The 57,671-nt window shown below is 64.4% G+C and carries 48 protein-coding genes, 1 tRNA gene and 1 pseudogene (2 of these 50 cut by a window edge); 28 read left to right on the top strand and 22 right to left on the bottom strand.

Features of this window, described 5'->3' with window-relative positions; translation table 11 throughout:
- Positions 1–508: the 5' end (the start) of a tRNA (adenosine(37)-N6)-threonylcarbamoyltransferase complex transferase subunit TsaD gene (gene tsaD / locus E0702_RS05355; RefSeq protein ID WP_132041937.1), read on the bottom strand. It extends 530 nt beyond the left edge of the window; the window shows 508 of its 1,038 coding nt (coding positions 1–508); its start codon is at positions 506–508; the stop codon falls past the left edge of the window.
- Between the two features lie 260 nt (positions 509–768).
- Between tsaD and rpsU the strand changes: the two genes are divergently transcribed.
- From rpsU to rpoD, 3 genes are all read left to right on the top strand, one after another.
- Positions 769–984, top strand: coding sequence for a 30S ribosomal protein S21 (gene rpsU / locus E0702_RS05350; protein ID WP_016416934.1), 216 nt, complete (start codon positions 769–771; stop codon positions 982–984).
- A 151-nt stretch (positions 985–1,135) separates the two neighbouring features.
- Entirely contained in the window at positions 1,136–2,986 is a 1,851-nt protein-coding gene (gene dnaG, locus E0702_RS05345; protein WP_132041936.1) for a DNA primase, read from the top strand.
- Between the two features lie 249 nt (positions 2,987–3,235).
- Positions 3,236–5,065, top strand: a complete 1,830-nt coding sequence (gene rpoD, locus E0702_RS05340; protein ID WP_132041935.1) for an RNA polymerase sigma factor RpoD — start codon at positions 3,236–3,238, stop codon at positions 5,063–5,065.
- A gap of 138 nt (positions 5,066–5,203) precedes the next feature.
- Here rpoD and E0702_RS05335 read toward each other — a convergent pair whose 3' ends face one another.
- Positions 5,204–5,860 (bottom strand): hypothetical protein, encoded by a 657-nt coding sequence (locus tag E0702_RS05335; RefSeq protein ID WP_132041934.1) that lies wholly within the window; start codon positions 5,858–5,860, stop codon positions 5,204–5,206.
- A 245-nt stretch (positions 5,861–6,105) separates the two neighbouring features.
- On the opposite strand from E0702_RS05335, the gene E0702_RS05330 reads away from it, so the two are divergent.
- From E0702_RS05330 to E0702_RS05310, 5 genes are all read left to right on the top strand, one after another.
- On the top strand, positions 6,106–6,879 hold the full coding sequence (locus E0702_RS05330; RefSeq protein ID WP_132041933.1) for an ABC transporter ATP-binding protein: 774 nt from the start codon (positions 6,106–6,108) through the stop codon (positions 6,877–6,879).
- Positions 6,880–6,896: 17 nt separating this feature from the next.
- A complete protein-coding gene (locus E0702_RS05325; RefSeq protein ID WP_132041952.1) occupies positions 6,897–7,634 on the top strand; it encodes an ABC transporter ATP-binding protein in 738 nt (245 codons plus the stop codon).
- A gap of 84 nt (positions 7,635–7,718) precedes the next feature.
- A complete protein-coding gene (locus tag E0702_RS05320; RefSeq protein ID WP_132041932.1) occupies positions 7,719–8,939 on the top strand; it encodes an ABC transporter substrate-binding protein in 1,221 nt (406 codons plus the stop codon).
- 57 nt (positions 8,940–8,996) lie between these two features.
- Positions 8,997–9,884 (top strand): branched-chain amino acid ABC transporter permease, encoded by an 888-nt coding sequence (locus E0702_RS05315; RefSeq protein WP_132041931.1) that lies wholly within the window; start codon positions 8,997–8,999, stop codon positions 9,882–9,884.
- A 4-nt stretch (positions 9,885–9,888) separates the two neighbouring features.
- Positions 9,889–10,872: a branched-chain amino acid ABC transporter permease gene (locus E0702_RS05310; protein ID WP_132041930.1), complete on the top strand. Its 984-nt coding sequence runs from the start codon at positions 9,889–9,891 to the stop codon at positions 10,870–10,872.
- Between the two features lie 58 nt (positions 10,873–10,930).
- Here E0702_RS05310 and E0702_RS05305 read toward each other — a convergent pair whose 3' ends face one another.
- Entirely contained in the window at positions 10,931–11,821 is an 891-nt protein-coding gene (locus tag E0702_RS05305; protein ID WP_132041929.1) for a LysR family transcriptional regulator, read from the bottom strand.
- A 125-nt stretch (positions 11,822–11,946) separates the two neighbouring features.
- Here E0702_RS05305 and E0702_RS05300 point away from each other — a divergent pair, with 125 nt between their 5' ends.
- The 3 genes from E0702_RS05300 to mtgA all read left to right on the top strand — a co-directional run bounded on the left by E0702_RS05300 (position 11,947) and on the right by mtgA (position 14,775).
- Complete coding sequence (locus E0702_RS05300) at positions 11,947–13,056, top strand: S-(hydroxymethyl)glutathione dehydrogenase/class III alcohol dehydrogenase (RefSeq protein ID WP_132041928.1); 1,110 nt, start codon at positions 11,947–11,949, stop codon at positions 13,054–13,056.
- A gap of 13 nt (positions 13,057–13,069) precedes the next feature.
- On the top strand, positions 13,070–13,927 hold the full coding sequence (fghA, locus tag E0702_RS05295) for an S-formylglutathione hydrolase (RefSeq protein ID WP_132041927.1): 858 nt from the start codon (positions 13,070–13,072) through the stop codon (positions 13,925–13,927).
- 143 nt (positions 13,928–14,070) lie between these two features.
- Positions 14,071–14,775 (top strand): monofunctional biosynthetic peptidoglycan transglycosylase, encoded by a 705-nt coding sequence (gene mtgA, locus E0702_RS05290; RefSeq protein WP_132041926.1) that lies wholly within the window; start codon positions 14,071–14,073, stop codon positions 14,773–14,775.
- On the opposite strand, the gene E0702_RS05285 is transcribed toward mtgA, so the two are convergent.
- Complete coding sequence (locus E0702_RS05285; RefSeq protein ID WP_132041925.1) at positions 14,770–15,672, bottom strand: LysR family transcriptional regulator; 903 nt, start codon at positions 15,670–15,672, stop codon at positions 14,770–14,772. The genes mtgA and E0702_RS05285 overlap by 6 nt on opposite strands.
- A 116-nt stretch (positions 15,673–15,788) precedes the next feature.
- Here E0702_RS05285 and E0702_RS05280 point away from each other — a divergent pair, with 116 nt between their 5' ends.
- The 8 genes from E0702_RS05280 (at position 15,789) to fdhF (ending at position 27,822) form a co-directional block, all read left to right on the top strand.
- Positions 15,789–17,231, top strand: a complete 1,443-nt coding sequence (locus tag E0702_RS05280) for an aldehyde dehydrogenase family protein (RefSeq protein WP_132041924.1) — start codon at positions 15,789–15,791, stop codon at positions 17,229–17,231.
- A 28-nt stretch (positions 17,232–17,259) separates the two neighbouring features.
- On the top strand, positions 17,260–18,267 hold the full coding sequence (locus E0702_RS05275) for a dipeptidase (RefSeq protein WP_205741886.1): 1,008 nt from the start codon (positions 17,260–17,262) through the stop codon (positions 18,265–18,267).
- 83 nt (positions 18,268–18,350) lie between these two features.
- Positions 18,351–20,039, top strand: a complete 1,689-nt coding sequence (locus tag E0702_RS05270; RefSeq protein ID WP_132041923.1) for a BCCT family transporter — start codon at positions 18,351–18,353, stop codon at positions 20,037–20,039.
- 1 nt (position 20,040) lies between these two features.
- Positions 20,041–21,801 carry a hypothetical protein gene (locus E0702_RS05265; RefSeq protein ID WP_132041922.1) on the top strand — a complete coding sequence of 587 codons (1,761 nt, stop codon included), beginning with the start codon at positions 20,041–20,043 and terminating at the stop codon, positions 21,799–21,801.
- Positions 21,798–22,592 carry an Ldh family oxidoreductase gene (locus E0702_RS05260; RefSeq protein ID WP_132041921.1) on the top strand — a complete coding sequence of 265 codons (795 nt, stop codon included), beginning with the start codon at positions 21,798–21,800 and terminating at the stop codon, positions 22,590–22,592. The genes E0702_RS05265 and E0702_RS05260 overlap by 4 nt, the downstream gene beginning before the upstream one ends.
- Before the next feature lie 140 nt (positions 22,593–22,732).
- Positions 22,733–23,116 carry a RidA family protein gene (locus tag E0702_RS05255; RefSeq protein WP_132041920.1) on the top strand — a complete coding sequence of 128 codons (384 nt, stop codon included), beginning with the start codon at positions 22,733–22,735 and terminating at the stop codon, positions 23,114–23,116.
- Positions 23,117–23,252: 136 nt separating this feature from the next.
- Positions 23,253–24,968 (top strand): NADH-ubiquinone oxidoreductase-F iron-sulfur binding region domain-containing protein, encoded by a 1,716-nt coding sequence (locus tag E0702_RS05250; protein ID WP_132041919.1) that lies wholly within the window; start codon positions 23,253–23,255, stop codon positions 24,966–24,968.
- Between the two features lie 10 nt (positions 24,969–24,978).
- Complete coding sequence (gene fdhF, locus E0702_RS05245) at positions 24,979–27,822, top strand: formate dehydrogenase subunit alpha (RefSeq protein WP_132041918.1); 2,844 nt, start codon at positions 24,979–24,981, stop codon at positions 27,820–27,822.
- Here the strand turns inward: fdhF and E0702_RS05240 are convergent.
- Positions 27,782–28,705 carry a DMT family transporter gene (locus E0702_RS05240; RefSeq protein ID WP_132041917.1) on the bottom strand — a complete coding sequence of 308 codons (924 nt, stop codon included), beginning with the start codon at positions 28,703–28,705 and terminating at the stop codon, positions 27,782–27,784. The two genes, fdhF and E0702_RS05240, sit on opposite strands and share 41 nt — an antisense overlap.
- Before the next feature lie 409 nt (positions 28,706–29,114).
- On the opposite strand from E0702_RS05240, the gene dctP reads away from it, so the two are divergent.
- The 3 genes from dctP to E0702_RS05225 all read left to right on the top strand — a co-directional run bounded on the left by dctP (position 29,115) and on the right by E0702_RS05225 (position 33,145).
- The gene (gene dctP / locus E0702_RS05235) at positions 29,115–30,275 is read left to right on the top strand and encodes a TRAP transporter substrate-binding protein DctP (RefSeq protein ID WP_132041916.1); all 1,161 of its coding nucleotides are present in this window, start codon (positions 29,115–29,117) and stop codon (positions 30,273–30,275) included.
- Positions 30,276–30,415: 140 nt separating this feature from the next.
- Complete coding sequence (locus tag E0702_RS05230) at positions 30,416–32,614, top strand: TRAP transporter large permease subunit (RefSeq protein ID WP_132041915.1); 2,199 nt, start codon at positions 30,416–30,418, stop codon at positions 32,612–32,614.
- A 144-nt stretch (positions 32,615–32,758) separates the two neighbouring features.
- Entirely contained in the window at positions 32,759–33,145 is a 387-nt protein-coding gene (locus E0702_RS05225) for a DUF4168 domain-containing protein (RefSeq protein ID WP_132041914.1), read from the top strand.
- A gap of 63 nt (positions 33,146–33,208) precedes the next feature.
- On the opposite strand, the gene E0702_RS05220 is transcribed toward E0702_RS05225, so the two are convergent.
- The 6 genes and pseudogenes from E0702_RS05220 to E0702_RS20120 all read right to left on the bottom strand — a co-directional run bounded on the left by E0702_RS05220 (position 33,209) and on the right by E0702_RS20120 (position 36,482).
- Positions 33,209–33,817, bottom strand: a complete 609-nt coding sequence (locus tag E0702_RS05220; protein ID WP_132041913.1) for a hypothetical protein — start codon at positions 33,815–33,817, stop codon at positions 33,209–33,211.
- Between the two features lie 196 nt (positions 33,818–34,013).
- The gene (locus E0702_RS05215) at positions 34,014–34,805 is read right to left on the bottom strand and encodes a DUF2182 domain-containing protein (protein WP_132041912.1); all 792 of its coding nucleotides are present in this window, start codon (positions 34,803–34,805) and stop codon (positions 34,014–34,016) included.
- 28 nt (positions 34,806–34,833) lie between these two features.
- Positions 34,834–35,448, bottom strand: a complete 615-nt coding sequence (locus E0702_RS05210; protein ID WP_132041911.1) for a DUF1326 domain-containing protein — start codon at positions 35,446–35,448, stop codon at positions 34,834–34,836.
- Between the two features lie 205 nt (positions 35,449–35,653).
- Positions 35,654–35,743 carry a BBE domain-containing protein gene (locus E0702_RS20125; protein WP_132041950.1) on the bottom strand — a complete coding sequence of 30 codons (90 nt, stop codon included), beginning with the start codon at positions 35,741–35,743 and terminating at the stop codon, positions 35,654–35,656.
- Positions 35,744–35,835: 92 nt separating this feature from the next.
- On the bottom strand, positions 35,836–36,078 hold the full coding sequence (locus E0702_RS19545; protein WP_205741885.1) for a hypothetical protein: 243 nt from the start codon (positions 36,076–36,078) through the stop codon (positions 35,836–35,838).
- 3 nt (positions 36,079–36,081) lie between these two features.
- Positions 36,082–36,482 (bottom strand): annotated as a pseudogene (locus tag E0702_RS20120) (winged helix-turn-helix transcriptional regulator).
- Positions 36,483–37,157: 675 nt separating this feature from the next.
- Between E0702_RS20120 and E0702_RS05195 the strand changes: the two are divergent.
- Together E0702_RS05195 and E0702_RS05190 are read left to right on the top strand one after the other, a co-directional pair.
- The gene (locus E0702_RS05195) at positions 37,158–39,071 is read left to right on the top strand and encodes a DUF294 nucleotidyltransferase-like domain-containing protein (protein ID WP_132041910.1); all 1,914 of its coding nucleotides are present in this window, start codon (positions 37,158–37,160) and stop codon (positions 39,069–39,071) included.
- 2 nt (positions 39,072–39,073) lie between these two features.
- A complete protein-coding gene (locus E0702_RS05190; RefSeq protein ID WP_132041909.1) occupies positions 39,074–39,793 on the top strand; it encodes a 3'-5' exonuclease in 720 nt (239 codons plus the stop codon).
- A gap of 188 nt (positions 39,794–39,981) precedes the next feature.
- Here E0702_RS05190 and E0702_RS05185 read toward each other — a convergent pair whose 3' ends face one another.
- From E0702_RS05185 to E0702_RS05145, 9 genes are all read right to left on the bottom strand, one after another.
- On the bottom strand, positions 39,982–41,655 hold the full coding sequence (locus E0702_RS05185) for a BCCT family transporter (protein ID WP_132041908.1): 1,674 nt from the start codon (positions 41,653–41,655) through the stop codon (positions 39,982–39,984).
- Between the two features lie 75 nt (positions 41,656–41,730).
- Complete coding sequence (locus E0702_RS05180) at positions 41,731–42,159, bottom strand: universal stress protein (RefSeq protein ID WP_132041907.1); 429 nt, start codon at positions 42,157–42,159, stop codon at positions 41,731–41,733.
- Positions 42,160–42,423: 264 nt separating this feature from the next.
- Positions 42,424–43,293, bottom strand: a complete 870-nt coding sequence (locus E0702_RS05175) for a glycine betaine ABC transporter substrate-binding protein (protein ID WP_132041906.1) — start codon at positions 43,291–43,293, stop codon at positions 42,424–42,426.
- A 119-nt stretch (positions 43,294–43,412) separates the two neighbouring features.
- The gene (locus E0702_RS05170) at positions 43,413–44,246 is read right to left on the bottom strand and encodes an ABC transporter permease (RefSeq protein WP_132041949.1); all 834 of its coding nucleotides are present in this window, start codon (positions 44,244–44,246) and stop codon (positions 43,413–43,415) included.
- 5 nt (positions 44,247–44,251) lie between these two features.
- Positions 44,252–45,499, bottom strand: a complete 1,248-nt coding sequence (locus E0702_RS05165) for a quaternary amine ABC transporter ATP-binding protein (protein ID WP_132041905.1) — start codon at positions 45,497–45,499, stop codon at positions 44,252–44,254.
- Between the two features lie 217 nt (positions 45,500–45,716).
- A complete protein-coding gene (locus tag E0702_RS05160) occupies positions 45,717–47,819 on the bottom strand; it encodes an FUSC family protein (protein WP_132041904.1) in 2,103 nt (700 codons plus the stop codon).
- A gap of 5 nt (positions 47,820–47,824) precedes the next feature.
- Positions 47,825–48,685: an efflux RND transporter periplasmic adaptor subunit gene (locus E0702_RS05155; RefSeq protein ID WP_132041903.1), complete on the bottom strand. Its 861-nt coding sequence runs from the start codon at positions 48,683–48,685 to the stop codon at positions 47,825–47,827.
- A 1-nt stretch (position 48,686) separates the two neighbouring features.
- The gene (locus E0702_RS05150) at positions 48,687–48,905 is read right to left on the bottom strand and encodes a DUF1656 domain-containing protein (RefSeq protein WP_132041902.1); all 219 of its coding nucleotides are present in this window, start codon (positions 48,903–48,905) and stop codon (positions 48,687–48,689) included.
- A 117-nt stretch (positions 48,906–49,022) separates the two neighbouring features.
- Entirely contained in the window at positions 49,023–49,901 is an 879-nt protein-coding gene (locus E0702_RS05145; RefSeq protein WP_132041901.1) for an AEC family transporter, read from the bottom strand.
- 261 nt (positions 49,902–50,162) lie between these two features.
- Here E0702_RS05145 and E0702_RS05140 point away from each other — a divergent pair, with 261 nt between their 5' ends.
- Positions 50,163–51,119: an arsenic resistance protein gene (locus E0702_RS05140; RefSeq protein ID WP_132041900.1), complete on the top strand. Its 957-nt coding sequence runs from the start codon at positions 50,163–50,165 to the stop codon at positions 51,117–51,119.
- 60 nt (positions 51,120–51,179) lie between these two features.
- Here E0702_RS05140 and E0702_RS05135 read toward each other — a convergent pair whose 3' ends face one another.
- Positions 51,180–52,199, bottom strand: coding sequence for a CNNM domain-containing protein (locus E0702_RS05135; protein WP_132041899.1), 1,020 nt, complete (start codon positions 52,197–52,199; stop codon positions 51,180–51,182).
- 152 nt (positions 52,200–52,351) lie between these two features.
- On the opposite strand from E0702_RS05135, the gene E0702_RS05130 reads away from it, so the two are divergent.
- Positions 52,352–52,428, top strand: a tRNA-Ile gene (locus E0702_RS05130).
- A gap of 248 nt (positions 52,429–52,676) precedes the next feature.
- Here the strand turns inward: E0702_RS05130 and E0702_RS05125 are convergent.
- Positions 52,677–54,527, bottom strand: coding sequence for a DEAD/DEAH box helicase (locus E0702_RS05125; protein WP_132041898.1), 1,851 nt, complete (start codon positions 54,525–54,527; stop codon positions 52,677–52,679).
- A 223-nt stretch (positions 54,528–54,750) separates the two neighbouring features.
- On the opposite strand from E0702_RS05125, the gene E0702_RS05120 reads away from it, so the two are divergent.
- Entirely contained in the window at positions 54,751–56,730 is a 1,980-nt protein-coding gene (locus E0702_RS05120; RefSeq protein WP_132041897.1) for a type I restriction-modification system subunit M, read from the top strand.
- Positions 56,727–57,671 carry the 5' portion of a restriction endonuclease subunit S gene (locus tag E0702_RS05115; protein ID WP_205741883.1) on the top strand. Its footprint extends 447 nt past the window's final position, so 945 of the gene's 1,392 nt are visible here — the first part of the coding sequence; its start codon is at positions 56,727–56,729; the stop codon falls past the right edge of the window. The genes E0702_RS05120 and E0702_RS05115 overlap by 4 nt, the downstream gene beginning before the upstream one ends.

Genomic DNA, 57,671 nt, shown 5'->3' with positions numbered 1-57,671 from the left:
CGGCCTTGTCGAAGGCCTCGCCGGCGGCGTCGTCCACGGACTCACCGAGCAGGCTGTAGTCACCCAGCCCGCGCACCTCGACCAACTGGGTATGGCCGCCGGAGACCAGCAGGGCCGCGAAGGGGAACGCCGGGCGGTCCTCCTCCAGCATGGGGGCCAGCAGGTGCCCCTCCATATGGTGGACGCCGAGCACCGGAATGTTCAGCGCTCTGGCCATGCCGTGGGCGGTGGCGGCCCCCACCATCAGCGCCCCTACCAGGCCGGGGCCCGCGGTATAGGCGATGGCATCGAGGTCCTGGCGGGTCAGTCCCGCTTCGTCGAGCACCTGCTGGATCAGCGGCAGCAGGCGGCGCGTGTGGTCTCGAGAGGCGAGCTCGGGTACCACGCCGCCATACTCGGCGTGCATGGCGATCTGGCTGTAGAGGGCGTCGGCCAGCAGGCCGCGCTCGGTGTCGAAGAGGGCGACGCCGGTCTCGTCGCAGGAGGTCTCGATGCCCAGTACGCGCATGGTGTCGGCTCGTTTACTCGGAAAAGGCCGCCATTCTACGCGTTATGGACACGGAAAGCATTTGCAAGAACTCGGTGTGGGGTCTAGAATGTCGTGCGCTGCAAGACTGGGTCGTGCACCCAGGTGGCGAAAACCGCGATCGAACCCCTCGTTTTCCGGCGCGCTCAGGCGTTCCGGGCGTTTGTTCTTCGCGAAACGTGCCACCCACAGGGGTGTGCGTACTAACCGAACTCTAGTTACCTAAGGTAGGTGAGTGCTTAATGCCTTCTGTTAAAGTACGTGATAACGAGCCGTTTGACGTCGCGCTGCGTCGCTTCAAGCGTTCCTGCGAAAAAGCCGGTGTTCTCTCCGAGGTGCGTCGTCGCGAGCACTACGAGAAGCCGACTGCGGAGCGCAAGCGCAAGGCGGCGGCCGCCGTCAAGCGTCACGCCAAGAAGCTCCAGCGTGAGCGCAAGCGCTTCGAACGGCTCTATTGATCCGTACTGGAGACGTCGGGCCCTAGGGCCGGGCGGTCTCAGGAGGACGCCAAGCGGCCGCCATCCGGTGGCCGCTTGTTTTTTCCGGGTCGATGGTGACTGCCGTCGCCCCAGGGTAATCACACCGCAGTCGTCGAGGTGATTCGACTTCATGGCCGGACAGATTCCCCAGCGCTTCATCGATGACCTGCTGGCTCGCGTCGACGTGGTCGAGGTGGTGGGCGAGCGGGTCAAGCTCAAGAAGGCCGGACGCAACTACTCGGGCCTGTGCCCCTTCCATCAGGAAAAGACGCCGTCATTCACCGTGAGTGCCGACAAGCAGTTCTATCACTGCTTCGGCTGTGGCGCTCACGGCAATGCGCTACGTTTCCTGATGGAGTACGACAAGCTACGCTTCCCCGAGGCGGTGGAGCAGCTGGCGGGGCGGCTGGGCATGGACGTGCCCCGCGAGGGCGCCGACGACCCCCGGGCCCAGGCGCGCGAGCGCAAGCGCAAGGAGGGGGTCAACCTGCTGGAGCTCTCGGCCGCCTATTTTCGCGAGCGCTTGAAGATGCCCGAGGGGCAGGGCGCCCGGGACTACCTGGAGCGTCGCGGCCTGGCGCCGGAGGTGCTCGAGACCTTCGGGGTCGGCTATGCGCCGGATGGTTGGGAAGGCCTCAAGCGGCACCTGGGTGAGCGCGGCATCGGCGAGCCGGTGCAGGTGGAGTATGGCCTGCTGGTGCATCGCGAGGAGAGTGGTCGCACCTACGATCGTTTCCGCGACCGGGTCATGTTCCCGATCCGGGATATCAAGGGGCGCACCATCGGCTTCGGAGGCCGGGTGCTGGGCGATGCCAAGCCCAAGTACCTCAACTCACCGGAGACGCCGGTGTTCCACAAGGGGCGCGAGCTGTATGGCCTCTATGAGGCGCGCCAGGCCGATCACCGCCTGGAGCGGGTGGTGATCGTCGAGGGCTACATGGACGTGGTGGCCCTGGCACAGTTCGGCATCCGCAATGCGGTCGCCACCCTGGGCACCTCCACCAGCGAAGAGCATCTCGGGCGCCTGTTCCGGATGGTCAACGAGGTGGTGTTCTGCTTCGACGGCGACCGTGCCGGGCGCCAGGCGGCGACACGTGCGCTGGAGACGGCGCTGCCGCTGATGATCGACGGGCGCCAGGCGCGCTTTCTGTTTCTGCCCGAGGGGGAGGATCCGGACACCCTGGTGCGCCGGGAGGGCGCCGAGGCCTTCCAGGACCGCATCACCTGCGCCAGCCCATTGTCGGAGTTCCTCTTCGATCAGGCGGCGGCGGGGCGCGACCTGGCCCATATCGAGGAGCGCGAGCGCTACGCCAGCCAGGTGTTGAAGGCGATCGGACGGCTGCCGGAGGGGGTGCTCAAGTCGCTGATGCTGACCGAGCTGTCGCGCCGCACCGGAGTCGAGGCGGCGAACTTCTCGGCCCTGCTGGCAAGGGGCGAGGTCGTCGCGGGCCGGGAGGCGCGTGGCGATGAGTCGCCGCCGGCCATGGCGGCAGGTGGCACATCGGCGCCACCGCCTCCTCGGGAGCAGGGGAGGGGCGCCTTCCCGCAGCGCTCCGGCGGAGCCTTGAGTCTTGTCGCGAGGGCCCTGCAGCTGCTGCTGCACGAGCCGGAGCTGGTCGCGCAGCTGCCCGCGGAGGATGACTGGTGTCCCGATGAGGAGCCGGATGGTCTGCTCTGCCGTGAGGTGATTCGCCTGCTCAGGGCGGGTGGCTACCGCAGCCCTCAGGTGCTGCTGGCACACTTTCATGGCAGCCCGGAAGGGGAGCGTCTGGCGGCGCTGGCGCGGCGCGAGCTGCTGATTCCGAAGGCGGCGCGTGGTCCCGAGCTGGAGGGCCTGGTGGGGCATTTTCGAAGGCATCGGCGCAGGCGCTCGCCGCAGGAGGAGTTCGACGCACTGCTGGCCAGGGAGAAGGCAGGGGAGCGGCTGTCACGGGAGGAGAGGCAGCGCCTGATGGCGTTGATCACCGAACTGCACCGCTGACCGGAAGGTCAAAAAGACATTCTGAGGACACTCCGGGCTGGCCGTACGGTTGATTTCTCTCCTAACATCCCCACATAGGAGACAGCGCTCGGCACCGGCGTAACCTGACAACCTAACACACCTGAGTAACCGCGCAAATAGATCGAACTGGCAGAAAGGTGCTTTCTGCCGCTATACTGTTCGGCTTTGTGAGTTTTCTCCACCCAGCGCTTCAGGTGTTTCATTCTTCTTCGTCGAGATAGGGTTTCTATGGCTGGAAATGCGCAGCAACAGTCGCGTCTGAAGGAGTTGATCGCGCGCGGCAAGGAACAGGGCTACCTGACCTATGCCGAGGTCAACGACCACCTTCCCGAGGATATCGCCGACCCGGATCAGGTGGAAGATATCATCGGCATGATCAACGACATGGGCATCAGCGTCGTCGAGGTAGCCCCCGATGAAGATACCCTGATGATGTCGGACCACTCCACCGACGAGTCGGCGGCCGAAGAAGCTGTGGCGGCCCTGGCAGCGGTGGAGAGCGACGTGGGTCGCACCACCGATCCCGTGCGCATGTACATGCGCGAGATGGGTACGGTGGAGCTGCTGACCCGCGAGGGTGAGATCGAGATCGCCAAGCGCATCGAGGAGGGCACCCGCGAAGTCATGTCGGCGCTGGCCTACCTGCCTGGCGCGGTGGATTCCATTCTCGAGGCCTACGATGCCACCCAGGACGAGGAAGCGCCGGGCCGCCTCTCCGATCTTTTTTCCGGCTTCATCGATCCCGACGAGGGCATTCCCGGGGTAGCCGAGGCTGAGGTGCCCGAAGAGGAGATCCGCGTCGGGGACGAGGATGAGGACGAGGAGGCCGAGGAGGAGAGCGTCGGTGGCCCCGACCCGGAAGAGTCACGCGCGCGCTTCGAGCAGATCCGCGAGAAGAATGCCGCCGCCAAGGCCGCCATCGAGGCCGAGGGTCGCAACTCCAAGGCGGCCCAGGATGCCCTGGCGCGTCTGGCCGAGCTGTTCTCGCCGATCAAGCTGGTACCCAAGCATTTCGAGCGTCTGGTCAACCAGGTGCGGATCAGTGTCGAGCAGGTGCGCGCCCAGGAAAAGGCGATCATGCAGCTGTGTGTCAAGAAGGCACGCATTCCGCGCAAGACCTTTATCAAGGCCTTTCCCGGCAACGAATCCGACCCCGAGTGGCTGGAGGCGTTCTCCGCCGAGCACCCCAGGTATGCCGAACGCCTGAAGCCGCTGAGTGCTGATATCCAGCGCGCCCAGCGCAAGATCGCCTTCGAGGAAGCGATGGTCTGCCTGCAGGTGCAGGAGATCAAGGAGGTCAATCGTCGTCTCTCCATCGGCGAGGCCAAGGCACGTCGCGCCAAGAAGGAGATGGTCGAGGCCAACCTGCGCCTGGTGATCTCCATCGCCAAGAAGTACACCAATCGCGGCCTGCAGTTCCTGGACCTGATTCAGGAGGGCAATATCGGCCTGATGAAGGCGGTGGACAAGTTCGAGTATCGTCGCGGTTACAAGTTCTCCACCTACGCCACCTGGTGGATCCGTCAGGCGATTACCCGCTCCATCGCCGACCAGGCGCGCACCATCCGCATCCCGGTGCACATGATCGAGACGATCAACAAGCTCAACCGGGTCTCCCGGCAGATGCTCCAGGAGATGGGGCGTGAGCCGACCCCCGAGGAGCTGGGCGAGCGTCTCGAGATGCCCGAGGACAAGGTGCGCAAGGTGCTCAAGATCGCGAAGGAGCCGATCTCCATGGAGACGCCGATCGGTGATGACGACGACTCGCACCTGGGCGACTTCATCGAGGACAGCTCCATGGTGCTGCCCATCGACTCCGCCACCGGTGAGGGGCTGATAGAGGCGACACGCAACGTGCTCGGTGGACTCACCGCGCGCGAAGCCAAGGTGCTGCGCATGCGCTTTGGCATCGACATGAACACCGACCACACCCTCGAGGAGGTCGGCAAGCAGTTCGATGTTACCCGCGAGCGGATTCGCCAGATTGAGGCCAAGGCGTTGCGCAAGCTGCGTCACCCCAGCCGTTCGGAGCCGCTGCGCTCCTTCCTGGACGAGTAATAACACCAGGCGCTCGTCACAACAGCAACAAGCGTTGCTCATGAAAAAGCCCCAGGGTGCAGTTCAGTTCAGAGCTGAACCCTGGGGCTTTTTCGTGGGTGCTTTTCGTGGACGCTGGAGGAGCGGCCGGTGTCTAGCTCAGCCGTTCTGTCGTGCCAGGGCCCAGCGCCGGGCGAGCAGGACCAGCTCGATGACCGCGATCAGCAGCACGGCATAGCCAAACAGCTCCACGACCTCCTCGGCGGCGCTCTTGAAGTCGCGAACATAGTTCTCCTGCAGGATCGCCTGCCAGAAGTCGCCACGTCCGTAGAGCCGCGAGAAGACATAGGTGGTCAGGAAGCCCGCCGCGAAGAGTCCGAAGGAGAAGCTGTTGGAATAGGCAGCGAACTCGGCCAGGAAGCACTGCCGCTTGCGGATGACAACGAACAGGATCGGCAGCACGGTGAGGCTGACCAGCAGCTGCCAGGCACCATCGAAGAGGTAGGTGTCGAGCAGGGCGTCCTGCTCGCGGATCAGCGAGGCAAACAGAAACCCGAACATCAGCAGGCTGATGTAGGGCAGGGTGCGGATTACCAGATGGCTGTAGAGCAGCAGGCCGGCACCGGCGGCCAGCAGGGCGGACTGGGCCAGCTCGGTGAAGCCATGCTCGGAGAAGCGTGTATCGGGAAGATAGAGGGACTCATAGAAGACCCCCTGGGCGATACCCGCCACCAGCAGGATATAGAGTGTCGCGCGCAGGCAGGTGGCGCGAAAGCTGATGGGCCAGGAGGGGGAAGGCAGAGACTTATGTGGCATGGCGGAATTCGTGTCTGAGGGTAACAGTTGAAGGACATCTTACCCGGTCCGTCGAGGGGGAGCTAACTTCGCCGGCGACTTGTTTGCAAACTATTGAATTTCAGGGGCCTACACCATTAGTCGCGTTTTTATACCGAGCCTATTGCCGAGCGGTAATGCATCCTCTAGCTTACGTTAACGTAAAGCCTGGCAACAACGATAACAGTACCACGGCGGGTCGCGTGGCGACCCCAAGAGGAAGGCTCATGACCCAGGAGTTAATACTGGAAACTCGCGGGTTGACCAAGGAGTTTCGCGGCTTCACCGCCGTGGACGATGTCAACCTCAAGGTCCAGGAAGGGCATATCCACGCCCTGATCGGCCCCAACGGGGCCGGCAAGACCACCGTCTTCAACCTGCTCACCAAGTTTCTGCCGCCGACCCGCGGCGAGATTCTCTATCGCGGCAAGCCCATCACGCGCATGAAGGCCAACGAGATCGCCCGTCTGGGGCTGGTGCGCTCCTTCCAGATCTCCGCGGTGTTCGGTCATATGACCGCCCTGGAGAACGTGCGGGTGGCCCTCCAGCGCAAGCTGGGCACCTCCTTCCACTTCTGGAAATCCGAGCGCAGCCTCGATCATCTCAACGACCGTGCCATGGAGCTGCTCGATGAGGTCGGCCTGGCCGAGTATGCCGATGTGCTGACCGTGGAGATGCCCTATGGCCGCAAGCGTGCCCTGGAGGTCGCCACCACGCTGGCTCTCGAGCCGACGATGATGCTGCTCGACGAGCCGACTCAGGGCATGGGAGCCGAGGATGTCGACCGCATCGTCGAGTTGATTCGGCGGGTCTCGGCGGGGCGCACCGTGCTGATGGTGGAGCATAACCTCAGCGTGGTCAGTCGCCTCTGCGACCGCATCACCGTGCTGGCCCGTGGCGCCGTGCTGGCCGAGGGCGACTATCAGGAGGTATCGCGCAATCCCCAGGTCCGCGAGGCCTACATGGGCAGCGAAGCGGCGGCAGAGGAGGCCAGCGCATGAGCCAGACATCCGAAGCGATGCAGGATCCGGTCCACCAATACCAGGATCATGAAGGCGCCGAGATGCTGCGGGTCAGTGACCTGCACGCCTTCTATGGCGAGTCGCATATCCTTCACGGCGTCGATTTCGATGTGAAGCGCGGTGAGCTGGTGACCCTGCTGGGGCGCAACGGCGCCGGTCGCAGCACCACCCTCAAGGCGATTATGAACATGGTGGGTCGACGTACCGGCTCGATCATGATCAATGGCAACGAGGCGATGGGCATGAAGTCCCATCATATCCCGCGGCTGGGGATCGGTTACTGCCCTGAGGAGCGCGGGATCTTCTCAAGCCTCGACGTCGAGGAGAACCTGCTGCTGCCACCGACGGTGCGTTCGGGAGGCATGTCCATCGACGAGATCTACACGATGTTCCCCAACCTCTATGAGCGTCGGCGTAGCCAGGGCACCCGGCTATCCGGGGGCGAGCAGCAGATGCTGGCCATGGCGCGAATCCTGCGCACCGGGGCGCGACTGCTGCTGCTCGACGAGATCACCGAGGGGCTGGCACCGGTCATCGTCCAGGCACTCGGCGAGGTGTTGATCAAGCTCAAGGAGCGTGGCATGACCATCGTGCTGGTGGAGCAGAACTTCCGCTTCGCCGCGCCCCTGGCCGACCGTCACTTCGTGATGGAGCACGGCCGTATCATCGAGGAGATCACCGCCGCCGAGCTGCCCTCGCGTCGCGATCACCTCAACAGCCTGCTGGGCGTGTGACGGCGCGTTGGCCGTCCGGCAGTTTTCCTAGCGTCAACCGTATCGACAACAACAAACCGCCCCGCGTGGGCCACGGAGTCAAGCATGACCTTCAATCGCAAGATTCTCGCCTCCAGCGTAGCCCTAGCCGCCGCAACCCTGATGGCGACCGGCGCCCAGGCCAGCATGAGCGACGATGCCGTGCGCATCGGCTATCTCGCCGACATGTCCGGCACCTATCGTGATCTCGCCGGTCCGGGTGGCCTCGAGGCCCTGAAGATGGCCGTCGAGGACTTCGGCGGAGAGGTCAATGGCGTGCCCATCGAGGTGTTCAGTGCCGATGACCGCAATAGCGCCGATGTCGGGGCCAACACGGTACGTGAGTGGTTCGACACGCGTAATGTCGATCTGGTGGCGGGGCTGGTGGCCTCCTCGGTGACCATTGCCGCCACCAAGGTGATCGAGGAGAACGATGGCCTGGGCATCGTTTCCGGTTCCGCCGCGTCCAGCATTACCAACGAACACTGCACCCCCAACCATATTCACTGGGTCTATGACACCTACCCGCTCGCCAACGGCACCGCCAAGGCAGTGGTGGAACAGGGCGGCGACAGCTGGTTCATGCTCACCGCCGACTACGCCTTCGGCCATGCCCTGGAGGGCGACGTGACCAGGGTGGTGGAGGAGAATGGCGGTGAGATCGTCGGTGGGGTGCGACATCCCTTCCCCACCAGCGACTTCTCCTCCTACATCCTCCAGGCCCAGGGTTCCGGTGCCAAGATCGTCGGGCTGGCCAATGCCGGTGCCGACACCGTCAATGCCATCACCACCGCTAGCCAGTTTGGCCTGACCCAGTCCGGCCAGCAGCTCGCCGGCCTGCTGATCTTCCTCAACGACGTCCACTCCATGGGTCTCGAGGCGACCCAGAACCTGTTGCTCACCACCGGCTGGTACTGGGACATGGATGAGCAGGCGCGCGAGTGGGCCGATCGCTACTTCGAGCGGACCGGCAAGCGGCCGACCATGGTGCAGGCCGGCATCTACTCCAGCACCGCGCACTATCTGGAGACCGTGGCCGAGGCGGGTACCGATAACCCCGAGCAGATCCGGGCGGCCATGGCCGAGCGCCCCGTGGAGGACTTCTTCTCTCGCAATGGCTATATCCGTGAAGATGGCCGCATGGTCCACGACATGTATCTGGCGCAGGTGAAGACTCCCGAAGAGTCCGAGAACGAGTGGGATGTCTACGAAATCCTCTCCACGATTCCCGCCGAAGAGGCCTTCCGTCCGCTTTCCGAAAGCCAGTGTGATCTGGTCAACAACTGAGTGGATGCAGAATCGGCGGCGGCTTCGGCCGCCGCCACCTGAGGGGAGGTCCATCGCATGACAATGATTTTCGGTGTGCCGTTGATGGTATTTATGGGTCAGCTGATGCTGGGCCTGATCAACGGCGCCTTCTATGCCCTGCTCAGCCTCGGGCTGGCGGTGATCTTCGGTCTGCTGAAGATCGTCAACTTCGCCCATGGTGCGATGTATATGCTCGGTGCCTTCACGGCGCTGTTGGGGCTGCAGTACCTGGGGCTCAACTACTGGGCGGCCCTGCTGGTGGTACCGCTGGTGGTGGGTGGGCTGGGCATGCTGATCGAACGCTTTATCCTGCGCCGCATCGCTCACCTCGACCACCTCTACGGGCTGCTGCTGACCTTCGGTCTGGCGCTGATCTTCGAGGGGTCACTGATCAACTTCTTCGGGGTCTCGGGGTCCAGCTATCCCACTCCCGACGTCCTGCAGGGCGGCGTCAACCTGGGTTTCATGTTCCTGCCCATCTACCGTGGCTGGGTGCTGGTTGCCGCGCTTGCGGTCTGCCTGGCGACCTGGTTCATCATCGAGCGGACTCGCCTGGGGGCCTACCTGCGCGCCGGCACCGAGAATCCGGCCCTGATGCAGGCCTTTGGCGTCAACGTTCCCCAGCTGATCACCCTGACCTACGGCTTCGGCGTGGCGCTCGCCGCCTTTGCCGGGGTGCTGGCCGCACCGCTCTATCCGGTCTCGCCCACCATGGGCTCGAGCCTGCTGATCGTGGTGTTTGCCGTGGTGGTGATCGGTGGCATGGGCTCGATCATCGGTGCCGTCATCACCGGCCTGGCCATGGGGCTGATCGAGGGCCTGACCAAGGTCTACTATCCCGAGGCTGCCAACACCGTGATCTTCGTGGTGATGGTGGTGGTCCTTATGCTGCGTCCCGCGGGACTCTTCGGCAAGGAGGCTTGACACCATGTCGGCAACCCAGACCCTGACGCCTGCCATGAAACTTCGCCGCAAGGCCAAGATGCGTCGCAACCTCCTCTACCTGGCGCTGGTCGCCATCGCCCTGGTAGCCCCCTTCGTGGCCTATCCGGTCTTCCTGATGAAGGTGCTCTGTTTCGCACTGTTCGCCTGCGCCTTCAACCTGCTGCTCGGCTATGCCGGCCTGCTCTCCTTCGGGCATGCCGCCTTCCTGGCCACCGGTGGCTACTTTACCGGCATCATGCTGGCCAGCTACCCGGGGCTGACGCCCGAGCTTGGCATCCTGATCGGTACCTTCGCCGCCGTGGTGCTGGGCACGCTGTTCGGCGCCCTGGCGATCCGCCGGCAGGGTATCTACTTCGCCATGGTGACGCTGGCGCTGGCGCAGATGATGTTCTTCTTCTTCGTCCAGGCGCCCTTCACCGGCGGCGAGGATGGCCTGCACGGGGTGCCGCGCGGCGAGCTGTTCGGGGTGATCAGTCTCGAGAGCAACCTCAACATGTACTACTTCGTGCTGGCGGTGTTCCTGATCGGCTTCGCGATCATCCAGCGTGCCGTGCATTCGCCTTACGGCCAGGTGCTTCGGGCGATCCGCGAGAACGAGCCTCGTGCCGTGTCACTCGGCTACAACGTCGATGCCTACAAGCTGGTGGCCTTCGTGCTCTCCGCCGGTCTGGCGGGTCTGGCGGGCTCGACCAAGACCGTGGTCTTCCAGCTCGCCTCGCTGACCGATGCCCACTGGCACATGTCCGGCGAGGTGATCCTGATGACCCTGCTGGGCGGCGTGGGCACGCTGTTCGGCCCCCTGGTGGGTGCCGGCGTGGTAGTCAGCCTGCAGACCCAGCTGGCGCAGTCGCCGCTCGGCAACTGGGTCAGCGTGATCCTCGGCGCCATCTTCGTGATCTGTGTGCTGAGCTTCCGCAGCGGCATCGTCGGCGAGATCCAGAAGGTGGTGCGCAAGAACTTCAAGTGACCCCCGGTTCCCGCGATGTTTTATTACGAAGACCTATGGCGCCCCGCGGGGCGCCTTTTTAATGCGCGCTGGACAGGCGTTGCGGCAGGTAGCTCACCAGGTGATCGAGAAAACGCTGCAGCTTGGGCGAGCGCTGGCGATGGCGGGGGAAGACCGCCCAGACCGCCGTGTCGTCGTGGCGGTAGGCATCGAGCACCGAGATCAGGGCGCCGCTCGCCAGGTGCTCATCCACGTAGTAGTCGGGCAGTTGGGCCAGCCCCAGTCCCTTCAGGGCGGCATCGAGCAGCGCAGGCCCCGAGTTGGCCCGCCACTGGCCACTGACGCGTACCTCGCGGCGCACCCCATCCACCGCGAAGCGCCACTGGTCGCGGCTGCCGATCAGGCAGCGATGGCGAGAGAGTTCGGCCAGGGCATGGGGCTGTGAGATATGTTCGAAATAGGCGGGAGCGCCCACCACATATTCGCGGCGCTCGCACAGCCGCCTGGCCACCAGGCTCGAGTCCTCCAGTCGCCCCATGCGGATCGCCACATCGAACCCCTCGTCGATGATATCCACCTGGCGGTTGGTGAAGTGCATGCGGACCTCCAGCTGAGGGTGCTCGAGCAGGAAGTCGTTGACCAGCGGAGCGAGAAAGCGCTCGCCGAAGGTGGTGGCGGAGGTCAGGGAGAGACGCCCCTGGGGGCGGTCCTGGAGGTCATCGATCGCCGCCTCGGCCTCGCGAAAGCCGTCGAACAGATGGCGGCAGTGGCGGTAGTAGAGCGCCCCGGCGTCGGTCAGGTTGATCTGGCGCGTGGTGCGATAGAGCAGGGCGGTGCCCAGTTGTTGCTCGAGCTGACTGACCAGTCGGCTGACATGCGAGTTGGATACCGACAGCTCCCGCGCGGCCGCCGCAAAGGTGCCTAGCCGCACCACCTCGACGAAGGCTTCGATACGATCCCAGCGCTGCATGGACTCTCCTGAAGAATGCAAGATTGTTGCTGTATGGCAATAATGTAATGCTTTTGGTGCGGTTTATACCGGCTCGGTTTATCGCCTAGACTGTATCTGAACTTTCCCAAGCGAGGAGAACGATTATGAAGTCACGCGCCGCCGTTGCCCTGGAAGTGGGCAAGCCCCTTGAGCTGGTCGAGATCGATGTCGAGGGCCCCAAGGCCGGTGAAGTGCTGGTGCGCATGGCCGCCACCAGCGTCTGTCATACCGATGCCTTCACTCTCTCGGGTGCCGACCCCGAGGGCTTGTTCCCCTCGGTGCTGGGCCACGAGGGTGCCGGCATCGTCGAGGAGGTGGGCGAGGGCGTCACCAGCGTGCGTCCCGGGGACCACGTCATTCCGCTGTATACCGCCGAGTGTGGCAAGTGCAAGTTCTGCCTCTCCGGCAAGACCAACCTGTGCAGCTCGGTGCGCGCCACCCAGGGCCAGGGCCTGATGCCCGATGGCACGTCGCGCTTCTCGCTGGACGGCAAGGCGCTACATCACTATATGGGATGCTCCACCTTCAGTGAGTATACCGTGGTCCCCGAGGTGTCCCTGGCGGTGGTCTCCAAGGAAGCGCCGCTGGACAAGATCTGCCTGCTCGGCTGTGGCGTGACCACCGGCATCGGCGCGGTGATGAATACCGCCAAGGTCGAGCCGGGCTCCACCGTCGCCGTGTTCGGCCTCGGTGCCATCGGCCTGGCGGTGATCCAGGGCGCCCAGATGGCCAAGGCCAGCCGCATCATCGCCATCGATGTCAATCCCGAGAAGTTCAAGCTCGCCGAGCAGTTCGGTGCCACCGAGTTCGTCAATCCCAAGGATCACGCCGGCAGCATCCAGGAGGTGATCGTCGACATGACCGATGGCGGTGTCGACTACTCCTTCGAGTGCATCGGCAACGTGAACGTCATGCGCCAGGCGCTGGAGTGCTGTCACAAGGGCTGGGGCGAGTCGATCATCATCGGTGTTGCCGGTGCCGGCGAGGAGATCAGCACCCGTCCGTTCCAGCTGGTGACCGGCCGGGTCTGGAAGGGCTCCGCCTTCGGCGGCGTGAAGGGCCGTACGGAGCTGCCGGGCTACGTGGAGCAGTACATGAACGGCGAGATCAATATCGACGACTTCATCACCCACGACATGTCGTTCGAAAAGATCAACGAGGCCTTCGATCTGCTGCACAAGGGCGAGAGCATTCGCACCGTGCTTCACTATTGAGGATGTTTTTATCATGACCATGACCGAGAACCTCGAACTGGTATCGGCCAACAAGAGTTTCGGCGGCTGGCACAAGCGCTACCGCCATCGCTCCCGGGCGCTGGACTGCGAGATGATCTTCGCCATCTACCTGCCGCCCCAGGCCGAGACCGAGCGGGTGCCGCTGCTGTGGTGGCTCTCCGGACTGACCTGCAACGACGAGAATTTCATGCAGAAGGCGGGCGCTCAGCGCGTTGCCGCCGAGCTCGGCGTGGCGATCATCTGTCCGGATACCAGCCCGCGTGGCACCGATCTTCCCGGCGAGCATGACAGCTATGACTTCGGCTCCGGGGCCGGCTTCTACGTCAATGCCACCCAGGAGCCCTGGAAGCGCCATTACCGCATGTACGATTATGTGACCGAGGAACTGCCCTCGGTGGTGCGCCAGCACTTCCCGGTCAATGGTCGCGAATCGATCAGCGGGCACTCCATGGGCGGTCATGGCGCACTGGTGGCGGCGCTGCGTCGGCCGGGACACTATCGCTCGGTATCGGCCTTCGCGCCGGTCGTCAATCCTACCGAGTGCCCCTGGGGGCAGAAGGCCTTCTCGAGCTATCTCGGCGACGACCGCGGCAAGTGGACCCAGTATGACGCCTGTGAGCTGGTAGCCCGGGGTGCCTCCAGCCAGCCGCTGTTCATCGACCAGGGTGAGGCGGATGACTTCCTCGAGGAGCAGCTCAAGCCCGAGCGTCTCGAGGCGGTGTGTGCCGAGCATGACCATCCGCTGACCCTGCGCCGACAGCCGGGGTACGATCACAGCTACTACTTCATCGCCTCCTTTATCGAGGAGCATCTGCGCTACCACGCCGAGCACCTGCACAAGAAGCGCTGATGACGCGTCCGGTCGCCTAGTCCGATCGCCAAGTTCTCCCGTGTGTGTGACTTGCCAGGCCCGTATACTGCCAGCTACAACAGACAAGCGGGCCTGGCACGAGGGGCACAAGTGGAGAGAGATGCGATGCGATTGGGGCAGCCATGATCAGGACGCTACTTCGTAGAGTAACGGGGTGGTTATGGCGTGCCGCGCTGGGCTTCGTGGTGCTGTCGGTGCTGCTGGTGCTGCTGTTCCGCCAGGCGCCGGTGTTCGGCTCCATGGTGATGGTGGAGCGCAAGGTACACTCCTGGCTTGCTCGTGAACCCATCGATCTTCAGCATCGCTGGCGGCCCTGGGAGTCACTCTCCGATCATGCCAAGCTGGCGGTCATCGCCGCCGAGGATCAGCGTTTTCTCGACCACCACGGCTTCGACCTGGTGGAGATTCGGCGTGCCTGGCAGGCGAGTCGCAATGGTGGCCGGCTGCGCGGTGCCAGCACCCTGAGTCAGCAGACCGCCAAGAACCTCTTCCTGTGGAGCGGACGCAGCTGGGTACGCAAGGGCCTGGAGGCCTGGTTTACCCTGCTGATCGAACTGGTCTGGCCCAAGCAGCGTATCCTCGAGGTCTACCTGAATATCGCCGAGTGGGACAGCGGCGTCTTCGGCCTGGAAGCCGCGGCCCAGCACTACTTCGGCGTCTCTGCCGAGCGGCTCGGGCCGCATCAGGCCAGCCGCCTGGCGGCGATCCTGCCCGACCCGCGCGGACGCGATGCCGCACGCCCCTCGGCCGAGGTGGTCCAGCGCAGCGCCTGGATTCGCCGACAGATGCGCAATCTTGGCGGGACGGCTTACCTCGATCGACTATGACGGCTTGTCTGCTTTCCGAGTCTGCTCCCCGAGCTGCTCTATCAGATGCTGTCGCATCGCCGCCGCCGCCGGTGACAGGCTGACATCGACCCGGCAGATCAGCCCGATCTGACGTTCCACGTAAGGTTCCGACAGCGGCACGAAGCGCAGTCGCGCGTACTCCTCGGGAAATGCCAGTCGCGGCAGGGTGGTGATGCCGATGCCCGCCTCCAGCATGGCATTCAGCGAGATCATGTTGGAGATATCGAAAGCGCTCTGCGCCAGCAGAGGCTCGGCATCGGTTCCCGCGAGGAGCCGCGAGGTGCCGTTGCGGATCAATACCTCTCCCTGAAGCTCCTGCCAGCTCAGCGCCTGGCGGTCGGCGAAGCGGTGGTCCTCACGGCATACCACCCCGATGGCATCGCGCATCAACGGGTAGAAATCCAGCTCGGCGTCCGCCTGCCACAGGCTGGAGATGCCGAGGTCCACCTCACCACCGGCCACCATCCGGCCTACGAAGTCGGCGTTGCCGTCGTGCAGGCTGACCCTGAGATCCGGGTAGCGCTGGATGAAATCACTGAGCAGGCGTGGCATCAGCCGGCTGGCCACCGAGGGCACGGCCGCCATGTCGATATGCCCGGCGCGCTTCTCCACCCGGGCGACCAGGTCCCGGCTGACCCGATCGTGCTGTGTCACGAGCTCGCGGAAGCGCGGCAGGCAGTAGGCCCCGAAGGGGGTGAGCGTCGCCTTGCCCCCCTTCTCGAACAGCGGCTCGCCCAGCCGCTGTTCGAGCTCACGTACCGCCATGGAGAGCGCCGGCTGGGTGCGGTGCAGATGGCGGGCGGCGGCATGAAAGCCGCCCTCGTCGACGATGGCCAGCACATAGCGGAGGGGCTGTATCTTGAGCTCGGGATGCATGAGGACCTCGGCGGGGCAGGGTGATAAGAAGACCTTATCATTTTATCTTTATTTTTGATTACCTCTTATCTTCGGGCATCGCCTAGGATGGCTTTGATCATATCTAGGAGGTTTCCATGTCCCACGTTCACGCTCTCTACATCAATGGCACCTGGGTCGAGGGTCAGGGCAGCATCGCCAACGTCAACCCCTCTGACACCAGCGATATCGTCGGCGAGTATGCCCAGGCCAGCGTCGCTCAGGTAGGGGAGGCCATCAGCGCCGCCAGGCAGGGCCAGAAGCAGTGGGCCAGGACTGGCCTCGAGCATCGCTATGGCGTGCTGATGGCCATCGGCGATGAACTGATCGCGCGCAAGGCAGAGCTGGGTGAGCTGCTCGCCCGTGAAGAGGGCAAGACGCTGGCCGAGGGCATGGGCGAAGTCCATCGTTCGGGGCAGTTCTTCCACTACTACGGCGCCGAGGTGCTGCGCCAGATCGACGAGCGCGCCGAGTCGGTGCGGCCGGGCGTGGAGGTCGATATTCGTCGCGAGCCGGTAGGGGTGGTCGGCATCATCAGCCCCTGGAACTTCCCCATGGCCACGGCGGTGTGGAAGATCGCTCCGGCACTGGCCTTCGGCAACGCGGTGGTGTTCAAGCCCGCCAACCTGGTACCGGCCAGCGCCTGGGCCCTGACCGAGATCATCAGCCGCCAGGAGCTGCCTGCCGGTACCTTCAACCTGATCATGGGCTCCGGCGGCTCGGTGGGCGATGCGCTGATCTCGAGCCCCGAGATTCATGCAGTGAGTTTCACCGGCTCGCTGGAGGTGGGTCGCCGCGTGGCCGCCGCCACCGCCGCCAACCTGGTCAAGTGCCAGCTGGAGATGGGGTCCAAGAACGCCCTGATCGTGGCCGACGACGCCGACCTGGACCTGGCCGTGGAGGCCGCCTTCAACGGCGCCTACTCCGGCACCGGCCAGAAGTGCACCGCCTCCTCGCGACTGATCGTCACCGAGAAGGTCCATGACACCTTCGTCGAGAAGCTGATCAAGCGGCTCGAGCGGGTCAAGGTCGGTCATGCCCTGGAAGAGGGCGTGAGCTTCGGCCCGGCCGCCGATGCCCGACAGCTGGAGTCGAACCTGGCCTGGGTCGAGCGCGCCCAGCGTGAAGGCGCCAGGCTGGCCTTCGGCGGTGAGCGCCTCGAGCGCGATACCGACGGCTACTTCATGGCGCCGACGCTGTTCGTCGACACCACCAACGACATGCCGATCAACCGCGAAGAGGTGTTCGGGCCCATCGCCTGTGTGATCAAGGTGGCCGACGCCGATGAGGCCATCAAGGTGCTCAACGACACCCACTTCGGCCTGACCGCCGGCATCATCACCGACTCCCTGGCGCTGGCCAGCGAGTTCAAGGCCCGCGCCGAGACGGGCTGCGTCATGGTCAACCTGGCCACCGCCGGCACCGACTATCACGTGCCCTTCGGCGGTCGCAAGAACTCGAGCTTCGGCCCGCGTGAGCAAGGCCGCTACGCCCGCGAGTTCTACACCGTGGTCAAGACCTGCTACGTCAAGGCCAACTGAGCCAGGGCCCAAGAGAGGAGTCGAGCTGATGTCCAAGCAGATGCTGACGGTCGATGGCCTGCAGTACTCCAACTGGTCGAGGGAGATCTTCGAGCAGATGCGCGAGGGCGGCGTCGATGCCGTCCACGCTACCCTGGTCTACCATGAAACCACCCGCGAGACGCTCTCGCGGATGGGGGAGTGGAACCGGCGCTTCGAGGAGCACGCCGACCTGATCATGCCGGTGCGCCAGGCGAGCGATATCGAACGCGCGCGTCAGGCCGGCAAGGTAGGGATCTTCCTGGGTGCCCAGAACTGCTCGCCCATCGAAGACGACGTCGACATGGTGGAGGTGATGCGCGATCTGGGGTTGCTGATCATGCAGCTCACCTACAACAACCAGAGCCTGCTGGCCTGTGGTTGCTACGAGGCCGAGGATAGCGGCATCACTCGCTTCGGGCGCCAGGTGATTCGCGAGATGAATCGGGTCGGCATGGTCATCGACATGTCACACAGCGGTGAGCGCTCGACCCTGGACGCCATCGAACTCTCCAGCCGTCCGGTCATCATTTCCCACGCCAATCCGGCGAGCTTCCATCCGGCCAAGCGCAACAAGTCCGACAGGGTGCTCAAGGCCATCGCCGAGTGCAATGGATTGCTGGGGTTCTCCGCCTACCCGTTCCATCTCAGGAACGGCTCGGACTGCACCCTGAGCGAGTATTGCGAAATGATCGCTCGCACTGCCGACCTGATGGGGGTGGAGCATCTGGGGATCGGTACCGATCTGTGCCAGAACCAGCCCACCTCGATCCTCGATTGGATGCGCAATGGTCGTTGGTCGAAGGAGATGGACTACGGCGAAGGCAGCGCCACCAACGCCGGCTGGCCCACGCCACTGGCCTGGCTGCGTGACAGCCGTGACTTCCCCAACCTGATCGAGGGGCTGCGTGGTGTCGGCTTCGCGGAGCAGGAGGTCGCCGGGATCATGGGACGGAACTGGGTGGCGCTGCTGGAGCGTGCCGCCGCGCCCGAGCAGGGCCTGAACCGGGTTGCCTGAAGGGAAGAGATCAGCGGTCACAAACATAAAAATCACAACAGCGGCCCCGCTCCCCTAGGGGCCCTACGCCAGAGGCCACTCTGATGTCGTCAACCAAGACCAATACCAATATCGCTACTAGTACCGACGCCACTACCAATACCGACACTACCGAAGATTCGCTGCCTGCCGGCCAGCACCGACTGGGCGATCCCGTCGTGCTGACCCTGAGCATCGGCTTTATCGTGCTGTTCGTGGGCCTGTCACTCTATGATATCAACGGCGTCGCCGATGCCATTGGCGCAGGCTTCGCCTGGACGGCCAAGGCCCTCGGCGCCTACTTTCAGTTGCTGTTGTTGCTGACCTTTCTGGTCGCCATCGGTCTGACCTGCACGCCCATGGCCAGCGCACGCATCGGCAACACCTTTACGCCGGAGCTCTCCACCTTCAAGTGGGTGTCGATCATCATGTGCACCCTGCTGGCCGGTGGCGGGGTGTTCTTCGCCGCTGGCGAGCCGATCTACCACTTCGTGACGACGCCGCCGTCATTCGACACCGAGGCGGGCACTGTCGACGCCATCGCGCCGGCACTGGCCCAGTCCTTCATGCACTGGGGCTTTCTGGCCTGGGCGGTACTGGGCAGCCTGACCTCCATCGTGCTGGCCCACGCCCACTACGACAAGGGCCAGCCGCTGCAGCCGCGGACACTGCTCTATCCACTGTTCGGCGAGCGCATCATGAGCGGCATGTTCGGGGGTGTGGTCGATGCGCTCTGCGTCATCGCCGTGGTCGCCGGTACCGTGGGTCCCATCGGCTTTCTCGCCACCCAGGTGAGCTTCGGTCTGCATGAGCTGCTCGGTGTGGTCAACAACTACACCACCCAGCTGATCATCCTGATCTGCCTCGGTGCCATCTATGTCACCTCGGCGGTTACCGGCATCGACAAGGGCATCCAGCTGCTGAGCCGCTTGAATGTCTTCCTGGCGCTCGGCATCGCGGCGGTGATCTTCCTGTTCGGCCCCACGCTGTTTCTGGTCAACGCCTTTACCCAGGGCTTTGGCGAATACCTGACCAATTTCTTCACCATGTCGACCATGACCGCCCAGAGCGCACCGGACTGGTGGATGCAGTGGTGGACGGTGTTCTTCTTCGCCTGGTTCATTGGCTATGGTCCGCTGATGGCGATCTTCGTCGCGCGCATCTCCAGAGGGCGCACGATCCGTCAGATGATCCTGACCGTTGCCGTGCTGGCGCCCATCGCCACCACGATCTGGTTCACCCTGCTGGGCGGCTCGGGCATCTTCTATCAGTTCACCGGGGTGATCGACCTGAGCGAGGCACTGAGCAACTTCCAGTTCGACGTGGCTACCCTCACCGTGGCTCAGGCACTGCCCGGTGGCACCTTCATGGCGCTGGCGATCCTGGTGCTGACCACCATCTTCGTTGCCACCACCGGCGACTCGATGAGCTATGCCATCGCCGTGGTCGGCGCCGGCCACGACAGGCCCAGCTCGCTGATCCGTGCCTTCTGGGGCATCACCATGGCACTGATGGCGGCAATCCTGCTGTACATGGGCTCCGGTCAGATCAGCGCCCTGCAGCAGTTCATCGTGCTCACCGCCATTCCGGTGTCGCTGGTGCTGCTGCCGTCACTATGGACTGGCCCCCAGGCCGCCATCGCCATGGCCCGCAATCAGGGGCTTGTCTCCCGGGATCTGCGGCCGATCGCGGTCCCGCCAGCCTCGTCAGCGCCGTCGTCACAGCCAGGCTCGGCGCCCTCTCAGGAGCAGTAACATGATCGATCGCGTTTCTCCGCTCGAGGAGAGCCTGCGCCTGCGTGCCCCGGAGCGGGTCATGGACCTGGAGCGCCTGGGCAGCCTGCACCCCAGCCGTCTGAGCTTCGTGCGCAGCCTGATACGCCAGATGGCACGCCAGCGCTGGCAGATCAGCACGACGCGTTTCGATCTCGACGACGACGGCCACGGCACGGCCATCTATCGTCTGCAGACGCCGCGCGGTCGCTATCATGGGGTGATCTTCTCCCAGCCGCTGCCCGATGAGGCGCGTTCGGATCGCGTCATCGCCGAGGCCTGGGACGTGACCTTCGGCGTGGTCGAGGGAGATGTGGACGACGCCCTGCTCGAGCAGATGGCGGCCAACGTGCCGCTGCAGGAAGCCGGCCGCCAGCACCCGCGCCTGCTGGTGCTCTCCCGGGCCAATCGCAGCCTGCGAAACTTCGCCGCCTTTAGCGAGGCGCTCAGCGCCGGCCAGCAGCCCGACCCCAGGTGGATCACCCGGGTCGGCTACCTGTATCGCACCACGGCCGTCTACGGTAACGGCAAGTTCGGCATCGCCGACTTCGACCGCCTGCGTGACAACCCGGACTTCCAGCGGCCCTTCTCGGCCCAGATGCTGGGGGTCTACCTGCTGCGCCACTTCTCCATCGAGCAGATCGAGCACATCGCCAGGCGTCAGGCGCCGGCGACTGCCGTCGGGCTCGCCACCCCGCTGCGGCGCTACCTGGGGATCGGCAACTCGACCGGGCTCGGCATGGCCCCGTTTCTGATCAACCATCCGCAGTTGATCGAGCAGTGGGTCGAGAGTCGTGAGCAGGCGCTGGCCCAGATCAGTGCCCAGCAACCCGACGAGGAGCAGCGTGCCGCGCTGATTGCACTGGTTAGCCGTGCCCAGCGCCATCTGGAGCAGACCGTCACCGAGGATGTCGAACAGAGTGCGCGCAATGTCGAAACCGCGGCGGCCCTGCCCGAGGTGCGCATCTGGCTCGAGCAGGTGCCGTTGACCGACGACCTCTGGCAGGAGCTGGTCGAGTGGGGTCACCGGACCCTGTCGCTGGAGACCCAGGAGCTGATCAACACCCTGCTGCTGGAGATCTACCCGGACATCGTCGAGCCCTTTGAGGACCGCATGGGCGTCGATGAGCGCATGGAACTGACGCCGGAAATGCCGCTGGTGCGCCTGAAACAGCTGATCGAGACCCACTATGACTGGGCGCTCTCCTATGACTTCGACGACCCCGACAATCGCTACTGGTTCTGGTATCGCTCCGTCGAGAAGGAGGAGCCACGGCTTGGGGTGCGCGATCACGAGCCCGGTGCCGACCGCGAGCTCAAGCTGGCCATCGCCCCGCGGGTAGCGGATACCCATCGCGTCATCAGCGACTATCTGGGTAACCACCCACGCGCCTCGGTGGTCGACTTTCTGATCCAGCATTCGCGTCACAAGGAGATCGTGCGCCGCATTCAGACCATGGTCGAAACGCCTTTCGGCGAGATTCGGGCCAACCTCTGGGCTCGCGACATGAAGCCCATGCATCTGCTGCGCACCAAGCTATCGTTCTTCGGCGCCAGCCGCTTCGACCCCAAGTCGGACCGCTGGGTACGCATCACCCTGTTCCAGGGGGCACCGCTGGTCGAGGAGCTCAACGCCGAGCCCGACGACCTGCGTGCCTTCGACGACTGGAGCTTTCCGCTCGAACCATCGACAAGCCACGCCGAGGATACCCCCACCCCCGTTACCACCGGAGTCACAACATGAAGGTCTCCTACAACGAGCTCCAAGGACTCTGCCGCAAGGCCTTTCTGGGCCTGGGCTTTGAAGATGGCGATGCCAGCGATGCCGCCGACATGGTCGCCTGGATGCAACTCCATGAGCTCGATGGACTGGAGGCCCTGAACCGTGGCCTCGATTATCTGCTGGCCGAGCAGCATGCCCAGGAGCATGCGCCGGTGCAGCTCTATTCCGATGGTGATCTCGCGGTACTCGATGGCCAGGGTCATAGCGTTCTCAGAAGCTCGAGCCTGGCGTTGGAGCTCGGCTTCGCCAAGGCGCGCGCCCGGGGCCTCTCGGTGATCAAGATCCGGCGCTGTCACAATCGCCAGCTGATCATGGGCTATCTGGCTCGCATCGCCGGGCGAGGCATGAACGTCACCGCCTTCTGGCGCAACGCCCAGGCCCCGGAGGGCAGCGACCAGCCGCCGCTGACAGAGCAGGTGGTCGGCTTTCGTGCCAACAGTTCGGTGCCCGAGATCCGCGTCTATGCGGTGAAGCAGGTACCCGAGGAGAACGAGCCAAACGACGGCATCACGCTGGTGTTTGCCAACCATGTCGACCTGCTGCCGTCGATGCGCTCCGAGTTCGACTACGAACTGCTGGCCCGCCATGAGGAGTCGACGCTGCTGGCCTGTCGCGAGCGGGCCATGCTCGATGGCATCCCCATCAACGACGGCGTGTGGAACAGGCTCAAGGATCTGGCTGCCCGCATCCTGGTCGAATCCACCGATGCCTCCCGCGGTGGTGCCGGAGCCGGAACCACCGACAACGATTGAGTCATCGACTCATCGAGTGACGACCAGGCCCGGTGCTCAGCCACGAGGAGCGCCGGGGCCTCGCTGTCCCCCCATCGATCTGTCCGCCCATCCCCTATCCACCAATCCACCTATCCAGCACCCCAGAGAAGGACACCCGCATGGTTCAGCCCGTTATCACCGACCTGTTCGCTTCCCGCGCCCCGCTGTCATGGGCAACCGTGGGCAATGGCATCCTGTTCACCGCCCAGATTCCGATCGACGACCAGGGCGAGGTCGTCAGCGGCGGCATTGAAGCCCAGACCCGCCAGACGCTGGACAATCTGGTTCATACCCTGGAGTGCGCCGGCGGTGGCGTCGAGAACCTGACCCAAGTACTGATCTACGTGACCCGGCGCGAAGACCTCGCCACGGTCAACAGGCTCTACGCCGAGGTGGTGAAGGCTCCCTATCCCAATCGTGCCGCCATCATCGTCTCGGGGTTCGCACGCGAAGAGATGCTGGTCGAGATGGTGGCCTACGCTGCCATCGATGAGGCAAGCTGATAGAGGCGCTGGCGGCTGCCTGGAGATTGTCCTGGCGCGGGGCAGGTGCCACCATAGAGATGAATCATATCAACGCACGCGAATATAGAACCCGCTGACCGTCGCGCCTCTTAACAATTATGACAACGAGCTCGTTATGACTGTGGAGATCACTCAACCGAAGCGTCGCCGCGGCAGGGCCCGTGGCCGCGAACTGGCCCCGCTGGCGCTCGCCGGGCTGCGTCGCCTGCTGGGCGATGAACGCAGCGACCCCAGCCTGCAACGCCGCGACCGCCTGATCGAGCATCTGCATGCCATCCAGGATGCCCATGGCCACCTGGCCATGGTCGAGCTGCGGGCGCTGGCCGCCTACATGAACCTGCCCATGGCGGCCATCTACGAGACCGCGACCTTCTACGCCCACTTCGACGTCGTCCACGACGACGAGACACCGCCGCCGGCGGTGACGGTGCGCGTCTGTGATTCACTCTCCTGCCAGCTGGCCGGCGCGGAGGCTCTGAAGGCAGAGCTCGAGGCCGGTGCCGCCTCGGGTGCGGTTCGCGTGGTGCGCGCGCCCTGCATGGGGCGTTGCGATAGCGCGCCGGTGGTGGAGGTGGGGCATCATCATGTCCGCTACGCCAGCGTGGAAGGGGTCGAGGCGGTGATCGATACCGGTCACTTCCACCCCGAGACGATTCTCTGGCAGCGTCTGGCCGACTACCGCGAGGCCGGTGGCTACCGACTGCTGAATGCCTGCCGCGACGGCGAAGTGAGCGTCGAGAGGCTGATCAAGGCCTTCGAGCATGCTGGACTGCGTGGCCTGGGTGGCGCCGGCTTTCCGCTCTACCGGAAGTGGCAGGCGGTCCGCGCCGAGCCGGGCCCTCGCTATGCGGTGATCAATGCCGACGAGGGCGAGCCCGGTACCTTCAAGGATCGCTTCTATCTGGAGCGCGAGATCCACCGTTTCCTGGAGGGCGCCCTGGTCGGCGCCTGGGTGGTGGAGGCCGAGGCGCTCTATATCTACCTGCGCGATGAGTATCCCGGCCTGCATCGGGTGCTGCACAAGGCCATCGACGAGCTTGAGGAGGCCGGCCTGGTGGCGCCGGGCCATATCGTGCTGCGTCGCGGTGCCGGCGCCTATATCTGTGGCGAGGAGTCGGCGCTGATCGAATCCCTGGAGGGCAAGCCCGGCAAGCCCCGCCATCGTCCCCCCTTTGTTGCTCAGAGGGGGCTCTTCGACCGTCCGACCCTGGTCAACAATGTCGAGACCGTCTACTGGGTCCCGCGTATCTGGGAGCAGGGGGCCGAGTGGTTTGCCGGCCAGGGGCGTCATGGTCGGCGTGGTCTGCGTAGCTTCTCGGTCTCCGGCCGGGTCAAGCGCCCCGGGGTGCACCTGGCTCCGGCGGGTATCACCCTGCGCGAGCTGCTGGAGGAGTACTGTGGCGGCATGGCCGAGGGCCATCGCCTGCTGGGCTACCTGCCCGGCGGCGCCTCCGGGGGAATCCTGCCGGCCAGCAAGGCGGACATCCCGCTCGATTTCGATACCCTGCAGGAGCATGGCTGCTTCATTGGCTCGGCGGCGATCGTCGTGCTCTCGGACCAGGATGATCTGCGTGCCGTGGCCAGCAACCTGCTGGCCTTCTTCGCCGACGAGTCCTGCGGACAGTGCACGCCCTGCCGTGTGGGAAGCGAGAAGATGCTCACCCTGCTCGAACGCGACGAGTGGGATGTCCCGCAGCTCGAGCGGCTCGCCCGGGTAATGATGGATGCCTCCATCTGCGGCCTGGGCCAGGCCGCGCCCAACCCGGTGATCAGCCTGCTGCGCGACTTCCGCGGTGAGCTTGCCGGCCGTAATCTGATCGCCAAGGGGTGAGGAGGGAGAGATGAGTGACCAGAGCGTAATGGAAAGCTTTACCCTGACCCTGGATGGCGCCGAGGTCAGCGCCTGGCCCGGCGAGACCCTCTGGCAGGTCGCCAAGCGTGCCGGCGAGACCATTCCCCATCTGTGCTTCAAGGACGCCCCCGGCTACCGTTCCGACGGCAACTGCCGCGCCTGCATGGTGGAGATCGAGGGGGAGCGCGTGCTCGCCGCCAGCTGCATTCGCGAGGCGACCCCCGGCATGGTGGTGAAGAGCGCCGGCTCCGAGCGGGCCCGCGAGGCGCGGGAGGAGGTGCTGGCACTGCTGCTGGCCGACCAGCCCGAGCGCGAGGCGAGTCCCGATCGCTCGAGCCACCTGTGGGCCATGGCCGACCGGCTGGCCGTCGACGCCACGGCGGTGGGCGAGCGTCTGCCCGCGCGGGCGGAGCGGACGTCGCCCACGGTGCATCATGTGGCCGAGAGGGCCGACTCGCTGCCCCATGCCGGAGGGCATGACGCCACCCACTCGGCGATGAACGTCAATCTGGATGCCTGCATCACCTGCGGGCTCTGTGTGCGCGCCTGTCGCGAGGTGCAGGGCAACGACGTGATCGGCCTGGCCCATCGCGGGGCGGCGGCCAAGGTCGTGTTCGACTTCGATGACCCCATGGGCGAGAGCACCTGCGTAGCCTGTGGCGAGTGCGTCCAGGCCTGTCCCACCGGGGCGCTGATGCCGGCGACCCTGATCGATGACGCGGGCCGTGGCGATTCCGCCGTGGCCGACCGCACCGTCGACTCGGTCTGCCCCTACTGCGGGGTCGGCTGTCAGCTGACCTATCACGTCAAGGATGAGCAGATCCTCTTCACCGAGGGCCGCGACGGTCCCTCCAATCAGGGCCGGCTCTGCGTCAAGGGGCGCTTCGGCTTCGACTATCCCAACCACCCGGCGCGACTGACCCGGCCGCTGATCCGCCGTGAGGGCGTGCCCAAGGGGGTCGATCCCGATTTCGATCCGGCCGAGCCGCTGACCCACTTCCGTGAGGCGAGCTGGGAGGAGGCGCTGGATCTGGCGGCGGAGGGGCTCACCAGCCTCAAGGCCAGCAACGGTCCCGAGGCACTCGCCGGCTTCGGCAGCGCCAAGTGCTCCAACGAGGAGGCCTGGCTGTTCCAGAAGCTGGTGCGTACCGGCTTCGGCTCCAACCACGTCGATCACTGTACCCGCCTGTGCCACGCCAGCTCCGTGGCGGCCCTGATGGAGTGCCTGGGGTCTGGTGCCGTCACCGCATCGTTCATGCAGGCGCTCGAGGCCGATGTGGTGGTTCTCACCGGCTGCAACCCGGCGGTGAACCACCCGGTGGCGGCCACCTACTTCAAGCAGGCGGCCAGGAACGGCACCCGGCTGATCATTCTCGACCCCCGTGGCCAGGCCCTGGACGCCTACGCCTGGTGCAGCGTGCGTTTCACGCCGGGCGGCGATGTGGCGCTGCTCAACGCCATGCTCAACGTGATCGTCGCCGAGGGCCTCTACGACCAGGCCTATATCGACACTCATACCGAAGGCTTCGCGGCGCTGGCGGCGAGCGTGGTCGACATGACCCCCGAGGCCATGTCACCGCTTTGTGGCGTTTCGCCCGGTACCATTCGCGAGATCGCGCGGGCCTATGCCACCGCCGACAAGGCGATGATCTTCTGGGGCATGGGCATCTCCCAGCACACCCACGGCACCGACAACGCTCGCTGCCTGATCTCGCTGGCGCTCGCCTGCGGTCAGACCGGGCGGCCGGGAACCGGCCTGCATCCGCTGCGTGGCCAGAATAATGTCCAGGGCGCCTCGGATGCCGGCCTGATCCCCATGGTGCTGCCCGACTATCAGCCGGTGGGCGACGCCCAGCTGCGCGCCGCCTTCGAGGAGCTGTGGAACACCGAACTCGACCCCGAGCCGGGGCTGACCGTGGTGGAGATCATGGATGCCATCGTGGCCGGTACCATCAAGGGGATGTATATCCTCGGCGAGAACCCGGCGATGTCCGACCCGGACCTCAACCACGCACGCCAGGCGCTGGCTAGCCTGGAGCATCTGGTGGTGCAGGACCTGTTCGTGACCGAGACGGCCCAGTTCGCCGATGTCATCCTGCCGGCCACCGCCTGGGCGGAGAAGGATGGCACCGTCACCAACACCAACCGCCAGGTGCAGATGGGGCGTGCCGCCGTGGCCCCGCCAGGGGAGGCGAAGCCCGATTGGTGGATCATCCAGGAGATGGCCAGGCGCTTCGGGCTGGGCTGGGACTATGCCCACCCACGGGAGGTATTTGCCGAGATGAAGCACGGCATGTCCTCGCTGGACCATATCAGCTGGGAGCGCCTCGAGGCGGAGGACTCGGTGATCTACCCCTGCCTCGCCCCCGACGCCCCGGGCGAGGACGTGGTGTTCAGCGACGCCTTCCCGCGGGCCGGCGGCAAGGCGAAGTTCTCGCCCACCCGGCCGCTGCCACCGGATGAGCCGGTGGATGCCGACTATCCGACGGTGCTGACCACCGGGCGGCTGCTGGAACACTGGCATACCGGCGCCATGACGCGTCGCAGCCGGGTGCTCGATGACCTGGAGCCGGAGGCCGCGGCCAGCCTGGCTCCCGCGGAGCTGGGACGCCTGGGCGTGGCACCGGGAGAGCCGATCACCATCGCGACCCGGCGTGGCACGATCACCCTGACGGCGCGCTCCGACCCGCGCATGCCCGAAGGCATGGTGTTCGTGCCCTTCGCCTTCGTGGAGGCGGCGGCCAACCTGCTGACCAACCCGGCGCTGGATCCCTACGGCAAGATCCCGGAGTTCAAGTACGCGGCCTGTCGGCTCTCGCCGGCTGCCCCTTGACCACCAGCACCACGCCGGCGATGGCAATGGCCATGCCGGCGAGGGAGGCGGGAGGCAGGGCCTCGTCGAACAGCCACCAGGCCTGCAGGGCGGTGACCGGTGGCACCAGATAGAACAGGCTTGCCACTCGCGACGCCTCGCCGCGTTTGATCAGCGCCATCAGCAGCAGGATGGCGCTGATCGAGAGCACCAGCACCAGCCATCCCAGGGTCAGGGTGAAGACGGGAGTCCACTCCACGCTGCGCTCCTCGAAGAGCAGGGCACCCAGGCCGAACAGCGTGGCGGTGGCCAGATACTGCACCACGGTGCCGGAGAGCAGCGGCATGCCGGTGCAGTGGCGCTTCTGATAGAGGGTGCCGCCGGTAATGCCCAGCAGCGCGACCAGCACGACCCCCAGTGCCCCCAGGCCGAAGCCCTGAAAGAGGCTCTCGCCCGGGTCCAGCTTGCCGCCCAGCACCAGGGCGACCCCCACCAGCCCCAGCAGCAGTCCCAGCCACTGGCGTGTCGCCAGCCGCTCGCCCAGCAGTGGGCCGGCGAGCCCCGCCGTCAGCAGCGGTTGCAGCCCCACCAGCAGCGAGGCGAGCCCCGCCGGCATGCCCAGGTAGATGCCGTAGAAGACACCCCCCAGATAGGCGCCATGCACCAACAGCCCCGAGACCGCGATATGCCCCCACAGCCGGGAGCCGCGGGGCCACTCGCCGGAGAGCCAGTGGGCGAGGGGGGCCAGCAGCACCAGGGTCAGAATGGAGCGAATGAAGAGGAAGGTGAAGGGCTCGGCGTAGGGCAGGCCAAACTTGGCACCGATGAAGCCGGTGCTCCACAGCACCACGAACAGCAGCGGCATCGCGGCGAGCCACAGGCGATGAGAGAAGATGGCGGGCATGGGGGCATCCTTGCAGGGGAGACAACCATCTTGGCCGCCTCGCGGCAGGCTGCCAAGGGGGCGTGGCGCCCGCGAGGGTTTGTGCTTTGGTCGTAGAGCGTGGGGCCAGTGGCTAACTGGTCAGACCAGTTTTTTCCCATTGCTTACAACATATTGTCGTCGATGGAAGGGCAGTGGTTCGCGGATGGCGGGCAGGGCAACGTTGAATCGCAGCGTTGGCCGGGCACGGGGCTTTCGCTAGCTTCTTGAGTGGAGCGCCTGCGCGCTTACCGACCATGCACGATGGAGTCGAGCGTGGGGCGTCGGGGTCGCCTGGGCGGCCATGAACGGCGAATCGGTCCAGGGAAGATAACAACAAGATCCGGCCATGCCCCGGTGGGGCCGGCCACCGCCATCTGGAGTTTATTCCATGCAAGATGACAAGCAGCCATCACGCATCCTGACGTCAACCGGCGAGGCGACCTTATGTCGTCGCGAGCCCGATCGACGCCGCTTCCTCAAGGCCGCCGCGGTCGGCTCCGCCGCCGCCGTGGCGGCGCCCTGGATCGGCAATGTCCAGGCCCAGGAGGGCATCCGCATTCGCATGCAGTCCTCGTGGCAGCCTGGCACCGTCGGCTATCGCACCTTCGAGGCCTGGGCCAAGGGTGTGGTCGAGTCCACCAGCGGTGAGGTCAATATCGAGCCCTTTCCCGCCGGTGCCGTTGCCGGGGCCTTCGAGGTCGCCGACGCCGTGCGCAATGGCGTGCTCGATGGCCAGAACTGGTTCACCGTCTACTGGCCGGGCAAGATGCCCGCGGGTGTCTTCCTTACCGCCTACCCCATGGGGCTCTCGCTGCCCCACCAGTGGGACATGATGTTCGGCGCCTATGGCGGCCTGGATATTGCCAAGGATCTCTACCGCAAGCAGGGCCAGGAGCTGCTGGGCTATGTCCACCACGACCTCAACCTGATTCACTCCAAGGTGCCGCTGCGCAGCTTCGACGACTTCGATGGCATCAAGATCCGCATGCCCGGCGGGATCGTCGCCGAGACCTTTGCCGCCATGGGCGCGCGTACCACCCTGCTGCCGGGCTCCGAGGTCTACCCGGCACTGGAGAAGGGCACCATCGATGCCGCCGACTTCACCGGTGCCGCGGTCAACTACGAGCTGGGATTCTGGCAGGTGGCCGACTACATCATCATGGGGCCGCCCTCCACCCCCTGCCTGCATCAATCCGTCGACCTCATGGATATCGCCGTCAATCGGCGCGTCTTCGAGCGCATGTCCTCCCAGACCCAGGACCTGATGCACGACCTGGTCGCCGCCTACTCCCGCGAGCACTATGCGGCCATTCAGAAGGCCAACGCCGAGGCCTGGCCCAAGTACCGCGAGAAGGGCGTGGAGATCATCCACCTGACCGAAGAGGATGCCACCCGCTTCCGCGAGGTGGCGATCCCGCTGTGGTTCAAGTGGGCCAACAAGGACCCGGATGCCGCCCGCCTGTTCAAGGCTCACCTCGACACCATGATGGATCCCGCGGTGGCGCTGATCACGCCCGAGGACATCAAGGACTACGAGCTCAACATCTGACCCGCCGGCTCGAACAGGCCGGGTGCTGCGTCTCAGGAGTCGCAGCACCCTGGCCCCGGGCATAACGCTCAACCCCGCATCTGCCGGGTCCATGATCCGTCGCTCTCGCCGGGAGGTGATGGCATCGCGGAGGAGTCTCAATGAATCTAGAGATCAACTTTATCCTGCCCCACTGGCTCTACTGGTCGGTGCTGATCTTCCTGCCGCTGGTGGTCATGTTCTTCGTCGATCGCAGCTTCCGCCGCGGTGGCCGCATCGATGGTGGCGAGGTCGCCGAGGTGCCGGCCGGCGAGGAGGTGGCGGTCGGCTATCAGCCTCCCGGCAACCTCCTTACCCTCGCCATCGATCGCGTGTCCGGCTTCTTCGGGCGCTACGTGGCCTACTGGTCGCTGATCGCGCCCTTCGTGTTCGCCTATGAAGTGCTGATGCGCTATGCCTTCAACTCGCCGACCAACTGGGCCCACGAGTCGATGACCCTGATGTTCGGCATGCAGTACCTGATGGCCGGCGCCTTCGCCCTGCGCGAGGGGGGGCATGTGCGCGTGGATATCCTCTACCAGCGCGCGCGGCCGTTGACCAAGGCGTCCCTGGACCTGCTGACCTCGGTGTTCTTCTTTATCTTTACCGTGGCCCTGCTGGTCACCGGCTGGAAGTTCTTCTCCCAGTCGGTGAGCGACCGCCTCTTCTTCGGCGCGAGCTATGCCAACGAGGTCTCCTTTACCGAGTGGGCGGTACAGTACTATCCGGTGAAGTTCATGCTCTTCTTCGGGGCGCTGCTGCTGCTGCTGCAGGGCATCGTTCAGCTGATCCGTGACGTCCAGGCGTTTCGGTATCATCGCGCACGGGAGCGCCAGGGGCGCGGCTTCGCCCAGCTGCTGGTGGTGCTTGGCGTGCTGCTGGCCGCCTGGGTCCTGTTCGAGATGGTCAATATCGCCGTCACCGACTACGAGAGCCTGGCCGGTAGTCTCGAGAACAGCCTGAGCCGGCTGGGCATCGGCGGCCTGACCCTGCTGATGTTCGGCACCCTGATGGTGGTGCTGGTGGCGGGCCTGCCGCTGGCCTTTGTCACCGGCGGCCTGGGGGTGGCCTTCCTCTATCTGGTCGGCGACCAGGCCATGCTCAACCTGATGCCCTCGCGCATCTTCCCGATGATGACCAACTATCAGCTCTCCGCCATTCCGCTGTTCATCTTCATGGCATCGGTGCTGGAGAAGGCGGGCATCATCGAGGAGCTGTTCGATGTCGTCTACAAGTGGATGGGCGGGCTCAAGGCGGGCCTGGCCATCGCCACGGTCATCGCCTCGACGCTGCTGGCCGCCATGGTCGGCGTGATCGGCGCGGCGGTGGTGACCATGGGGCTGATCGCCCTGCCGGCGATGCTCAAGCGCCACTACGACCCCGAGATCGCCATCGGCTCGATCATGGCCGGTGGCACCCTGGGCATCCTGATTCCCCCCTCGATCCTGGCCATCATCTACGGCGTCATCGCCCAGCAGTCGGTGGGGGAGCTCTACCTCGGCTCGCTTCTCCCCGGCCTGCTGCTGGCCTTCATGTATGGCTTCTACTGCTGGATGCGCGGCACCCTGAACGTCAGCATGGCGCCGCCGATGCCGGTCGAGGACCGGGTCGACATGGGCGAGAAGCTGCGTCTGCTGCGCAATATGCTGGCACCCATCGTGCTGGTGGTGCTGGTGCTGGGCATCATCTTCACCGGCATCGCGACGCCGGTGGAGGCGGCGGGCATCGGTACCTTCGGCGCCCTGGTGGTGGCCGCGATGCACGGGCGTCTGACATGGCCCAACCTGCATGCCGCCTGCATGACCACGCTGGTGGCGTCGGCCATGGTGATGTGGATCATCTTCGGTGCCAGCATCTTCGTCGGCTTCTATATCCTGCAGGGAGGCCAGACCTTCGTGCAGGAGCTGATCTCCGGTGCCGGCCTCGGCCCCTATGCGGTGCTGGCGCTGATGATGGTGCTGCTGGTCGCGCTGGGGATGTTTCTCGACTGGGTGGGCATCCTGCTGCTGGCGGTGCCGATCTTCGTGCCGCTGATCAAGGGGCTCACCTTCGACGGGGTGTTCGGGCTACCGGGCGTGGACCCCGCCGATGTCTCGCTATGGTTCGGCGTCATCTATCTGGTCAATATGCAGATGTCCTTTCTCAGCCCGCCCTTCGGCTATGCGCTCTTCTATATCAAGGGGGTCTGCCCGCCACATATCACCATGGCGCAGATCTTCCGCTCCTCCTTCCCGTTCCTGGCCCTGCAGGCGCTGGGCCTGCTGCTGGTGATCCTGTTTCCGGCGCTGGTCACCTGGCTGCCCAACCTGGCATACGGCTGAAGAGGAGATGTTCACGAGCAGGGCGCCTGCGGGCGCCCTTGTTACATTCCCACACAAAACGATCTGAACTCCTCCGGACATGGGGGCGTCACAGGGGGGCACACACATTTTGACGTATCCTTTTGACGTCCCCTGGAGGTATCTATGAAACGCATGACTGCCCTGTTCTCCGCCGCCCTGCTCAGTGCCGGCCTGATGTCGGCCACGGCGCATGCCCAGGAGGACACCGCAGCCAATGCCTCAGTATCGGCCGAGGCCTCCGTTCAGACCCAGGACTTCTCCGATGCCCAGCTCCAGCAGTTCGCCGATGCCTCGCAGGAGATCGCCGTGCTGTCTCAGGAGTACACCGAGCGCTTGCAGGCCGCCGAGGGTGAAGAGGCGCAGCAGCAGGTTCGTGTCGAGGCCAATGAGGAGATGGTCAGCGTGGTGGAAGAGAGCGGCCTCGAGGTCGACACCTTCAACGCCATCGGCCAGGCCATCCAGCAGGACCCCGAGCTGATGAAGCGTGTCCAGGAGATGGCGCAGTCGTAAGACTCGCCTGACTCCCCGCCGACTCCCATCGGCACTGACGGCCACCCTCCGGGGTGGCCGTTTTCATGGTGCGCCAGGCATGGCGCGCAGCGCGATGGCCAGCAGATGCGAAGGCAGGTACAGCACGATCGGCCAGCCGATCATCAGGCCCAAGAGGTAGACGTGGGGATCGAGCAGGCTCTGAGGCTGACCGAAAAGTCCCTGCACCCAGTTAATATTGCGCGCCGGATCGGTGAGCAACAGGGTCAAGGGCAGCACCAGCCAGGTCAGGGCCGTCTGCAGCCAGAGGCCGCGTCGATCATAGCCCAGCCTGATCAGCGCATAGCTGGTCACCACCGGCAGCACCACATGGAAGAGCGAAAGCAGGCGAAAGGAGAGCGCCACCTGAGCGTTGAACATGTATTCGGTGCCGCCGATGGGGTGAACGCCGAACAGCAGGGCCCCGCCCACATCCAGGCTCCACAGGATGCCCACCACCAGCACCGCGAGCCACTGGGCGGACATCAACAGGCGACTCTCGGTCCACAGCGCGACGAGAATCAGCAGGCTGGCCAGATCGCACAGCCACAGGAAATTCTGCCAACCCACCTTGGCGAAATAGCTCGGCGCCCAGATGGCGATCCACAGGGTGAAGGCCAGCTTGAGCCAGAGGGGGAGGCGGTGAGAAGGCATGGCGACTTGTGATGGATCGAGGGCTTGGCTAACAGCATAGACCCTTGGATCTACGCCAAGGCTTTCTCCTGAATGGAAGTTTCGCAATTACGCTACGATGCGCGGCAACTCCCAGCGTGGACTTCCCGAGACCATATGCGGCACCAACGCCGCCTCCTGTTCAAACGCGTTACCCGGCTAACACCTGGCCATGCGACTAGGCACCACCCAGGATCAGGGCAATGCCGACGGCCCCCAGCGCCACGCCGGCCACCCGGCCGATGAGTTCTCCTCCAGGCGCCAGCTTTTCGACAAGGACGAACGCGGCGATCAGCACGACCCAGAGCAGGTTCATGACGCCGGCGGTGAACAACAGCAGCATCAAGGCCCAGCAACAGCCGACACAGAGCAGTCCGTGCTCGGCCCCCATCCTGAAGGCGCCTCGCACCCCCGGCCGCCAACGAAACAGGAAGAACAGCAGCGGCGCGCGACATTTTTCCAGGCAGGCATTCTTGACCGGAAGCCACTGATAGATACCGGCGGCGATAAGCAGGCTACCGCTCAACAGGGTGCTTGCCGAGGTCATGGTGGGTGTCAGCAAGCGCCAGGTTTCGAAGGCGGCCTGCAGGACGGTCGCCGCCAGGCTGAAGGCGGTCCAGATGGCGAGATACCCTATCGCGAAGACCCAAACGGACGGCAGACCGGAGGCGTTCTCTCGGCTTTTTCTCGCCATTGCGCCGTAGAGCAGGATGGCCGGTGCCGCACTGGGAAGCATCATGGCGACCATCATCACCGTCCACATGACGAAGGTGGGCAAGAGCGAACCAACATTCCAGGTGCTGCCAGCCGTCTCGGCGGAACTCGGCTCCACCATCTCGTCCATCATCGCGTCCATGCAATAGGCCTCGAAGCCAAGATAAAGCCACGCAAGCGCCGCCAAGGCGAGCAGGCCGACGAGCGCGACATAGTGTTCGCGTCGCCAGCCGCTACGGATGTTTGCCAAGGCCATCGATGACGTCTCTCAAGCGCCAGGGCACTTATCCCGCCCAGGAGAAGGGGGCAAAGTGACCGTTTCTAAGCCCGCTGGCGTCTTCCCAGTCGATACCGAAGGCGTGGAAGCGGCTATGGCTCGCGTTCGCCAGGGCCAGTTTCGCCGACACCGGGTGAGCCGTGTTTTCCAGATAGATCGGCTCGCCTTCCTTGGATACGCTGGGCACCCCCACCAGGGCCTGGTCGATCAGGTCTCCCGCCTTGACGGTGCGATTCAGCCCGTTCGTTTCGAAGGTGATCGGCCGTTTCTCGACCCCGGCCATTTCACCGACCAGCGGCGCTAGCGCCGCCATGGGTCCGCCCACGGCGCCCGAAGCGATCTCGCCGATGGCCTGAGCCTGCGCCTCGTCCGCCTTGTCGTCGATAATGAGGCCGACCTTGATATTGCCCTCCGCCATGGGCCCGGGTGAGTGCATCAAGACGACGAACGACAGGCCGTTCAGGGCCGTTCCGTCCTTGTCGCCATCGTCGATACGCATCGCGATTGCCGCCTTGCAATCGCCCTCGGTGGGTCTCTCGGTCAGGTTCGACCCGATGCAGGGGCAGATAAAGTCACAGTTACAGGTCTCCATGTACTGCCCTGCGATGTGCCAATTCGCCATGTCAGGTTCCTCCCTTCAAGGGCGTAGGTGTTCCGCTGACAGCGTGTCGTTCACTCGCCAGCAGCAACTCGCTAAAGGGACACTTTCAACCTAGGCATAACCAGGCCATCCATCAAACGGCAAGGCGTGAAACCAGGCATGAATACTGCCCGAGTCGACGGATACCCGGCAGGATAACCGGGTATCCGTCGAGTGCTATCCGCTGTCACGCGGTCGGCGAGATATTGTGGTTGAAACGAAAGAGGTTACCCGGGTCCCAGGTCCGCTTCAGCCGACACAGGCGCTCAACTTCCAGCCTAAGGAGAGTGCGTCAGCGGACTATAAATCCACGCGTCAAAAAATCGTGAAAGTGCCAGTAGGTGAAGGAAAGTTCGGGGATAGGTGAACTCAGGCGGTATCCCGAGTCTCGCGCGCCACCTGGTCAAACATGCTCAATTGCAGCCAGTCCTGAAACTGGCGGCGCAGCGGATGCGGTCCCTGGAGCTCGAGGGCCTGGCGGCGAATCGCCTGGTCGAGGGAGATATCGCCCAGCCAGACGCCGGTCAGGGTCGCCAGATCCACGGCGATATAGAGGTCGATCTCGAAGCCTGGATCCCGCAGGCAGATATCCACCTTGCCGCGATCGATCACCAGCTAGTAGAAGCGCCGCTCGGGGAAGCGATCGACATGCAGGCGGCGATGGAGACCCCACATCAGAAGCCCTGGGTCGAGATCGTCGGTCTCGGTCGTCTCCCGGCGTTTGCCCCAGGTTCCCGAGGCCTCGATCACCGGCTGCAGTTCACGGCCCGCCCGTGTCAGGCGGTATTCGCTGACGCCACCCTTGAGGTCGCCAAACCTTTCGATCAGTCCCTGGTCTTCCAGATACTCAAGCGTTGCGACAGAAGCGACGGCGAGATCAAGGGCACGCCGCGGCGAAGATCATTGAAATGCCGACTGCCACACAGCAGCTCGCGAACCACCAAGGGCGTCCAGCGCTCGGCGAGAATCTCCGCGGCCTTGGCCACCGGGCAGAATTGATGATAGCTCCGGGTCATGATCGCGCCCCTAGGCTTGGGAATAGTGCCGCTACAGTGGCTTCACTACAGATAGTGTAGTTGTCGCGGCGCGACCGAAGTCGCAGGCTGACAAGAAGCGGACGACAAATATCATCAAGATTGCAGTATAGATGTTGTACTAGAAGTGATGACCATTCTTTCACAGACTGATAGATACAGGAGCGGAACGAAAAGGAAACAGACACAGGTGCAGCGCTGACCCGGCTCACCAACATCGCTGCAACCTAGCGGATAACGTCGTTATCCGAGGAGCAGAAATCATGATCTCCCTTGCGACAACTCCTTCCTTGCCCGAACAGGCCGTCATCGAATAGCGGCCCGGGTGCAGGCGGCCTACGGCGACGCTATCTACCGGCGGCTGGCGGCACTCAAACGCGAGTAGGACCCGCACAATGTCTTCCATCTGAACCAGAATATCATGCCGGCAAACCAGGCAGCATAAGCCTTCCTCGCGAGCCTCCATTCACTACCGATGCCGCACGCCAGGATGCAGGGCGTGTTTCATCACCGCTCCCACGGCGGCTGAGGGTGGCGGATATCGCGTGTTTGCCGCCATCCTGCCGATCGCGGGACGCTGGCCTTGAGACGCTTGCTTTACAGCAGGGTGGCACTCTTACAGACTTGCCTGAAATCGCCTGAGAGGGGAGAGGACCCATGGAAGTGGAATGGCTGGAGATTCGCCAGCATATGGGGCAGTTCCCGCCCTTCGACGCCCTGTCCGACGAGCTGCTCGACGAGATCGCCAGCCAGGTCGAGGTAGCCTACTTCCAGGCCGGCAGCGATATCCTGGTGCTCGATGAGGAGGTCAGGGAGCTCGGCTATGTGCGCAGCGGCGCGGTGGAGGTCTATCGCCGCAACGGGAGCCTCCATAACCGTCTCGGCGAGGGCGATATCTTTGGGCACTTCAGCCTGCTGCGCAATTACCGAGTGCGTTTTCCGGCCCGTGCGCTGGAAGATAGCCTGATCTACTTTATCCCGGATGCCGTCTTCCAGCGGCTTTGTGAGCAGGACGATGACTTCGCCGACTTCGTCGAGGTGGAGCGTCCACGCCTCGAGACGGCGGTGGAGCAGCACAAGCAGCAGAACGACATGCTGGTCACCCGAGTGCGCAAGCTGCTCAGCCGCTATCCATTGATGCTCGAGGCCAGCACCACGCTGCAGGAGGCAGCCAGCCAGATCACCGACTACGGCGCCTCGGCGGTGCTGGTGCTCGATACCCCGGAGGAGAACTCCCGCTATGTCCTGCGTGACAGCGAAGAGCGCGACTGGCAGGTGAGGGGCATCCTGACCGACAGCGATTTTCGCCGGACGGTGGCCGAAGGGCGCCCGCCAAGCACGCCGATTGGTGAAGTGGCGGACAAGAAGCTGGTGGCGATTCAGTCCGGCGAGTCGGTGCATGAGGCGATGCTCACCATGCTGCGCAACAATATTCACCACCTGCCGGTGATGCATCGTCGCAGCCCGGTGGGGATCGTGCATCTCTCCGACATCATTCGCTACGAGACCCACTCCAGCCTCTATCTGGTCAGCAATATCTACAGCCAGTCCACGGTGGAGGGCCTGGCCCGGCTGGCGCCGGATGTTAAAGGCACCTTCGTGCGTATGGTCGAGGATGGCGCCGACTCGCTGATGATTGGCAGCGCGCTCTCCACCATCGCCCGCAGCTTCACGCGCCGCCTGCTGGAACTGGCCGAGGAGGAGCTGGGGCCGCCGCCGGTCCCCTACTGCTATATGGCCATGGGCTCCATGGCGCGCAATGAACAGACATTGGTCACCGACCAGGACAATGCCCTGGTGCTGTCCGACGACTACGATCCCGAGCGACACGACGGCTACTTCATGGCGCTGGCCACGCGGGTCAGCGATGGTCTCGCCGCCTGCGGCTATGCCTACTGCACCGGTGATATCATGGCGACCAACCCCCGCTGGCGGCAGCCGCTATCCGTGTGGAAAGGCTACTTCCAGGACTGGATTCGCGACCCCACGCCCGAACGGCTGCTGCACAGTTCGATCTTCTTCGACCTAGACGCGGTCTATGGCGAGAACAGTTTCGTGGAACAGCTCCAGGATCTGGTCGCCCACCAGGCGCCCCACAGCAAGCTGTTCCTGGCGGCGATGGCTCGTAACGCCCTCAATCGTACGCCGCCACTGGGGTTCTTCCGCACCTTCGTGATGGAGAAGGATGGCAAGCACAACAACAGCATCAACCTGAAGCGGCGCGGCACCGCACCGCTGACCGACCTGATCCGGGTTCACGCCCTGGCCTGCGGTTCTCATGCCCAGAACAGCTTCGCGCGCCTGGACGATATCAGCCACACCCAGCTGCTGCCGGATGGGGTAGGCGAGAAGCTGCGCCATGCGCTGGAGTTTCTGACCATGACGCGAATCCATCATCAGGTGATCGATGTTCAGGCCGAGCGTGAGCCGGACAACAATATCGAACCGGAAAACATCAGTGACGGCGACCGACACACCCTGAAGGACGCCTTCCAGGTGCTGAGCAACGCCCAGAAGTTCCTCAAGTTCCGCTATCCCCTGCCGCCCGCCTCTCAGCGACGGAGGCGCTAGGCATGATCTTCAAGAAGATCCGCCAGCCCGTCCCGGGCTGGCCGGAGTATCTTGCCGATCGCGCCGACCGGGTGCGCCATCCCCTGCTGGCCAAGTATTTCGCCGCTGGCTGCCCGGCGCCCGATACGCCCATCGGCGAGGTGCCGCTGGTGGCGCTGGATATCGAGACCACCGGGCTCGACCCGCGGCGTCACGCCATCGTCAGCATCGGTGTGGTGCCCTTTAGCCTGGCGCGTATCCCCCTTCGCGAGGCGCGATACTGGGTGCTGAAGCCCTATCGCGAACTGACCGATAGCTCGGTGACACTGCACCGCATCACCCATAGCGAGGTGGTCGATGCGCCCGATCTGCAGGAGGTGCTGCCCGCGGTGCTGGATGTCCTGAGAGGGCGCCTGGCGGTGGTGCACTACCGCCATATCGAGCGCGGTTTCATCGACACGGCCGTGCGTAACCGTTGGGGCGAGGGGCTGCTCTATCCGGTGATCGACACCATGTCGCTGGAGGCGCGGCTGCATCGTCAATCGTTGTGGGCACGCTTTCGGCGCTGGCTGGGGCGTCCCCCGGTCTCCATTCGCCTCAATGCCAGTCGTGAACGCTATGGCCTGCCAGCCTATCAGGGGCATCATGCGCTGGTGGATGCGCTGGCCACGGCCGAGCTGTTTCAGGCCCAGGTGGCCAGCCGCTTCTCGGCCGAGACGCCGGTGGGCGAGTTGTGGAGCTGAGGAACCAGAAACCGAAGTCGCAGAGGCTGGCGAGGCAGGCGTTGCGAGGCCAGGAGTCGAGAAGTCAGTAACTGGGAAGGCAGGAGGCTGAGTCTGGCGACTGGCCATAACCGCAGAGAGGCGGCCCGTAGGCCGCCTCTCTGCGTCTTGCCGAGTCGTGTAACTTGCCGACTCACCTGCTTGTCGACCTACTTGGCCTTGGGCTCGCTCATCAGCCCCTTGACGATGGCGTAACAACCCACCAGCAGTACCAGGGTGAAGGGCAGCCCGGTAGTCAATGCGGCGGTCTGCAGGGCGCCGAGGCCGCCGCCCAACAGCAGGGCGATGGCGATCGCGCCCTCGATCAGCGCCCAGAACACGCGCTGGGGCTTGGGCGCATCGACCTTGCCACCGGCCGTGATGGAATCGATCACCAGCGAGCCGGAGTCGGAGGAGGTGATAAAGAACACGATCACCAGCACGATGCCGACGAAGGAGGTGATGGTGGTCAGCGGCAGATGCTCCAGCATGGTGAACAGCTGCAGTTCCAGCGCCGCATCCTGCACCTCGGTGATGCCCTGGTTGATCACCTGATCGATGGCGGTGGTGCCGAAGGCGGTCATCCACACCACCGAGGCGAGTGTCGGCACCACCAGCACCGCGATCAGGAACTCACGTACGGTACGACCGCGGCTGACGCGGGCGATGAACATGCCGACGAAGGGCGACCAGGCGATCCACCAGGCCCAGTAGAAGGCGGTCCAGCCCTGGCTGAAGTTGGCATCCTCACGCCCGAACGGCATGGAGAGGGCCGGCAGATTCTTCACGTAGCCCAGCAGGTTCTCGAATACCCCGGTGGCGATCATCAGCGTCGGTCCCACGGCAATCACAAACAGCAGCAGCAGCAGGGCGAGTCCCATGTTGAGCTGCGACAGGCGCTGCACGCCCTTGTCGACGCCGAGCATGATCGACCCCAGGGCGACGACGGTGATGCCTAGGATCAGCAGCACCAGGGTCACGTTGCTGTCGGGGATGCCGAACAGGTAGTTGAGACCGGCCGAGGCCTGAGTGGCACCAAGCCCCAGCGAGGTAGCCAGGCCGAACAGCGTGGCGAAGACCGCCAGAATATCGATCAGGTGGCCCGGCCAGCCCCAGATGCGCTCACCCAGCACCGGGTAGAAGATCGAGCGCATGGTCAGCGGCAGGCCCTTGTTGTAGGCGAAGATTGCCAACGACAGGCCGACGATGGCATAGGCGCCCCAGGGGTGAAGGCCCCAGTGGAAGATGGTGGCCGCCATGCTAAGTGCGACGGCGCCGGCCTGGTCGCCCCCGGCGCCACCCAGCGGTGACCAGTCGGTACGCAGGCCATCCTCGCCCAGGCTGACCCCACCCAGAGCGGTGCCATAGTGGCCCAAGGGCTCCGACACGCCATAGAACATCAGGCCGATGCCCATGCCGGCGGCGAACAGCATGGCGAACCAGCCGGCGTAGCTGAAGTCAGGCGTGGCGTGGGCGCCACCGATGCGCACCTTGCCCATGGGGGTGAAGATCAGCACCAGCGCGAGTATCACGAAGACGTTGGCACCGAGCAGGAATACCCAGGTCAGCTTGGTGGTCAGGAAGCTGAACATGGCATCGAAGATCGGCTCCATCTGAGCCTGCATGGCCAGCGTCAGGATCACGAACAGCAGGATCACGACCGAGGAGACCATGAAGACCGTGCTGTGCAGATCCACGTCGACCCCTAACGGGGACGCCTTGATATTGTCTTGACCGATCACGTAATCCGTGTCGATCAGGTTTGCCGGCCCTTCCGGGGCCGGAATCCCCTCGGAACCCTGCTGAGGCTCCTGGGGCTTGTCGTCGTTGGTCGATTTGGCCACGAGACATCTCCCTTCAGGTGAGTGAAAAGCGCAGGTTCGAGCTGTTGTTGTACGCCAGTGCGGGTGGTGAAGTCGTTATTCGTTGGCGTCGGGACGCACCAGGAAGACCGATGCACTGGTGCGGCTGGCGACCTGGCTGCCATTGGCCGGCATGACAATATCCAGGTGGCGGTGGGCGTGGGTCGGCATTACCACGAGGTCGGCCTCGACCTCGTCGATGGCCTTGACCAGCGTGTCGACCAGATCGGCGACAGGGTCGACCCGACAGATCATCTTGCTGCTGACCGGCTGGCCATGCACCTGCCCACGTTGCTGGGCGAAGGCCTCCAGCTTCTGGGCATACTCCTCGGGAGTGCGCGCCACACTGCCTGGCGTGGTGGCGGTGACCCCGACATAGCAGACCTCGGCCTGGTAGTGGCGTGCCATGTCCGCGGATACCTTCAGCGATGGCTCGATCACCTCGATATGTGCCAGATCGACCGGCACCATGATCTTGTTGAACATGCCTGCTTCTCCTTGTTTACCATGCGTACTGTTGCCACGGGGGTTCTTGCGACGCTCTTCCTGCCATGGGCTTGCTTGCGACGAGCTAGCCTGCGGCGGATCGGGAACGGTGGCTCTCCTTCCGAGTCCGAGTGTCGACCATGCTGAGCCGGCCTTGCTGAAATTAGTGTAGTCGCATCTCGATACGCAAAAGGGGAGGCACGCAGGTGCCTCCCCTTTACCTGGTCAATCATCAGCCAGGGAGGAGTGAGTCGTTGTCCGCCCTCAGGAGGCGGCGTCGAGCCACTCCTGAACCACGTCCTGGTTCTCCTCGACCCACTTCTTGGCTTCCGCGTAGGGGTCGTCACCCTCTTCCTGCATGAGCATGACCTCGCCCATCATCTCGGTGTCCCAGTTGAAGGCACTCAGGATGGCGTAGGCTTCGGGCATCTCCTCTTCGAGACCCTGGCGGACGATGGTGTGAATCTGCTCCTCACCGCCGTAGGTGCCCTTGGGGTCCTCGAGGAACTTGAGATCCCAGCGGGCCAGCTTCCAGTGGGGCGCCCAGCCGGTCACCGCCACATCCTGCTCATTGTCGATGGCATTCTTGAGGGCGGCGGTCATGGTCGCGCCGCTGCCGCTGACCAGGTCATAGTCGAGGTCGTAATCCTCGATGACCTGCTCGGTCAGGCGCATCACGCCGGCGCCCGGATCGATGCCGGTGAGCTTGCCGTCGAAGCTGTCGACGTGATCGTTCAGGTCGGCGATGGAGTCGGCTTCACTGTAGGCGGGGACCACCAGGCCCAGCTTGGCGCCCTCGAGGCTGACGCCGGCATCGACCAGGTCATCCTTGAGCTTGGCGTAGTAGTCCTCGTGGGTGATCGGCAGCCAGCCGGCCAGGTGCGCGTCGACGTCACCGGTGGCGACCGACTGCCACATGGCGGCGGCGGACAGCGAGGAGGTCTCGACATCGTAGCCAGCCTGTTCGAGCACCACCTGCATCACGTTGGTGGAGGCGACGGTAGAGGCCCATTCGACATAGGCCAGGTGCACGGTACCCTTCTCCTCGGCTTGCGCGGCGCCCGCGGTGAGAGCGGCGCCGGTGGCAAGAGCCAGGCCGGCGAGGCGGATGCGACGGTTAAGCAGATGCTTCATCGTGGTTCCTTCCTCCAAGTATGTACAACAACACTCTGGCGATTTCTTTTCGAGCTTTCAACCGAGGCCCTCAACGCAGCCTTCGGCCATCGGGCTCAGGACTTGCGCTGCTTGCCGGCTCAGGACTTGCGCTGCTTGCGCAGGGACTGGGTCAGGCGGTCGAGCAGCATGGCCAGGATCACCACGGCGATGCCGGCCTCGAAGCCATCACCCGGGCGCAGACGCTGGATGGCACGCCACACCTCGCTGCCCAGGCCGTCGGCGCCGATCATGGCGGCGATCACCACCATGGAGAGGGCCAGCATGATGGTCTGGTTGATCCCCGCCATCACCGTGGGCAGCGACAGCGGCAGCTGCACCTTGACCAGCTTCTGGCCACGCGTGGCACCGTAGGCGTCGGCGGCCTCGATCAGCTCGCCGGGTACCTGGCGGATACCCAGGGTGGTGAAGCGGATCGCCGGTGGCATGGAGAAGATCACCGTGGCGAAGATCGCCGATACCGAGCCGATGCCGAAGAAGGGGATCGCCGGGATCAGATAGACGAAGGCCGGCATGGTCTGCATGAAGTCGAGCACCGGCATGATCACCCGGTAGAGCCGCTCGGAGAGCGCCGCGGCGATGCCCACCGGCAGGGCGATCACCACCGCCACCAGGGTGGCGATCACTACCAGGGTGAGGGTCTCGATCATCGGATCCCACAGGTCCATGTTCCAGATCAGGGCCATGCCGGCAGCGGCGCCGATCGCCAGGCGCGCGTTGGCCAGCCACCAGCACAGGCCAACGATGATCAGCAGCAGTCCCCAGGGGGGGAGCCACATCAGGGCATCGTTGAGTCCGTCGATACCGGTCTGGGTCACCCGGGAGATGCCGCGGGTGACCATGGAGTACTCGCTGGTCAGCCACTCGAGGCTACCTTCGATCCAGTTGCCCAGGGGAATACGGGGAATGTCGATCGCCATCACTGGTCTCCTGCCGCTGCCGTGAGATTGTCTTCATTTACCGTCGAGGACTCGGCGGCCTGGGCCAGCTGGTCGAGCACCGCCCCCTTGACCACCACACCGAGCAGCCGGTTGTCGGCATCCACCACCGCGATGGGGTAGCTCTTCTCGCTGAACATGGCGAACAGGTTATGCATCGGCTCGTCGAGCCTCACGCTACGGAACTCCTGGGTCATGCAGTCGGCGATGGTGTCCCGGCCTTCGTTGGCCGCCTGCTCGAGGGCATCGACCTCGGCCAGTCCGACCAGGGTGCGATCCCGGCGGGTGACGTAGATGGAGTCGATGTTGTTCTCGTGCATCTTGCGCAGCGTGGTGCGCGGGCCGTCGCTATCCCGGGCGATGGCGCGCACCTTGCGCATGGCATGCTCGGCGGTAAGGATCTTGGACATGTCCACGCCTTCCACGAAGCGTCTCACGTACTCGTCGGCAGGCTGGGTCAGAATCTCTTCCGGCGTGCCGATCTGCACGATCTCACCATCCTTGAGCAGGATGATGCGGTCGGCGATGTTGAGCGCCTCGTCGAGATCGTGGGTAATGAATACCGTGGTCTTCTGCATGCGGCTCTGCAGTTCCTGCAGCTCCTGCTGCATATCGCCACGAATCAGCGGGTCCAGTGCCGAGAAGGCCTCGTCCATCAGCAGCACGGTGGAGTCGTTGGCCAGGGCACGGGCCAGGCCCACACGCTGCTGCATGCCGCCGGAGAGCTGATTGGGATAGGCGTCTTCCCAGCTCTCGAGGCCCACCTGCTTGAGTGCCTTGCGGGCGATGTCGGTCCGCTCTCCCTTCTCCACACCACGAATCTCCAGCCCGAACTCGGCGTTCTGGATGACCGTACGATGCGGGAACAGCGCGAAGTTCTGGAACACCATGGAGAAGTGGCGACGGCGGCACTCCAACAGTGCCTTGTCATCGAGCTCGGGAATGTTTTCGTCGTCGATGACGATCTCGCCCTCGGTAGGCTCGATCAGGCGGTTTAGGCAGCGGATCAGGGTCGACTTGCCGGAACCGGAGAGACCCATGATCACCAGTAGTTCGCCTTCATAGACATCGAAGTCGATATTGGAGAGTCCCAGTGTCTGTCCGGTCTTTTCGTGAATCTCGGCGCGCTTGAGGCCCTGGTCACGCAGTTCGAGCCCCTTCTTCGGATTGCTGCCGAAGACCTTGCTCAGGTTGCGAACCCGAATCTTGACGTTTCGGTTCTCATTCATTGATTTGCCTTCTTGTCAGTCCCTGGCGTAATGCAAACGGCGCAGCATGTGCCGGCCGATGCCGCCTATTTTGGCATGCGGGAGCGTTGACGGTTGCGAAAGGTCCTATACCCTACTTTTTTTTGAACGATCATTCAAATTAAAGGCCCGGCGCGATGGGCGGGCCTGTCAACGGCGTCATGAGGATACGCGATCTGTGAAATGACGCCAGCCGTTGCTATCTGGCGGTATCCGCCGGGGGCTTCGTCGCGTCGTCGCGAACCACGTCTCTGGCCGCACCTCGATCCCCGTGGCGAGCCATGTAGGAGGCGTGGGCGCGCTGGGCCTGACGCTGCAGGGCAAGGTCGAGGCGCTCCACCAGTCCGGCGAGCAGGCGCTGGTGGCGCTCGCTCAACGAGGGCTGGTGACGTGCGGCCTCGATCAGTGCCGCACCCGCCTCGCGCACCCCGTGAGGCGTTCGCCCCCGGGCGCTGTCGGCGTAGGCATCGGCCAGCGCCAGGATGAAGCGCCGCTTGGCCTGCTTCAGCTCGCTAGCCGGCAGGTCGTCGAGGCGGCGGCGGATCTGCAGGCAGGCATAGCCGGTGTCCAGGCCGGCGAGGCCGAGGCTGAAGAGGTGGCGCTGGTCATCCGGCAGCACATCGTCATGCTTGGCCAGGTGCAGCATGCGGTCGGCCATGGCACCGATGAAGTGCGCCTCCGCCTCCTGCACCGGTGGGCCCGCCAGGCGCCTCAGGTCGCCGACGATGGCGGCGATCAGGCGGCGCTTGCGCAGGGTGGCGCCCAGGCCGGGCAGCAGGCGGAAGCCCATCACCACCGTGGCCAGCCCGATCATCACGGCGATGGCCCGGTTGATGAAGGAGGCGAAGGAGAGGTCCATGCCGTTGCCGGGCATGGTCAGCAGGATATTGCCGATGGTGAAGGCCAGGCAGTAGCCCATCAGCCGCGGGTTGGCCGCGCCCAGCAACCCGAGGAACAGCGGGGTGAGCACGAGCATCCCCAGCATCGGGAAGCCGCTGGCCTGGGCCAGCAGCACATGGCCGAACAGGAAGGCGCTGGGGATCGCCGCCAGCATGCCCTTGGCGAACATCATGGCGACCATGACCGGATTGTCACGACTAGCGAAGAAGGCCGACAGCAGGGTGCCGAGCAGCATGGCCACCTGGCCATTGCTCCAGCCGGTGGCCATCCAGAAGGCGGCGAGCACGCCGAAGATGCCCCCGGCGCGCAGGGCATTGAGTCCGGCGACCAGGTGGTCGCGATGCCAGGCGAGGGCGACCCCGCGCAGTCGCTTCCCTTGCGGCCGGGTAATGGCATCGCGGGCGTCGAGCATCACCAGGGCGTGGCCCAGGGTCTCGCGCATGCCCAGCAGGCAGCGCTGCTCGATGGGGGAGAGGGCCTCATCGGGACACGCCAGCACCCGGCGGCGCAGCGCGTGCAGCCGTCGATGGGCCGCGGTGATGCCGCTCTCCCTGGCGGAATCGCGAAAGGCGTCGGCCAGGTCACCGGCCAGGGCGTGGATCGTCGGCGAGAGGCGCTGCGCCTCGTGGTGCAGCAGCTGCTGCAGGGCGTGGAGGGTGGCCAGCATGCGCAGGGTATGACGGGTCAGCACGTGGCTGGCGCGAATTCGCCCCGGACCCTCGGGGCCCTCATAGCGGGCCGCCTGGCTATCCCCCTCGAGCAGGGTGAGAGGCTCCAGGCTGCCGGTCAGGGTGGCCTGAAGCTCGCCGAGATCCTGCGAGTCGGTCATCCGCTGGGCGGCATGCAGGAAGGCCTGGTTAACGACCTCGTCGGCCTGGCGTCCCAGATGGTCGCCGACCCTGATCGGCCACAGCAGCGAACTGACCAGGGTGGCGCATACCGCGCCCAGGGCCAGCTCCGACAGGCGAGCCACGGCGATGCTGAAGATGGCGTCGGGCCGGCTGGCGCCGATCACCACGATCAGCATGGCCGTGACGGCCCCCATGATGCAGCCATAGGCGGCGTTGTTGCGCAGCAGCGAGCTGCCGTAGGTGCACAGCATGATCCACAGGGTCAGGAACAGCAGGGCCGGCACGGGGGCCTGACCGAACACGGCCATGATGGCGATGCCGGCACCGCAGCCCACCAGGGTGCCGGTGATCTGGCTCAGCCCCTTCTCGACCACCATGCCGCTCATCGGGCGGATCTGGAGGAACGCCGCCGAGATCAGCGCCCAGTAGGGGCGTTCCAGGTCACACCAGAGCGCCACATAGAGGGCCAGCAGCATGGCCAGGGTCGCCTTGATGGCGAACCGCACGGCCTCGCCGCTGGGGGTCAGGTACGCCTGCAGCCAGGGCGACATGCGGGCTACTCCTGGGGCTCGATATGCACCGAAGCGGTCATGCCGGCGCTCAGCGAGATGTCGGCGGGAATCTCATCGAGCGCGATACGCACCGGGATACGCTGGGCCAGGCGAACCCAGCTGAAGGTGGGCGCCACCTGGGGAAGCAGCTGAGCGTTGGGCGTGGTATGGGGATCGGCGATGGCACGCCCGATGCTTTCCACATGACCACGCAACTCGGTGTCACCGCTCATCAGGATGACGCGAGCGGGGGCGCCGACACGGATGCGTGGCAGCTTGGTCTCTTCGAAATAGCCGGTAACGTAGAAGGAGTCCGCCTTGACCAGCGCCATCACCGGCTTGCCGGCATTCACGTAGTTGCCCTCGGCCAGCTGCAGATTGAGCACATGGCCGCTGATCGGCGCCTCGATCGTGGTGCGCTCGAGATCGAGGCGGGCGCCGGCCAGCTGGCTACGCGCCTGGTCGAGCCGGGCCTGCGCCACCTGGCTCTCGAGGCGTGCGGTCTCCTGGCTTTCGGCGCTGATCGCCTGGCGGCTCAGATGGCTGCGGCGCGAGGCCTCGTGCTGACGCCGCTCGAGCTCGACCTCGCGCTGGGCGACCAGTGCCTGGGCACTCTCCAGGGCCGAGCGGTAGCGCTGCGGATCAAGCTCGAACAGCGGGTCGCCCGCCGTAACGCGCTGATTGTCGTCGACCGACAGCGTGACCACACGCCCGGAGAGGTCCGAGGCCACGGTGATGATCTCGGCCCTTACGCGACCATCACGCGTCCAGGGGGTGTAGAGATAGTAGTGCCACAGCCACAGGCCGGCGGCGATGGCCAGGGCGACGATGACGAGGGTAACGAGGCTGCGAATCAGTGTGTGCATATCAGGCGATTCCGGTGATCACGCGGGAGAGATAGGCCGCGGCAGCGGTACAGATCACGAACAGTGAGACATCGAACCAGGCCTCGAACCACAGGCGGTTGGCGCCCAGCAGGCGAAAGAGCAGGCTGCGCATCAGCAGGGTCGCGCCAAGACCGACCAGGGCATACAGCAGCAGGGGGGAGAGATAGAGCCCGCCGATGGCGATTTCACGAAGTGGCATGTTCGCTCCTGGCGCGCTGGACATAGCGGTATGGTAACAAAGTTCATGCGCCGCCAACTCCATGCCAGGCAACGGCAGGCGGCGCGATCGACGGCGCTTCCTCTCTTCTTTTCCAGCCTACATCAGCCAGGCCAGCAGCAGCGGCAGGTAGAGCAGTGCAAGCAGGGTCGAGCAGAACACCAGGCTGGCGACATATTCCGGCTCGCGGCGTGCCTTCTGGGCGAACAGGTAGTTGAATACCGCCACCGGCATGCTCATCTGCAGCACCAGGATGCTCTGGGCCAGCGGCGGCAGGCCGAGCAGGGCGCCGATGCCCCAGGCCAGCATCGCGGCCACCGGGATGCGCAGCAGGCTGAAACCGATGCCGGAGCGCAGGCTCCTGACCTGAATGCTGGCCAGCGACACCCCCAGGGTGATCAGCATCAGCGGCACGGTAAAGCCCGAGATCAGATCGACGCTGTTGGCGAGCCACAGGGGCAGGGCGGTATTGGTCAGCAGCAGGACCAGCGACAGCAGGATGGCGTAGACGGTGGGCGTGCGTATCAGGGTGCGCAGCGGGTTGCCGCCGCTGCTGGCCATTATCGACCCCAGGGTGAACTGGAACAGCGAGACGGTGACCATCACCGTGATGCCGTAGGCGAAGCCGGCGCTGCCGAAGGCATAGAGCACCACCGGCAGGCCCATGTTGCCGGTGTTGGGGTACATCGCCGGTGCGAGCAGCACCCGCCACTCCTTGCGCAGCAGGCGCGCCAGTGGCCAGGTCATCGCCGCCATGGTGCAGATCACCAGTGCCGTGGCGAGCATGGTGCGGCCGAAGTTGCCTGCCTCGATCTCGGCGCTGGAGAGCGAGGCGATGACCAGCGCCGGCGTGCCGATATTGAAGACCAGACGGGTAACGAACTCGACCGGATAGGGCTGCCCCAGACGCACCCAGGAAAACCCCAGGCCCGCCCCGGCCAGTACCGGGGCCATCACCGCGAAGAGTTCGGCAAGCATGCAGGTGCCTCAGAAGAGTGGAAGGATCCGCCATTGTCCTGAATCGCCGCACGGCCTGGCAAGGCGCTCGTAGTCTCGCTTGGCCCCGGGGCTTGAGCCTGAGTCGGGCTCAAGCGCAAAGCGAACGGAGGGCGCGCGGGTGTGTTTGCGGCTGCCATTCGAGCAGATGGGCACTGCATGGCAAGCTGCCATGCAGTGCCCATGCCATCCATGGTAAGACTCGCCCGTTCAGCGAGGCCAAGGCAGAAGGGGGAGAAGTGAATGCGTGACCATCTCGAACGCCATCAGGTGTGGCTCTACCTGGCGGCGATCATCACTGGGCTGGGCCTGGGCCTGATGCGCCCCGAGATCAGTGCCACCCTCGAGGGCGGGCTCTGGCCGCTGCTCGGCGTGCTGCTCTACGCGACCTTCACCCAGGTGCCGCTGGGGCGGCTCGCCCTGGCCCTGCAGGACTGGCGCTTCGCCACGGCGCTGGTGGCAGGCAACTTCCTGCTGCTACCGCTGATGGTGGGCACGCTGGTGGCGTTGTTGCCACTGGCGCCGGCCGTTCGGCTCGGCGTGCTGCTGGTGCTGTTGGTGCCCTGCACCGACTGGTTCATCACCTTCACCCATCTGGGCAAGGGCGATGCCGGGCGCGCCATCGCCGCCACACCGCTGCTGCTGGTGTTGCAGCTGGTGACGCTGCCGTTCTATCTGTGGCTGTTTCTGGACCTGCAGTGGCTGGGGGTCGCCATCGCAGCGCCGCTGCTCGGCGCCTTCGTCGGGCTGATTCTGGTGCCTCTGGTGGCGGCCGGGCTGACCCAGCGGCTGGTGCGACGTCGCGCCATGGGGCGTCGCCTGGTAGAGGGGCTGGGCTGGCTGCCCGTGCCGCTTCTGGCCATGGTGCTGCTGGTGGTGGCGGCGACCCAGATCGCCGGCATGCGGGGACTGAGTGGCGTGGTGGTACAGGTACTACCACTCTTTATCGGCTACCTGGCACTGACCGCGCTACTGGGCTGGGGGTTGGGGCGTAGCGCCGGGTTGACGCCACCGGCGGCACGCACGCTCACCTTCAGCTTCGCTACCCGCAACTCCTTCGTGATGCTGCCCATCGCCCTGGCGCTGCCTGAGGGCTGGCAGGCCACGGTGGTGGTGGTCGTTTGCCAGTCGCTGGTCGAGCTGTTCGGCATGCTCGTCTTTCTACGCTGGGTACCCGGCCGGTTGATCCCTGATCGCTAGATCATCGTCAGCACACACCGTCGAGGCACCCAGCCAGAGCACCCAGCCAGGATAAGCGGCCTACTCTTCGGTCTTCTTCAGGCTCTTGGTCCAGCGCTGGCGGGCGTACTTGCGCAGGTTGGCGACATTGTCGGTCTCGTCGACGATCTCCTGGCCGAGGATGGTCTCGATCACGTCCTCCAGGGTGATCAGGCCCACCCAGGTACCCAGGTCGTCATACACCACGCAGAGGTGCTGGCGGTCCTGGACCATCATGGTGAAGATCTGCTCGATGCTCTCCTCGGCGGGCACCGACTTGACCGGATGCATCAGCGACTTGAGATCGGCGCCCTCGTCGGCGCTGTAGGTATCGGCCTTGTGCACATAACCCAGCGCCTGTTCACCGCCATCCATCACCGGAAAGCGGGTGAAGGGCGAGGGGCCGAGCTCTGCGCTGAACTCGCCCACCGTCATGGCGGGGGGCGCCGTGACCGAGACGGTGCGCGGGGTCATCACCTCCTTCACCTGGATATCATGCAGGTTGAGGATATTGATGATGACGCGGGTCTCCTCCGGGTCCAGCGCCTTCTCCTCCTGGCCGATCTGGGCCAGCGCCTTGATCTCGCCGCGCATGTCGGTATCCATGGCGTCCTTGCCGATGCGCTTGGTTATCTGCTCGGACATCCAGATAAACGGCTTGAGGCTCCACACCATCACCGCCAGGGTACGGGCCAGCATGCCGGAGAGCTGGCGCCAGTAGGTGGCCCCGATGGTCTTGGGAATGATCTCGGAGACGAACAGGATCAGCAGCGTCATCAGCGCCGAGGCGACCCCCAGCCAGGTCTCGCCGAACACCACCGTGACCTGGGCGCCGACACCGGTGGCCCCCACCGTATGGGCGATGGTGTTCAGGGTCAGAATCGCCGCCAGCGGCTGGTCGATATTGCGCTTCAGATCGTTGAGCCTGGCGTGCAGCCTGGGGTTGGTCTCGCGCACCTGGGCCACATAGCTGGGGGTCATCGAGAGCAGCGCGGCCTCGAGCAGTGAGCACAGGAAGGAAACGCCAATGGAGAGAACAGCGAAGGCTATCAGCAGGAACATGAGATCTCGAAGGGTGGCCGGGAAAGGGCCGCGTTCGGCGGCTCGGGCATAATCGCCGATGGCATCGCTTCACTGCAAGGCATCTCGCTCTGGTTTCCGCCATCGGCATTCGCTATCATACGCCGGCGCCTTTCGCGCACCCTCCGTATAAAGGGCCTATAGCTCAGTTGGTTAGAGCAGGGGACTCATAATCCCTTGGTCGCTGGTTCGAGTCCAGCTGGGCCCACCATCCTTGCTTTTCACTACCCACGCTTTACCACCTCAGCTTCACCCTCCTGCTTGCTTGACTCTTTCCACCGTCGCAGAACCTGCCGCTTTCCCTGGCAGGAGCGCAATTTATGGCTTATCACAAACTGGCGTGAATCCGTTCGGCAGTGAGTATTGGGAGACCGGGGCTCATCGTGGGAGGCCGGCTCTGCCGGGCGAATGGAGGCCAAAGGCCTCCCCGAGTGGGCGCCCCTGCTTGATGGTGTCCGGTCAGGCCGAGGCGAGCTCCGTTAGTCGCTGGGTGTACCAGTTCGCCTTGCAGCTGGTCACCAGCAGACGGCGGCGAGCGCGGGTCATGCCAACATAGAGCAGGCGCGCCTCCTGGGCCAGCCTCTCCTCATCGTTGCTCAATGCCCCTAGACCGCATAGCAGCACGGTGTCGAACTCCAGCCCCTTGCTGCTCTGGCGGCTCAGCAGCACTACCTCATCAACCTGTGGATCGTAGCTGCGCTTGTCGGCAGAGTGCTGCAGGCAGCGGCTGGGAATGCCGGCTTCTTGCAGCGCATCATGGACGAGACGCCCCTGCGAGTTGCCGGTATAGACCACCGCGATGCTATTCAGGTCGCTGCCCTGGTCACGCCATGTCTGAATGCAGCGCACCAGGTAGCGCGTTTCATCCTGGGCGTTGCTGAAGTGGCGAAAGGCGGGCTTGGGGCCACTTATCCCGGCGACTTCAGGGGCAATCAGGGGGATATGGTCATCATCGGCGTCCTGGGCCTTCAGGAAGTCCTGTGCGAAATCGTAGGCAAACGTCAGAATTTCCCGAGTGTTGCGGTAGTTCAGCTTGAGGATGGTAGTGCGCCCGCGGGCCTGAACGCCGGCCGAGGAGAGCGGGAATTTCAGAGAACTCTTCTGATAAATGGACTGGGCATCGTCATACAGCAGCAGTAGCGAGTTGGTGTCCGGGTCGATCATCTGTACCACCAGCTTGAGCCAGGCCTGCTCGAAGTCATGGCCCTCGTCGATCATCACCGCACCGTACTGCGCCCGGGGAATATGCGACCGATCGACGGCCTGGATAACGCTTTCCACCTGCCGCTCCCAGATGGGAGCTGCTCCCTGCAGCAGATCGACGTGATAGGTCTTCAGCTGCAGGCCGCACCACTCATGGAAGTGGTGAACCTTGACCTTCTCGGAGACTCCCTTCTCGTCGATGAAACAGCGCAGGCGTGCCGCCAGCGTGATATTGAAGCACAGCACCAGGATCGGCTTGCTGATGGCCTGGGCCAGATGCAGGCAGCGATAGCCGAGTATCAGGGTCTTGCCGGAGCCGGCGACGCCATGGATGACCCGGTGGCCGTCGCCCATGCTTCTGGCCAGCTGCTCCTGATGCAGATCCATCACCCGGACGATATCGGGCACGAGATCGTTCGTCGGTGCTTCCTCGGCTGCTTCCTCGTCATCGAAGAGGTCCGGCGTGGGGGCATCGATGCGCACCTCCGGGAAGAGCTGCCAGCGGATCCGATCGATCTGCGGGACGCTAAGCTGCGTACCAAACTGATAGTCGAACATGTCCCAGAGCCGCTGCTGGAACGCCTCCGGGTCGGTGGTGGTGAGCATCTCGTCCTTGCAGATCACACGATGCGCGGGTAACAGGGCCTCCTGCTCTGCCTCGGGGACGGCCTGGTTCCACTGCTTGCGCGTGATATTGGGAAAGACCACGCCATGCCCATAGGGAAAGCAGAGCTTGCCCCGGTAGCGCTCATCGGACTGGGTCAGCTGAGGGTCGCGCCTCAGCTGATCGATGGCGGCAAAGGCGCACTGGCGAGCCTGCGCCAGTGGGTTGCTGACGGTCTTGCGTCCCTCCTGGGTATCGATCACGACGCTTTCCGGCGTGATCGAGCGGATGGTCTCGATCTTCCAGTCCTTGACCTCGAGAAACAGCAGGCCGCGAGCGGGATGCAGGATGATGAAGTCGGGATAGCGGCGCCGGCGCCCCAGCGGAATGTCGTACCAGACGAGATAGTCATCTTCCAGCAGGCTCTCCAGCCGACGGCCAAGGCGTCGTTCCCCACGGGTCATCCGTGAGATGGTAGAGAGCGCAGGAATGATCGTGGCCATGGTGCTGGGGCTCCGTGGGAGGGCGGACTGCCCGCGGTTACCGCTTCGTTCACTACACCACCATAGTGACCCGGGTGTACCTCTTCAATGAGCTTATCCTAAAGTCTCTGCTCGTCGAGAATGCCGGAACAGCGTCTGCTGGATCGCCTGCCTCACTCCGCTTCGCTGTGTATGATGGCCGTAAACGTCATCATCATCGGTACACAGAACGCGGGGAAGCATCGTGAACACGGAGAGTCACTCTCAACTGGCGGCCTTTATCTGGTCCGTGGCGGACCTGCTGCGCGGCGATTTCAAGCAGTCCCAGTACGGCCGCATCATCCTGCCCTTCACCCTGCTGCGGCGCCTGGAGTGCGTGCTGGAGCCCACCAAGGCCGCGGTGCTCGACGCCGCCCACGCCCACCAGGCCAAGCCCGAGGCGGTGCGCGAGAAGCTGCTGCTGCGCGCGGCGGACCAGCCCTTCTTCAACGCCTCACCGCTGACCCTGGGGACTCTCTCCGATACCCAGACCGCCGACGACCTGATGAGCTACGTGCAGTCGTTCAGCCAGGACGCCCGGGAGATCTTCGAGCACTTCGAGTTCGAGGGCTTCGTCCAGCAGCTCGCGGCCAGCAACCTGCTCTACCAGGTGGTGCAGCGCTTCGCGTCCATCGACATGAGCCCGCAGCGATTGACCAACTACGGCATGGGCCTGGTGTTCGAGGAGCTGATCCGCAAATTCGCCGAGAGCTCCAACGAGACGGCGGGAGAGCACTTCACTCCGCGCGACATCGTTCATCTGACCACCTCGCTGGTGCTCACCGGCCAGGACGACAAGCTGCGCCCCCACGGCATCGTCACCGTCTACGACCCCACCGCGGGCACCGGTGGCTTCCTCTCCGAGAGCGACGAGTACATCCAGCAGGTCAGCCGCGACGTCACAGTCTCGCTGCATGGCCAGGAGCTCAACCCCGAGTCCTACGCCATCTGCAAGGCCGACATGCTGATCAAGGGCCAGGCGGTGGAGCAGATCAAGCTCGGCAACACCCTCTCCGACGACCAGCTGCCGACCGAGCGCTTCGACTTCATGCTCTCCAACCCGCCCTTCGGCGTGGAGTGGAAGAAGGTGCAGAAGGCGATCACCGACGAGCACAACCACAAGGGCTATGAGGGCCGCTTCGGCCCCGGCCTGCCGCGGGTCTCCGACGGCTCGCTGCTGTTTTTGATGCACCTGGTGAGCAAGATGCGCCCCCGCCAGGAGGGCGGCTCGCGCATCGGCATCATCCTCAACGGCTCGCCGCTGTTCACCGGCGGCGCCGGTAGCGGGGAGTCCGAAATCCGCCGCTACCTGCTGCAGCACGACCTGGTGGAGGCCATCGTCGGCCTGCCCACCGACCTGTTCTACAACACCGGCATCGCCACCTACGTGTGGATCCTCTCCAACCACAAGCCCGCCGAGCGCCGCGGCCAGGTGCAGCTGATCAACGCCACCGGCCGGGCCAGCAAGATGCGCAAGTCCCTGGGCAGCAAGCGTCAGTTCGTCGCCGACCGCGACATCGAGGAGATCGTGCGCCTCTACGGCGCCTGCCAGGAGAGCGAGGAGAGCAAGCTGTTCCCGGTGGAGGCCTTCGGCTACCGGCGCATCACCGTGGAGCGCCCGCTGCGCCTCAACTTCCAGGCGAGCCCCGAGCGTCTGGCCAAGCTCGAGGACGAGAAGCCGCTCCAGAAGCTCGCGGAGGGCGAGCGCGAGGCGATCAAGGCCGCCTGCGGCACCCTGGGCCCGGAGCAGCTCTGGACCAACCGTGACGCCTTCACCAAGGCACTCAAGGCCGCCATCAAGGGTGCAGGCCTCAAGGTCGGCGCCCCGGTGCAGAAGGCGATCCTCAGCGCCCTCTCCGAGCGCGACCCGGAAGCGGACATCTGCCTCGACAAGAAAGGCAACCCGGAGCCCGACACCGGCCTGCGTGACAACGAGAACGTGCCGCTGGACGAGTCGGTGTTCGACTACTTCGAGCGCGAGGTGAAGCCCCACGTCCCCGATGCCTGGATCGACGAGGAGAAGCGCGATCCACTGGATGGCCGCATCGGTATCGTCGGCTTCGAGATTCCCTTCAACCGGCATTTCTACCAGTTCACCCCACCGCGCCCGCTGGAGGAGATCGACGCCGACCTCAAGGCCTGCACCGACCAGATCAAGCAGATGATCGAGGAGCTGTCGGCATGAGCTTTCCGCGGTATCCCGAGTACAAGGACTCCGGTATCGAGTGGCTGGGGGAGGTGCCGGCGCATTGGGGCATTCAACCGCTTAAGCGGCATTGCGATGTTATGCCGAGCAATGTTGATAAGAGGTCGGTAGAGGGCGAACAACCAGTCCTTCTATGTAACTATACAGATGTGTATTACCACGATGACATTGTCCAAGGCATGAGCTTCATGCAAGCGACTGCCTCAGGGAGCCAGGTTGAAAAATTCTCCCTTCTGGCAGGAGATGTAATTTTCACTAAAGACTCCGAGTCATCAGATGACATCGCTATTGCCGCACACGTACCTGAAGCGCTGCCGGGTGTAGTGTGTGGCTACCATTTATCTATTGCGAGACCACACCCTTCTATTATTGGCCGGTTCTTGAAGCACTACTTTGATTCTAGATCTGCAAAATCTTACTTTGATGTTTCAGCGAACGGCTTAACGCGTGTAGGCCTGAGTCAGTATGCGTCAGATAATTTGCCTACCCCCTTGCCTCCCATAGAAGAGCAGGCCACCATCGCCGCCTTCCTCGACCACGAAACTGCCCGCATCGACAACTTGGTGGAGCAGCAGCAGCGCCTGATCGAGCTTCTCAAGGAGAAGCGCCAGGCGGTGATCTCCCACGCCGTCACCAAGGGACTGGACCCCGATATGCCGATGAAGGACTCCGGGGTGGAGTGGCTGGGGGAAGTGCCGGCGCATTGGGAGCTTAGTAAGCTTGGCTACCTGTCTGCGGTAGTTAGGGGCGGATCTCCAAGACCTGCAGGCGACCCTAAGTTATTCAATGGTGACTATTCCCCTTGGGTTACTGTGGCAGAAATAACTAAAGATGAGCACATGTACCTTGATAGCACAGAAACATGCCTCACTAAGCTAGGGAGTGCGCAATGCAGGGTTTTTAAAAAGGGTACATTGCTG

The sequence above is a fragment of the Halomonas marinisediminis genome (assembly GCF_004347715.1).
GTDB lineage: Bacteria > Pseudomonadota > Gammaproteobacteria > Pseudomonadales > Halomonadaceae > Halomonas > Halomonas icarae.
Note: the sequence above shows the minus strand (reverse complement) of the source record. Positions and strands in the feature narration are given on the sequence as shown.

Bases quoted from the DNA above. Each gene is read 5' to 3' on its own strand.
- fdhF (WP_132041918.1), top strand. From the start codon at position 24,979: ATGAGTGACCAGAGCGTAATGGAAAGCTTTACCCTGACCCTGGATGGC.
- E0702_RS05330 (WP_132041933.1), top strand. From the start codon at position 6,106: ATGACCCAGGAGTTAATACTGGAAACTCGCGGGTTGACCAAGGAGTTT.
- E0702_RS05280 (WP_132041924.1), top strand. From the start codon at position 15,789: ATGTCCCACGTTCACGCTCTCTACATCAATGGCACCTGGGTCGAGGGT.
- rpoD (WP_132041935.1), top strand. From the start codon at position 3,236: ATGGCTGGAAATGCGCAGCAACAGTCGCGTCTGAAGGAGTTGATCGCG.
- E0702_RS05325 (WP_132041952.1), top strand. From the start codon at position 6,897: ATGCAGGATCCGGTCCACCAATACCAGGATCATGAAGGCGCCGAGATG.
- E0702_RS05260 (WP_132041921.1), top strand. From the start codon at position 21,798: ATGAAGGTCTCCTACAACGAGCTCCAAGGACTCTGCCGCAAGGCCTTT.
- E0702_RS05190 (WP_132041909.1), top strand. From the start codon at position 39,074: ATGATCTTCAAGAAGATCCGCCAGCCCGTCCCGGGCTGGCCGGAGTAT.
- E0702_RS05300 (WP_132041928.1), top strand. From the start codon at position 11,947: ATGAAGTCACGCGCCGCCGTTGCCCTGGAAGTGGGCAAGCCCCTTGAG.
- E0702_RS05215 (WP_132041912.1), bottom strand. From the start codon at position 34,805: ATGGCCTTGGCAAACATCCGTAGCGGCTGGCGACGCGAACACTATGTC.
- rpsU (WP_016416934.1), top strand. From the start codon at position 769: ATGCCTTCTGTTAAAGTACGTGATAACGAGCCGTTTGACGTCGCGCTG.
- E0702_RS05160 (WP_132041904.1), bottom strand. From the start codon at position 47,819: ATGTCGCCCTGGCTGCAGGCGTACCTGACCCCCAGCGGCGAGGCCGTG.
- E0702_RS05285 (WP_132041925.1), bottom strand. From the start codon at position 15,672: ATGCATCCCGAGCTCAAGATACAGCCCCTCCGCTATGTGCTGGCCATC.
- E0702_RS05255 (WP_132041920.1), top strand. From the start codon at position 22,733: ATGGTTCAGCCCGTTATCACCGACCTGTTCGCTTCCCGCGCCCCGCTG.
- E0702_RS05230 (WP_132041915.1), top strand. From the start codon at position 30,416: ATGAATCTAGAGATCAACTTTATCCTGCCCCACTGGCTCTACTGGTCG.
- E0702_RS05225 (WP_132041914.1), top strand. From the start codon at position 32,759: ATGAAACGCATGACTGCCCTGTTCTCCGCCGCCCTGCTCAGTGCCGGC.
- E0702_RS05150 (WP_132041902.1), bottom strand. From the start codon at position 48,905: ATGCCACTTCGTGAAATCGCCATCGGCGGGCTCTATCTCTCCCCCCTG.
- E0702_RS05270 (WP_132041923.1), top strand. From the start codon at position 18,351: ATGTCGTCAACCAAGACCAATACCAATATCGCTACTAGTACCGACGCC.
- E0702_RS05335 (WP_132041934.1), bottom strand. From the start codon at position 5,860: ATGCCACATAAGTCTCTGCCTTCCCCCTCCTGGCCCATCAGCTTTCGC.
- E0702_RS05155 (WP_132041903.1), bottom strand. From the start codon at position 48,685: ATGCACACACTGATTCGCAGCCTCGTTACCCTCGTCATCGTCGCCCTG.
- E0702_RS05315 (WP_132041931.1), top strand. From the start codon at position 8,997: ATGACAATGATTTTCGGTGTGCCGTTGATGGTATTTATGGGTCAGCTG.
- mtgA (WP_132041926.1), top strand. From the start codon at position 14,071: ATGATCAGGACGCTACTTCGTAGAGTAACGGGGTGGTTATGGCGTGCC.
- E0702_RS05125 (WP_132041898.1), bottom strand. From the start codon at position 54,527: ATGGCCACGATCATTCCTGCGCTCTCTACCATCTCACGGATGACCCGT.
- E0702_RS05145 (WP_132041901.1), bottom strand. From the start codon at position 49,901: ATGCTTGCCGAACTCTTCGCGGTGATGGCCCCGGTACTGGCCGGGGCG.
- E0702_RS05180 (WP_132041907.1), bottom strand. From the start codon at position 42,159: ATGTTCAACAAGATCATGGTGCCGGTCGATCTGGCACATATCGAGGTG.
- E0702_RS05320 (WP_132041932.1), top strand. From the start codon at position 7,719: ATGACCTTCAATCGCAAGATTCTCGCCTCCAGCGTAGCCCTAGCCGCC.
- E0702_RS05310 (WP_132041930.1), top strand. From the start codon at position 9,889: ATGTCGGCAACCCAGACCCTGACGCCTGCCATGAAACTTCGCCGCAAG.
- fghA (WP_132041927.1), top strand. From the start codon at position 13,070: ATGACCATGACCGAGAACCTCGAACTGGTATCGGCCAACAAGAGTTTC.
- E0702_RS05140 (WP_132041900.1), top strand. From the start codon at position 50,163: ATGCGTGACCATCTCGAACGCCATCAGGTGTGGCTCTACCTGGCGGCG.
- dctP (WP_132041916.1), top strand. From the start codon at position 29,115: ATGCAAGATGACAAGCAGCCATCACGCATCCTGACGTCAACCGGCGAG.
- E0702_RS05195 (WP_132041910.1), top strand. From the start codon at position 37,158: ATGGAAGTGGAATGGCTGGAGATTCGCCAGCATATGGGGCAGTTCCCG.
- dnaG (WP_132041936.1), top strand. From the start codon at position 1,136: ATGGCCGGACAGATTCCCCAGCGCTTCATCGATGACCTGCTGGCTCGC.
- E0702_RS05210 (WP_132041911.1), bottom strand. From the start codon at position 35,448: ATGGCGAATTGGCACATCGCAGGGCAGTACATGGAGACCTGTAACTGT.
- E0702_RS05240 (WP_132041917.1), bottom strand. From the start codon at position 28,705: ATGCCCGCCATCTTCTCTCATCGCCTGTGGCTCGCCGCGATGCCGCTG.
- E0702_RS05165 (WP_132041905.1), bottom strand. From the start codon at position 45,499: ATGAATGAGAACCGAAACGTCAAGATTCGGGTTCGCAACCTGAGCAAG.
- E0702_RS05135 (WP_132041899.1), bottom strand. From the start codon at position 52,199: ATGTTCCTGCTGATAGCCTTCGCTGTTCTCTCCATTGGCGTTTCCTTC.
- E0702_RS05305 (WP_132041929.1), bottom strand. From the start codon at position 11,821: ATGCAGCGCTGGGATCGTATCGAAGCCTTCGTCGAGGTGGTGCGGCTA.
- E0702_RS05220 (WP_132041913.1), bottom strand. From the start codon at position 33,817: ATGCCTTCTCACCGCCTCCCCCTCTGGCTCAAGCTGGCCTTCACCCTG.
- E0702_RS05250 (WP_132041919.1), top strand. From the start codon at position 23,253: ATGACTGTGGAGATCACTCAACCGAAGCGTCGCCGCGGCAGGGCCCGT.
- E0702_RS05175 (WP_132041906.1), bottom strand. From the start codon at position 43,293: ATGAAGCATCTGCTTAACCGTCGCATCCGCCTCGCCGGCCTGGCTCTT.
- E0702_RS05265 (WP_132041922.1), top strand. From the start codon at position 20,041: ATGATCGATCGCGTTTCTCCGCTCGAGGAGAGCCTGCGCCTGCGTGCC.
- E0702_RS05275 (WP_205741886.1), top strand. From the start codon at position 17,260: ATGTCCAAGCAGATGCTGACGGTCGATGGCCTGCAGTACTCCAACTGG.